This is a genomic window from Agrobacterium sp. 16-2014-1-2a (genome assembly GCF_053522705.1).
The window spans coordinates 1570009-1623276 of record NZ_JBNWBX010000001.1 but is presented as its reverse complement, the minus strand read 5'-3'; the positions used below and the strand labels follow the sequence as shown (position 1 = coordinate 1623276).

62 protein-coding genes and 1 tRNA gene (2 of these 63 cut by a window edge) are annotated in these 53268 nt (G+C 57.9%); 26 read left to right on the top strand and 37 right to left on the bottom strand.

Going from position 1 to position 53268, the window contains the following annotated elements:
* Window positions 1-27, top strand: the 3' end of a protein-coding gene (locus tag ACQZ45_RS08130; RefSeq protein ID WP_035251994.1) for a tetratricopeptide repeat protein. It extends 798 nt beyond the left edge of the window; only the last 27 of its 825 coding nucleotides appear in the window; the start codon falls outside the window, past its left edge; its stop codon occupies window positions 25-27.
* A gap of 99 nt (window positions 28-126) precedes the next feature.
* Here the strand turns inward: ACQZ45_RS08130 and ACQZ45_RS08125 are convergent, their stop codons facing one another.
* The 9 genes from ACQZ45_RS08125 to ACQZ45_RS08085 form a co-directional block, all read right to left on the bottom strand.
* Window positions 127-1113 carry a type II secretion system F family protein gene (locus ACQZ45_RS08125; RefSeq protein ID WP_003514557.1) on the bottom strand — a complete coding sequence of 329 codons (987 nt, stop codon included), beginning with the start codon at window positions 1111-1113 and terminating at the stop codon, window positions 127-129.
* 10 nt (window positions 1114-1123) lie between these two features.
* Window positions 1124-2128: a type II secretion system F family protein gene (locus tag ACQZ45_RS08120; protein ID WP_003514558.1), complete on the bottom strand. Its 1005-nt coding sequence runs from the start codon at window positions 2126-2128 to the stop codon at window positions 1124-1126.
* A 118-nt stretch (window positions 2129-2246) separates the two neighbouring features.
* Window positions 2247-3719 (bottom strand): CpaF family protein, encoded by a 1473-nt coding sequence (locus ACQZ45_RS08115; RefSeq protein WP_003514561.1) that lies wholly within the window; start codon window positions 3717-3719, stop codon window positions 2247-2249.
* A gap of 33 nt (window positions 3720-3752) precedes the next feature.
* On the bottom strand, window positions 3753-5039 hold the full coding sequence (locus tag ACQZ45_RS08110) for an AAA family ATPase (RefSeq protein WP_003514563.1): 1287 nt from the start codon (window positions 5037-5039) through the stop codon (window positions 3753-3755).
* A 34-nt stretch (window positions 5040-5073) separates the two neighbouring features.
* A complete protein-coding gene (locus tag ACQZ45_RS08105; protein ID WP_003514564.1) occupies window positions 5074-5766 on the bottom strand; it encodes a CpaD family pilus assembly protein in 693 nt (230 codons plus the stop codon).
* A gap of 56 nt (window positions 5767-5822) precedes the next feature.
* Window positions 5823-7406: a type II and III secretion system protein family protein gene (locus ACQZ45_RS08100; protein WP_025592137.1), complete on the bottom strand. Its 1584-nt coding sequence runs from the start codon at window positions 7404-7406 to the stop codon at window positions 5823-5825.
* A complete protein-coding gene (gene cpaB / locus ACQZ45_RS08095) occupies window positions 7403-8209 on the bottom strand; it encodes a Flp pilus assembly protein CpaB (protein ID WP_003514566.1) in 807 nt (268 codons plus the stop codon). Before cpaB ends, ACQZ45_RS08100 begins: the two co-directional genes overlap by 4 nt.
* A gap of 125 nt (window positions 8210-8334) precedes the next feature.
* Window positions 8335-8847, bottom strand: coding sequence for an A24 family peptidase (locus ACQZ45_RS08090; RefSeq protein ID WP_003514567.1), 513 nt, complete (start codon window positions 8845-8847; stop codon window positions 8335-8337).
* 82 nt (window positions 8848-8929) lie between these two features.
* The gene (locus ACQZ45_RS08085) at window positions 8930-9112 is read right to left on the bottom strand and encodes a Flp family type IVb pilin (protein WP_003514568.1); all 183 of its coding nucleotides are present in this window, start codon (window positions 9110-9112) and stop codon (window positions 8930-8932) included.
* Between the two features lie 445 nt (window positions 9113-9557).
* Here ACQZ45_RS08085 and ACQZ45_RS08080 point away from each other — a divergent pair, with 445 nt between their 5' ends.
* A complete protein-coding gene (locus ACQZ45_RS08080) occupies window positions 9558-9941 on the top strand; it encodes a pilus assembly protein N-terminal domain-containing protein (RefSeq protein WP_046205577.1) in 384 nt (127 codons plus the stop codon).
* 240 nt (window positions 9942-10181) lie between these two features.
* Here ACQZ45_RS08080 and ACQZ45_RS08075 read toward each other — a convergent pair.
* Both ACQZ45_RS08075 and ACQZ45_RS08070 read right to left on the bottom strand, forming a co-directional pair.
* Window positions 10182-10268 (bottom strand) — tRNA-Leu (locus tag ACQZ45_RS08075).
* A gap of 120 nt (window positions 10269-10388) precedes the next feature.
* A complete protein-coding gene (locus ACQZ45_RS08070; protein ID WP_003514570.1) occupies window positions 10389-10694 on the bottom strand; it encodes an Rdx family protein in 306 nt (101 codons plus the stop codon).
* Between the two features lie 145 nt (window positions 10695-10839).
* Between ACQZ45_RS08070 and ACQZ45_RS08065 the strand changes: the two genes are divergently transcribed.
* The 4 genes from ACQZ45_RS08065 to ACQZ45_RS08050 all read left to right on the top strand — a co-directional run bounded on the left by ACQZ45_RS08065 (window position 10840) and on the right by ACQZ45_RS08050 (window position 13664).
* Window positions 10840-11289: a DoxX family protein gene (locus ACQZ45_RS08065; protein ID WP_003514571.1), complete on the top strand. Its 450-nt coding sequence runs from the start codon at window positions 10840-10842 to the stop codon at window positions 11287-11289.
* Between the two features lie 138 nt (window positions 11290-11427).
* Complete coding sequence (locus ACQZ45_RS08060; RefSeq protein WP_003514574.1) at window positions 11428-12126, top strand: type 1 glutamine amidotransferase; 699 nt, start codon at window positions 11428-11430, stop codon at window positions 12124-12126.
* A gap of 86 nt (window positions 12127-12212) precedes the next feature.
* Window positions 12213-12401 carry a YegP family protein gene (locus ACQZ45_RS08055; RefSeq protein WP_003514584.1) on the top strand — a complete coding sequence of 63 codons (189 nt, stop codon included), beginning with the start codon at window positions 12213-12215 and terminating at the stop codon, window positions 12399-12401.
* A gap of 177 nt (window positions 12402-12578) precedes the next feature.
* On the top strand, window positions 12579-13664 hold the full coding sequence (locus ACQZ45_RS08050; protein WP_035251997.1) for a glycoside hydrolase family 25 protein: 1086 nt from the start codon (window positions 12579-12581) through the stop codon (window positions 13662-13664).
* An 11-nt stretch (window positions 13665-13675) separates the two neighbouring features.
* Here the strand turns inward: ACQZ45_RS08050 and ACQZ45_RS08045 are convergent, their stop codons facing one another.
* Complete coding sequence (locus ACQZ45_RS08045) at window positions 13676-14551, bottom strand: DMT family transporter (RefSeq protein WP_003514586.1); 876 nt, start codon at window positions 14549-14551, stop codon at window positions 13676-13678.
* Between the two features lie 116 nt (window positions 14552-14667).
* Here ACQZ45_RS08045 and ACQZ45_RS08040 point away from each other — a divergent pair, with 116 nt between their 5' ends.
* Window positions 14668-16065: an aminotransferase-like domain-containing protein gene (locus ACQZ45_RS08040; RefSeq protein WP_003514588.1), complete on the top strand. Its 1398-nt coding sequence runs from the start codon at window positions 14668-14670 to the stop codon at window positions 16063-16065.
* An 88-nt stretch (window positions 16066-16153) separates the two neighbouring features.
* On the top strand, window positions 16154-16471 hold the full coding sequence (locus ACQZ45_RS08035; protein WP_003514590.1) for a hypothetical protein: 318 nt from the start codon (window positions 16154-16156) through the stop codon (window positions 16469-16471).
* 70 nt (window positions 16472-16541) lie between these two features.
* On the opposite strand, the gene ACQZ45_RS08030 is transcribed toward ACQZ45_RS08035, so the two are convergent.
* Window positions 16542-17000, bottom strand: coding sequence for an Rrf2 family transcriptional regulator (locus ACQZ45_RS08030; RefSeq protein ID WP_003514591.1), 459 nt, complete (start codon window positions 16998-17000; stop codon window positions 16542-16544).
* A gap of 150 nt (window positions 17001-17150) precedes the next feature.
* Here ACQZ45_RS08030 and ACQZ45_RS08025 point away from each other — a divergent pair, with 150 nt between their 5' ends.
* Window positions 17151-18038, top strand: a complete 888-nt coding sequence (locus ACQZ45_RS08025) for an NAD(P)/FAD-dependent oxidoreductase (protein ID WP_003514592.1) — start codon at window positions 17151-17153, stop codon at window positions 18036-18038.
* On the opposite strand, the gene ACQZ45_RS08020 is transcribed toward ACQZ45_RS08025, so the two are convergent.
* Complete coding sequence (locus tag ACQZ45_RS08020) at window positions 18039-18821, bottom strand: AraC family transcriptional regulator (protein WP_003514593.1); 783 nt, start codon at window positions 18819-18821, stop codon at window positions 18039-18041. It abuts the gene before it with no gap.
* Window positions 18822-18915: 94 nt separating this feature from the next.
* On the opposite strand from ACQZ45_RS08020, the gene ACQZ45_RS08015 reads away from it, so the two are divergent.
* Window positions 18916-19323, top strand: a complete 408-nt coding sequence (locus tag ACQZ45_RS08015) for a DUF2000 family protein (protein WP_003514594.1) — start codon at window positions 18916-18918, stop codon at window positions 19321-19323.
* A 71-nt stretch (window positions 19324-19394) separates the two neighbouring features.
* Here ACQZ45_RS08015 and lepA read toward each other — a convergent pair whose 3' ends face one another.
* The 3 genes from lepA to ACQZ45_RS08000 all read right to left on the bottom strand — a co-directional run bounded on the left by lepA (window position 19395) and on the right by ACQZ45_RS08000 (window position 22769).
* On the bottom strand, window positions 19395-21233 hold the full coding sequence (gene lepA / locus ACQZ45_RS08010; protein WP_025592156.1) for a translation elongation factor 4: 1839 nt from the start codon (window positions 21231-21233) through the stop codon (window positions 19395-19397).
* Window positions 21234-21294: 61 nt separating this feature from the next.
* Entirely contained in the window at window positions 21295-22164 is an 870-nt protein-coding gene (locus ACQZ45_RS08005) for a carbon-nitrogen hydrolase family protein (RefSeq protein WP_003514598.1), read from the bottom strand.
* The gene (locus ACQZ45_RS08000) at window positions 22161-22769 is read right to left on the bottom strand and encodes a hypothetical protein (protein WP_003514600.1); all 609 of its coding nucleotides are present in this window, start codon (window positions 22767-22769) and stop codon (window positions 22161-22163) included. The genes ACQZ45_RS08005 and ACQZ45_RS08000 overlap by 4 nt, the downstream gene beginning before the upstream one ends.
* 73 nt (window positions 22770-22842) lie before the next feature.
* Here ACQZ45_RS08000 and ACQZ45_RS07995 point away from each other — a divergent pair, with 73 nt between their 5' ends.
* From ACQZ45_RS07995 to ACQZ45_RS07985, 3 genes are all read left to right on the top strand, one after another.
* Window positions 22843-23244 (top strand): ketosteroid isomerase-related protein, encoded by a 402-nt coding sequence (locus ACQZ45_RS07995; RefSeq protein ID WP_003514602.1) that lies wholly within the window; start codon window positions 22843-22845, stop codon window positions 23242-23244.
* Window positions 23245-23339: 95 nt separating this feature from the next.
* Window positions 23340-23921, top strand: coding sequence for a helix-turn-helix domain-containing protein (locus ACQZ45_RS07990; RefSeq protein WP_065659788.1), 582 nt, complete (start codon window positions 23340-23342; stop codon window positions 23919-23921).
* Window positions 23922-23943: 22 nt separating this feature from the next.
* On the top strand, window positions 23944-24462 hold the full coding sequence (locus ACQZ45_RS07985) for an N-acetyltransferase family protein (RefSeq protein WP_448742233.1): 519 nt from the start codon (window positions 23944-23946) through the stop codon (window positions 24460-24462).
* Window positions 24463-24472: 10 nt separating this feature from the next.
* Here ACQZ45_RS07985 and ACQZ45_RS07980 read toward each other — a convergent pair whose 3' ends face one another.
* Window positions 24473-25549, bottom strand: a complete 1077-nt coding sequence (locus tag ACQZ45_RS07980) for an alpha/beta hydrolase family protein (RefSeq protein WP_065688411.1) — start codon at window positions 25547-25549, stop codon at window positions 24473-24475.
* Window positions 25550-25692: 143 nt separating this feature from the next.
* On the opposite strand from ACQZ45_RS07980, the gene ACQZ45_RS07975 reads away from it, so the two are divergent.
* Entirely contained in the window at window positions 25693-26781 is a 1089-nt protein-coding gene (locus tag ACQZ45_RS07975) for a helix-turn-helix transcriptional regulator (RefSeq protein ID WP_065688410.1), read from the top strand.
* Window positions 26782-26784: 3 nt separating this feature from the next.
* Here the strand turns inward: ACQZ45_RS07975 and ACQZ45_RS07970 are convergent, their stop codons facing one another.
* Window positions 26785-27888 (bottom strand): TRAP transporter substrate-binding protein, encoded by a 1104-nt coding sequence (locus ACQZ45_RS07970; protein ID WP_013635316.1) that lies wholly within the window; start codon window positions 27886-27888, stop codon window positions 26785-26787.
* A gap of 138 nt (window positions 27889-28026) precedes the next feature.
* Entirely contained in the window at window positions 28027-28500 is a 474-nt protein-coding gene (locus ACQZ45_RS07965) for a group III truncated hemoglobin (RefSeq protein WP_013635317.1), read from the bottom strand.
* 140 nt (window positions 28501-28640) lie between these two features.
* On the opposite strand from ACQZ45_RS07965, the gene mbfA reads away from it, so the two are divergent.
* Window positions 28641-29624 carry an iron exporter MbfA gene (gene mbfA / locus ACQZ45_RS07960; protein WP_013635318.1) on the top strand — a complete coding sequence of 328 codons (984 nt, stop codon included), beginning with the start codon at window positions 28641-28643 and terminating at the stop codon, window positions 29622-29624.
* A 63-nt stretch (window positions 29625-29687) separates the two neighbouring features.
* On the opposite strand, the gene ACQZ45_RS07955 is transcribed toward mbfA, so the two are convergent.
* Both ACQZ45_RS07955 and ACQZ45_RS07950 read right to left on the bottom strand, forming a co-directional pair.
* A complete protein-coding gene (locus tag ACQZ45_RS07955; RefSeq protein ID WP_003514617.1) occupies window positions 29688-30302 on the bottom strand; it encodes a transglutaminase-like cysteine peptidase in 615 nt (204 codons plus the stop codon).
* Between the two features lie 118 nt (window positions 30303-30420).
* Complete coding sequence (locus ACQZ45_RS07950) at window positions 30421-31209, bottom strand: alpha/beta hydrolase (protein ID WP_025592170.1); 789 nt, start codon at window positions 31207-31209, stop codon at window positions 30421-30423.
* Window positions 31210-31396: 187 nt separating this feature from the next.
* Here ACQZ45_RS07950 and infC point away from each other — a divergent pair, with 187 nt between their 5' ends.
* The 6 genes from infC (at window position 31397) to pheT (ending at window position 37343) form a co-directional block, all read left to right on the top strand.
* Entirely contained in the window at window positions 31397-31933 is a 537-nt protein-coding gene (gene infC / locus ACQZ45_RS07945; protein WP_060641871.1) for a translation initiation factor IF-3, read from the top strand.
* Window positions 31934-32127: 194 nt separating this feature from the next.
* On the top strand, window positions 32128-32331 hold the full coding sequence (gene rpmI, locus ACQZ45_RS07940; RefSeq protein WP_003493355.1) for a 50S ribosomal protein L35: 204 nt from the start codon (window positions 32128-32130) through the stop codon (window positions 32329-32331).
* A gap of 40 nt (window positions 32332-32371) precedes the next feature.
* A complete protein-coding gene (gene rplT, locus ACQZ45_RS07935) occupies window positions 32372-32776 on the top strand; it encodes a 50S ribosomal protein L20 (RefSeq protein WP_003514622.1) in 405 nt (134 codons plus the stop codon).
* A gap of 165 nt (window positions 32777-32941) precedes the next feature.
* The gene (locus tag ACQZ45_RS07930) at window positions 32942-33820 is read left to right on the top strand and encodes a BUD32 family EKC/KEOPS complex subunit (RefSeq protein WP_025592178.1); all 879 of its coding nucleotides are present in this window, start codon (window positions 32942-32944) and stop codon (window positions 33818-33820) included.
* A complete protein-coding gene (gene pheS / locus ACQZ45_RS07925) occupies window positions 33813-34895 on the top strand; it encodes a phenylalanine--tRNA ligase subunit alpha (RefSeq protein WP_025592180.1) in 1083 nt (360 codons plus the stop codon). Before ACQZ45_RS07930 ends, pheS begins: the two co-directional genes overlap by 8 nt.
* A gap of 24 nt (window positions 34896-34919) precedes the next feature.
* Entirely contained in the window at window positions 34920-37343 is a 2424-nt protein-coding gene (gene pheT / locus ACQZ45_RS07920; protein WP_025592181.1) for a phenylalanine--tRNA ligase subunit beta, read from the top strand.
* 55 nt (window positions 37344-37398) lie between these two features.
* Here the strand turns inward: pheT and ACQZ45_RS07915 are convergent, their stop codons facing one another.
* Entirely contained in the window at window positions 37399-38400 is a 1002-nt protein-coding gene (locus tag ACQZ45_RS07915) for an aldo/keto reductase (RefSeq protein ID WP_448742227.1), read from the bottom strand.
* A 116-nt stretch (window positions 38401-38516) separates the two neighbouring features.
* Here ACQZ45_RS07915 and ACQZ45_RS07910 point away from each other — a divergent pair, with 116 nt between their 5' ends.
* On the top strand, window positions 38517-39407 hold the full coding sequence (locus ACQZ45_RS07910; RefSeq protein WP_113291267.1) for a LysR family transcriptional regulator: 891 nt from the start codon (window positions 38517-38519) through the stop codon (window positions 39405-39407).
* Here ACQZ45_RS07910 and ACQZ45_RS07905 read toward each other — a convergent pair whose 3' ends face one another.
* From ACQZ45_RS07905 to ACQZ45_RS07890, 4 genes are all read right to left on the bottom strand, one after another.
* On the bottom strand, window positions 39408-39851 hold the full coding sequence (locus tag ACQZ45_RS07905) for a GNAT family N-acetyltransferase (RefSeq protein ID WP_003514632.1): 444 nt from the start codon (window positions 39849-39851) through the stop codon (window positions 39408-39410). It lies immediately after the preceding gene.
* Window position 39852: 1 nt separating this feature from the next.
* Window positions 39853-40803, bottom strand: coding sequence for an aldo/keto reductase (locus tag ACQZ45_RS07900; RefSeq protein ID WP_113291266.1), 951 nt, complete (start codon window positions 40801-40803; stop codon window positions 39853-39855).
* A 111-nt stretch (window positions 40804-40914) separates the two neighbouring features.
* Window positions 40915-41898, bottom strand: coding sequence for a GlxA family transcriptional regulator (locus tag ACQZ45_RS07895; RefSeq protein WP_113291265.1), 984 nt, complete (start codon window positions 41896-41898; stop codon window positions 40915-40917).
* A complete protein-coding gene (locus ACQZ45_RS07890) occupies window positions 41898-42458 on the bottom strand; it encodes an isochorismatase family protein (RefSeq protein WP_065703693.1) in 561 nt (186 codons plus the stop codon). The genes ACQZ45_RS07895 and ACQZ45_RS07890 overlap by 1 nt, the downstream gene beginning before the upstream one ends.
* Window positions 42459-42638: 180 nt before the next feature.
* On the opposite strand from ACQZ45_RS07890, the gene ACQZ45_RS07885 reads away from it, so the two are divergent.
* Complete coding sequence (locus tag ACQZ45_RS07885; RefSeq protein ID WP_013635326.1) at window positions 42639-43622, top strand: Gfo/Idh/MocA family protein; 984 nt, start codon at window positions 42639-42641, stop codon at window positions 43620-43622.
* On the opposite strand, the gene ACQZ45_RS07880 is transcribed toward ACQZ45_RS07885, so the two are convergent.
* Complete coding sequence (locus ACQZ45_RS07880) at window positions 43619-43990, bottom strand: hypothetical protein (RefSeq protein WP_013635327.1); 372 nt, start codon at window positions 43988-43990, stop codon at window positions 43619-43621. The two genes, ACQZ45_RS07885 and ACQZ45_RS07880, sit on opposite strands and share 4 nt — an antisense overlap.
* Window positions 43991-44001: 11 nt before the next feature.
* Window positions 44002-44244, bottom strand: a complete 243-nt coding sequence (locus ACQZ45_RS07875) for a hypothetical protein (protein ID WP_003514644.1) — start codon at window positions 44242-44244, stop codon at window positions 44002-44004.
* A gap of 190 nt (window positions 44245-44434) precedes the next feature.
* Here ACQZ45_RS07875 and xseA point away from each other — a divergent pair, with 190 nt between their 5' ends.
* A complete protein-coding gene (gene xseA, locus ACQZ45_RS07870) occupies window positions 44435-46039 on the top strand; it encodes an exodeoxyribonuclease VII large subunit (RefSeq protein ID WP_013635328.1) in 1605 nt (534 codons plus the stop codon).
* Here the strand turns inward: xseA and ACQZ45_RS07865 are convergent, their stop codons facing one another.
* From ACQZ45_RS07865 to ACQZ45_RS07855, 3 genes are all read right to left on the bottom strand, one after another.
* The gene (locus ACQZ45_RS07865; protein ID WP_003514648.1) at window positions 46040-47242 is read right to left on the bottom strand and encodes a mandelate racemase/muconate lactonizing enzyme family protein; all 1203 of its coding nucleotides are present in this window, start codon (window positions 47240-47242) and stop codon (window positions 46040-46042) included.
* Window positions 47243-47296: 54 nt separating this feature from the next.
* On the bottom strand, window positions 47297-48004 hold the full coding sequence (locus ACQZ45_RS07860; protein WP_003514650.1) for a FadR/GntR family transcriptional regulator: 708 nt from the start codon (window positions 48002-48004) through the stop codon (window positions 47297-47299).
* A 113-nt stretch (window positions 48005-48117) separates the two neighbouring features.
* The gene (locus ACQZ45_RS07855; RefSeq protein ID WP_019564468.1) at window positions 48118-48618 is read right to left on the bottom strand and encodes a MarR family winged helix-turn-helix transcriptional regulator; all 501 of its coding nucleotides are present in this window, start codon (window positions 48616-48618) and stop codon (window positions 48118-48120) included.
* Between the two features lie 81 nt (window positions 48619-48699).
* Between ACQZ45_RS07855 and pecM the strand changes: the two genes are divergently transcribed.
* The gene (pecM, locus tag ACQZ45_RS07850; RefSeq protein ID WP_038489565.1) at window positions 48700-49566 is read left to right on the top strand and encodes a 4-hydroxybenzaldehyde efflux transporter PecM; all 867 of its coding nucleotides are present in this window, start codon (window positions 48700-48702) and stop codon (window positions 49564-49566) included.
* 1 nt (window position 49567) lies between these two features.
* Here pecM and ACQZ45_RS07845 read toward each other — a convergent pair whose 3' ends face one another.
* From ACQZ45_RS07845 to ACQZ45_RS07835, 3 genes are all read right to left on the bottom strand, one after another.
* The gene (locus tag ACQZ45_RS07845; RefSeq protein ID WP_003514657.1) at window positions 49568-50806 is read right to left on the bottom strand and encodes an aminopeptidase; all 1239 of its coding nucleotides are present in this window, start codon (window positions 50804-50806) and stop codon (window positions 49568-49570) included.
* A gap of 87 nt (window positions 50807-50893) precedes the next feature.
* Entirely contained in the window at window positions 50894-51370 is a 477-nt protein-coding gene (ybaK, locus tag ACQZ45_RS07840) for a Cys-tRNA(Pro) deacylase (protein ID WP_025592203.1), read from the bottom strand.
* A 12-nt stretch (window positions 51371-51382) separates the two neighbouring features.
* Window positions 51383-51730 carry an ArsC family reductase gene (locus tag ACQZ45_RS07835; protein WP_025592205.1) on the bottom strand — a complete coding sequence of 116 codons (348 nt, stop codon included), beginning with the start codon at window positions 51728-51730 and terminating at the stop codon, window positions 51383-51385.
* A 211-nt stretch (window positions 51731-51941) separates the two neighbouring features.
* Here ACQZ45_RS07835 and ACQZ45_RS07830 point away from each other — a divergent pair, with 211 nt between their 5' ends.
* Window positions 51942-52109, top strand: coding sequence for a hypothetical protein (locus tag ACQZ45_RS07830; RefSeq protein ID WP_003503889.1), 168 nt, complete (start codon window positions 51942-51944; stop codon window positions 52107-52109).
* 60 nt (window positions 52110-52169) lie between these two features.
* Here ACQZ45_RS07830 and ACQZ45_RS07825 read toward each other — a convergent pair whose 3' ends face one another.
* Together ACQZ45_RS07825 and guaA are read right to left on the bottom strand one after the other, a co-directional pair.
* Window positions 52170-52886 (bottom strand): 2'-5' RNA ligase family protein, encoded by a 717-nt coding sequence (locus tag ACQZ45_RS07825; RefSeq protein WP_035197711.1) that lies wholly within the window; start codon window positions 52884-52886, stop codon window positions 52170-52172.
* 104 nt (window positions 52887-52990) lie between these two features.
* Window positions 52991-53268, bottom strand: partial view of a glutamine-hydrolyzing GMP synthase gene (guaA, locus tag ACQZ45_RS07820; RefSeq protein WP_003514664.1) — the 3' portion only. Its footprint extends 1300 nt past the window's final position; only the last 278 of its 1578 coding nucleotides appear in the window; its start codon lies beyond the right edge, outside the window; it ends in the stop codon at window positions 52991-52993.

The following is a 53268-nucleotide window of genomic DNA, read 5'->3' as shown; positions in this document are numbered from 1 at the left end:
AAGAAGGACAACAAGCCAGCAGGCTGATGCGGGTTCAGGCGCGTCCATCAATGCCACATCGCAGATAATATTCACAGCTCCGCCTCATCACGCGCTACCGCCTATAGGGCGGGCGCGTTTAGCGTGTCAGAACGTATCGGCGACGCGAATGCCGGCTGGTCCGAGAACGACTGCGATGAGCACCGGCAGGAAAAATATGATCATCGGCACGGTCAGCTTTGGCGGCAGGGCGGCGGCCTTCTTTTCGGCTTCGTTCATCCGCTCGTCACGGCCTTCCTGGGCCAGAACGCGCAACGCCTGAGCCAATGGCGTGCCGTATCGTTCCGCCTGGATAAGCGCTTGCACCACGCTTTTTACGCCGTCCAGCTGCGTGCGCATGCCAAAATTCTCAAGTGCGATGCGCCGGTCCTGAAGGAAGGAAAGCTCCGCTGTCGTCAGCATCATTTCCTCCGCCAGTTCGGGCGACTGCTCACCCATTTCTTCCGCAACACGACGCATGGCGGCCTCCATGGACACACCGGATTCGATGCAGATCAGCATCAGATCAAGCGCATCCGGCCAAGCGCGCCTGATCGAGGCCTGCCGCTTGTTCATGGCGTTGGAAACATAGATATTGGGTGCGTAAAAACCCAGATAACCGAAAATGAGCACTGCCATCAGCCGGACGACGAAAGCCTTATCGGCGAGGTTTCCGAGAACGAAAACCCAGGTAAAGGCCAGGGCCAGAAAAACGAATGGCAGCACGAACCGGGCGGCAAGAAATGTGTTGAGCGCATTCTGTGAACGAAAACCCGCAGCGCGCAGCTTGTTCATCGTGTTCTTGTCGGCAAGCGCTTCCTGAAGGTTGAATTTTTCGACGATGCGGCGCGCCGATTTATTATTATTGCCACGCAGGGAGGCCTTGCCGTCCCTAGTGGCGGCGGCGAGGCGCTCACGCTCGCGGCTGCGAATGAGATCGCGCTCCGATGACACGGCTTTCATGCGCTTGGCGAAGTCTTTTCGCTCAAAGAGTGGCATGATGAGCGTATAGAGGGTTGCGAAAACCGCAAGGGTGACGAGAATGGCAATGATCGTTTGCGGGTCCGTCAGGCTGGAAAAGAGGCTTCCTGTCATGGTCGTGCCCTCATATGTCGAAATTGATCATTTGGCGCATGATGAAAATCCCGATCAGCATCCATAATGCCGACACCCCCAGAATGATGTGCCCACGCATGTCGGTGAAGAGCACCGACAGATAGTCGGGCGAGGTGAAATGCACCAGCAGCATGACGATGAAAGGCAGCGCGCCAATAATAACTGCCGAGGCCTTCGCCTCCATCGATAACGCGTTGACTTTGGCACGCATTTTCCTGCGTTCACGCAGAACTTTCGAAAGGTTGGAAAGAGCCTCCGAAAGATTGCCGCCCGCCTGCGCCTGAATGTTGATCACGGTGCTGAAGAAGCTCACTTCGAAAAGCGGCACGGTCAGCATCATGCGCTCGATCCCCTGCGGAATGCCGATGCCGACCTGTAGCGCGTCGATGACGCGCTGGAATTCCGTCTTGACTGGTTCTTGACCGTCTGAAGCAATCAGTCGCACGGCGTCGTTCAACGGTAATCCGGATTTGATCGACCGGCACATGACATCCAGCGCATTTGGAAATTCCTCGAGGAATTTTTTCTGCCGGCGCTTGAGTATAAATGCCAATACCCATCGCGGCAGTCCCAAGGCCACGACGGCTCCTATGAGCAGAGCGATAAGCATCGACAGGCCATAAAGAAGCGCAATGACGACGGAGAAAGCAGCCGCGCCTGCGCTCAGAAGGTGGAACTGCCGGACAGAAAGTTGCAGTCCCGCTTGAACCAGCTTTTCGCGCAGACCGACATTCTTTGCTTTCTTCGCCTTTTCGCTTTGTTTCTTTTCCATTTCCCGCAGGCTGTCCTGCATGGACTTGCGGCGTTTGCCAAGTTCCTGGACCCGGTCCCGCGCGGCCTTGATGTTTGCGTGATCCGTCTCGGCGGCCTTGACCCGCTTGACGCGACTAGTGGTCTTTTTCTCGACCTCGATCTGCTGGAAGAGGAAGGCATAAGCAAGCGCCCCTGCCGAAATAGCGACAAGTGCGGCCAGTAACAGGATTGTGGGGTCCATGGCAGTCGCCTTCCTTAGAGCATTTCCGGTAAAATTGCGTAGTGGTTTTCCGTCCGGAAAATACGTAGAAACAAAGAGTTAGAGCACGTCAGACGATTCCGTTTAAACAAGACTTGCTCTAGGATGTCTTTTCCATCTCGTCGAGCGCGGTGGCCAGGCGTTTTTCCTCGCCATAGTAGCGCGCGCGATCCCAGAAATGGGGTTTGCTGATGCCCGTGGATACGTGCTTGCCGATCAGCTTGCCATGCGCGTCTTCGCCGTCAATTTCGTATCGCATCAGATCCTGGGTCACGATGACGTCGCCTTCCATGCCGATCACTTCGGTGATCTGCGTTATCCGGCGTGAGCCGTCGCGAAGGCGCTGGGCCTGAATGACGATGTCGATAGAGCCCGAAATGATTTCACGTACCGTCTTTGCCGGCAGGGTAAACCCGCCCATGGCGATCATCGATTCGATACGGCTGAGGCATTCCCGCGGCGTATTGGCGTGGAGCGTTCCCATCGATCCGTCATGGCCGGTGTTCATCGCCTGAAGAAGGTCGAAAACCTCCGGTCCACGCACTTCGCCGACGATGATACGTTCAGGCCGCATACGAAGGCAGTTCTTGATCAGATCACGCATGGTGATCTCACCTTCACCTTCGATATTCGGCGGGCGCGTTTCCAGCCTCACCACATGCGGTTGCTGCAGTTGCAGTTCGGCGGTGTCCTCACAGGTAATGACGCGTTCATCCTTGTCGATGAAGCTCGTCAGGCAATTGAGAAGCGTGGTCTTGCCAGAGCCGGTACCACCAGAGATGACGACATTGCAGCGGACGCGGCCGATGATCTTGAGCAGGGTCGCGCCTTCAGGCGTGATCGCGCCGAAACGCACTAGCTGGTCTAGCGTGAGCTTGTCCTTCTTGAATTTTCGGATCGTAAGCGCCGGACCATCGATGGCGAGCGGTGGTGCGATGACGTTGACACGCGATCCATCGGGTAAGCGGGCGTCGCATATCGGGCTCGATTCGTCCACGCGTCGGCCGACCTGACTGACGATGCGCTGGCAGATGGAAAGCAATTGACCATTGTCACGGAACCGTATGTCGGATTCGATGGTCTTGCCGCCGACTTCGATGAAGGTCTGGCCGGAACCGTTGACCATGATATCGGCAATATCATCGCGTGCGAGAAGCGGCTCCAGCGGCCCATAACCAAGAACGTCGTTGCAAATGTCTTCGAGCAGCTCTTCCTGCTCGGCGATGGACATGGCGAAATTCTTGATCGTTATGATATCGTTGACGATATCACGGATTTCCTCGCGTGCGCTCTCCGCGTCGAGCTTGGCGAGCTGCGAAAGGTCGATCGTATCGATGAGCGCGGAAAAGACCTGGCCCTTGGTATTGTAATAATCTTCCGTGCGGGCACGCTTTTTCTGCGGCGATTGCATGGGAGATTGTGCCTGCCGCGTTGCAGGCGATTGGCCGGGCTCCAAAGTGTCGATCGCCAGAGATCGCGGCTCAGGCGTTGCCTTCACCTGCTGTATGGCAGGCGCGACAAAATCCGGCTTTATGGTTCTGGCTGGGCCTTCTGGCCCGCGTTTTCCGAACATCGGCGTTTCCGTCTAAAGGCCCAGAAAGGGAGCCTATTTGCGCTTGAGAATATTCTTGAGCTTGTCCAGACCGCCGCGCTTGTTTTTGCGCAGAATGGTACGGCCTGTAATGGTATGGGCAATTTGCGAGAACGTTTCCGCGATCTGGGATTTTTCGTCCATCTCGCTGATCATGCGACCGCTGTTGGCGGCATTTCCGAACAGCTGGGTGTCGAACGGAATGATGGCGACCGGCTCGATTTCCAGTGGGTCGAGAAAATCCGCAGGGGCGATCTCCGGGCGTTTCGGCATGCCGACCTGATTGAGAACGAGATGCGGTAACTTGTCGTTGGGTCTCAGTTTTATCAGCGCGTCGAACAGGTTCTTCGTATTGCGCAGGTTTGCGAGATCCGGAACCGCCGTAATGACCACCTCGTCGGCTTCCGCAAGCACCGCCCGCGTCCAGTCACACCATTGATGGGGAAGGTCGAGAACCGCGACGGGCGCACTGCGCTGCAGGACCTCAAGAATCGGCAGAAACGCCTGACGATCGAAATCATAGGTCCTGTCGAGAAGAGAGGGTGCGGCCAAAAGTGAGAGGTGGTCGGAACATTTCGTCAGCAGACGGTCGAGGAACACCTCGTCCAGCCGTTCCGGCGAAAACACCGCTTCCGCCATGCCCTGAGCGGGATCCTGATCGAAATCGATGTTGGCCGTGCCATAGGCAAGATCCATATCCGCCAGAATGGTTTCGGTGGAGAAGAGGGTAGAGATGCCGAAGGCGCAATTATGCGCGATCGTCGACGAGCCCACCCCGCCTTTGGCACCGATGAAGGCTATGTTGCGACCGAGCGGCTCCGCTTCCGGGTCAACGAAGATCGTCGCGATCGAGGCCAATAGATCGGCCATGTTGATCGGTGCGACGAGATATTCGGAAATGCCGTTGCGGATGAGATCGCGATAAAGCGTTATGTCGTTGTGCCGGCCAACGATGATGACACGGGTGGTGGGGTCGCAAACCTCTGCCAGAGGAGCGAGATCATCCAGCAGAGAAGACGGTGAGCTTGCTGTTTCGAGAACGATGAGGTTGGGCGTTGGTGAGGCGGAAAACATCGTCGCCGCCGCGTTGATGTCGCCCTTGGTTACCCGCAGGGTGACCTTGCTCATCCGCCTGTCACTGGATAAGGCATCCATCACGCGCTGCATGTTTTCGCTGACGCAGAAGGCATGGACGGATATGCGGGGCAAGGGCCGCAGGCGATCCATATCCGAGGCACGCGGCGCCGGCTGTTCGGCTTCCGCGTCGCCGCTTGACTTGATATCGTATTCTACAGCGCTCATCGTCTTTCCTGCCCTGACAATTGTTGGAACCGCGTCAATTTGGCGTCGCCGTGTTTTTGCCGCTGCGATAGGCGTCAATCACCACTGCTCGGCGCTCCGCGTCGATCGGACTCATGCCACGCGGGCCAACCAGATCCATGGGATTGGCAACCTGTGCCGCGAGATTGCTCTGGGAGGCACATCCGAAATTGTACCAGTTCTTGTTGGCAAAGGTATTGTCGGAAAGGTCTTCGGGCCATTGGCCGCATTGCCCGGTCATGGCGGTAACGGCCACATAACTCAGTCGAATGGGGGCGGCGTCGCCATTCGGGGATGCAGCGTAACGTGTTTCCATGATCTTGCCAGAGGGCACACCAGCGCCGGAAAGCGCGGAGCGGATTTGTCTCGCCATTTTTGAAGCCGCTGCCGAGTTGGCTGATCCCGATGGCATCTGGATATTGACGATTCCCGTCGACATCGAGGCGTAATTCTGGGCGAAACCACGGACATTATCCGCCATTGCCGTGGTCAGCCGGCTATCGCCTGCTGAAACCGGAATATCCAGCGAATGCTCGGCTTCCGAGAGGGTGATCGGATGGCGCGTGCGGTAGTCGTCAGGAATGGCGTTGGTCGTCATCGGGTCGCGTGCGCAACCCTGCAACAGGCCGGCGGCAAGCGCTACCATGGCGACGAGACCTGCCCGTCTGCCCGGCAGGCTTGAGGAAAAGGAAGAAGGGTTTTCCTGCATGACGTTTCCTGCCCGGACCGGGCTTGCTCTGAGGACGAGATTTCGTGCGTGTGTCGTCATTTGTAGATGAACCCCACTGATCCCTGATAGGGAGCCGCCTGGACCTGATCCTTCCGGCCATAGACCTTGTTGACACGGTTCATGAAATACATCGCGGCATCGTTTTCCGGGTTGAAGTTGTCATCCGGCCGGGCAATCTGATTGCGCGCAACAGGACGTACCAGATAGGGCGTTGCTATGATGACAAGCTCCGTCTCGTTGCGGATGAAATCCTTGCTGCGGAAAAGCGTGCCGAAGATCGGGACTTTGGAAATGCCGGGAAGTCCTGACATGGCCTGGCGAATATTGTCCTGGACCAGACCTGCGATCACAATCGAGCCGCCGGACGGAAGTTCGACTGTTGTCGATGTCTCGCGTTTGCGGATCGACATGTAGGTAGAACCTGGGATGGTGCGGCCCGCATTTCCGGTTACAACGTTGCCTTCATATGTCGGCTCGGAAACATTGGTCTCGATTTTAAGGCTGATCCGTCCCGGTGAAAGCACGACGGGCCTGAAGTTCAACGTGATGCCGTAGTCGACCGTGTTGGTGGTACGCGTTATGGTTGGCTGGCCCGTATCCTTGTCGATGGTAACTTCTTGCTCTGCAGGCAGACGGAAATCGCCCCCCACGTAGAACTTGGCCTGTTCGCCGGAGATGGCGGTAAGACTTGGTTCGGCCAGAGTGCGCACGACACCCGCCTGTTCCATGGCGTTGAGATAGGAAGCAAAGTTGAGCGAGCCGGAGCCAATCGCGCCACTGGCTATTCGCGACGCACCGCTAATTGCATTTCCGAGATTGGACGGATTTGAAAATTCGAAACCGTTATTGCTTGTCGAGCTGCTGATGGAACCATTGAAGCCAAGCTGTTTCAGCACCTGCCGGCTAACTTCAGCAACGGTGACTTTCAGCGTCACCTGATCTTCGCCCTCAATCGTCAGCATATTGACGATCTGCGATGTCTGGCGGTTTTCGGCAAATATCGCCGCGTCACCGCCATTGTTACCGCCCGTCAGCGATATGTTGCGGGTGGTGGCTTCGCCGCCTTTCAGAAATGCTTCGGCAAGCTGGACGGCGCGTGCAGAATCCTGCGGCGTGCGCACTGATCCAGTGAGAACGATGTTGTCCGAAACGATCTCTACCTTGATGTCCGATTCGGGAATGAAACGGCGGATATTGGCCTCAAGCCCAGAGATATCGCGCTCGACCTCAAGATCAAGACTGACGATTTCGCGCCCGCCGTCTCCGAAAATGAAGATATTGGTCTGGCCCACCGTTTTTCCGAACAGATAGATGCGCTTGGACGTACGGGTTACGGCATCGGCAAGGCTCGGATCGGCGACGAGAATATCATGGGCATCCTCCGGCAGATCGATGACCAGTGCCTTGTTGAGACCGAGCTTCAGGCGCTTGCGAATGCCACTACCGCTTTCGGTGATCCGCACGATGCTCGCGCTTTGAGCCTCGGCTTCGCTGATACGCAAAAACGCGGGAGAGTGCTGACCCGGAAAACCTGAAAAAGCCAAGCAAAATGCAAGGCTGCCCGCCATTGAGGAACGCAGGTGTTGTTTAATGCGCTTTGCCATGGAACTCCCGGTCATTGCGATGCTCCTTGTCCGGCTTTGACGATCGAACCGGATTTGATCACCTGAATCTCCGGCTGCCCGGAGCCGCCGTTGAGAAGGTAACCTGCTGAAAGCGTGTCGTTTTCCTGCGCATCGGCGACTGAGCGCAAAGCCAGCGTAAGGCGATCCGCCATCTGTTGCGCCACGGTGATGATTTTGGCCTGTTCGGGTGTGAGTTCGAGCGTTGCGGTTGCACCCACGACGGCTGAGGTGCCGTCCTCGCCTTCCTTGATCTGCTGGTCGATCGCCAGAACACGGACATTGTTCAAAACATTTTCAGTTAAAAAATGACCTGAATCGCCCTTGCGGACCATGATGACATCGACTCGGTCATTCGGCAGCACGAAACCGCCAGCACCTGTCGAGACGGAAATTTCCGTGGCGACGGCGCGTTTGCCGGCCGGCAAAAGCGAGGACATGATGCGGGTGCTGGAATCGACCACTTTTTCAGGCCGTACCGGCTCGCCCTGAAACAAAGGCAGCCGCACGACAGCGCCGGATAGTTCGGTTATGGCGTTCGGGTTTTTCGCTTCCGTTATGAAGCTGTCGATGACGTTACCAGTGGGCCAGGGCGTCCAGTGTACCGAACTATCGTTCAGGCGGCTGCCAACGGGTAGGTTGACCGAGGAAACGAGAACGTTAACCGTCGGTTCCTTCTCTATGATCGTTTCCGCTTTTTCGATGACCTGCTTCGCGCCGGAAATCTGCATGGCAACGATGCCGGCAAGACCGGCGGCGACTAGGGCAACGGACAGAATGACGATACGCGACGGTTTCATGCTCGATCCTTGAGGGAATCAGATTCTTCTCCCGTCAGGATGGCCGGTCATTGGTATAATTATGGTTAATATTATGCTTGGATTTCTGGTTAACAGGCCTTTAACCTGCAGTGAACGCAGATTTCTCAGGAAAGACTTGCGATGGCGGCTTTTACAAGCGGTGTTTCGCCATAGGTCAAAAGCCCGGCAATAGCGATGCCTATGCCATAGGGGATTTTCTTCGCAACCAGCAAGGAATCCGGAATGGGAATGCCGGCCGCCATGATTTCCCGCGAGCGCGATCGCAAAAGCAGGATTCCAAGCGTCAACACGCCGCCGATGAAGGTGACCGCAAGTAGAAACTCTATTAGGGAGGCATTGAAACCGTACCAGACAGCGGCAGCTGTGAGAAGTTTGGCATCCCCACCGCCCATGACATTGGCAGCGAAGAGCGCAAAACAGGCAAAAAAAACGGCTGCGGCGGCTGAAATGCTCATTGCGAAGGTTTGCCACTCCATACCCGTAAAGGGCGCAACCACAATGAAGGAAAGCAGCAATATAAGCGGTATTCTGTTGGGTATGGTCATGCTCGCTACGTCATTGATGGCAGCGAACACCAAGCAGAGAGGCAGTATAAGAAAAATTGCCGCAACTGCCATTTTTATCTCTTCGAAGTTGACGGAAGATTGTTATAAAAATGCCACCCCGTTTACGGGGTGGCATATGCTTTGGTGCGTATAATCACGATGTCTTCGCGGTCAAGTTGAGGTAAGTCGCGAGGTTCGTGAACTGGAGTCCGATTTTGGAGCCCAGCGACGATGCGCCGCCGATGATGGCAACAGAAATAAGCGCAGCAATCAGGCCGTATTCAATTGCAGTGGCGCCGGACTCATCCTTCAGGAAGCGAGCGAAAATCTTAGTCATGGGTCTCTCCTAACTCTTGTGTTGTGTTCAGCACGCCGACAACTGTTTTCCGTTGTTCGGTTGCGTTCAAATTACAGGTGAGCGATTTCCAAGCGCTTAAAGAAGAGGATTAATCCAAAGTAAACGACAGGATGAGTTTCTCTTGGTAAACAAAACAAAAAAGTATTGTCTCTATTTTTATAGTTCCTGATAAACAAATATATTCCAGAGACTGTCAGTTTCTTATTTCCGGCAAAGTGTCCTCCCGGTGAGACATAGATGTTCAGTTTTGGTGCGGGACAGCGAGAGCCTCGAAAATATTGCCATGTCAGGCATGGTTACCGTTCACATTAGGGGCCTCTATCATTTAACGCTTCATTCACTAAAAACCCGCATTCTGCTGCACAGTAAGTGCGGGTAGTGAGCAGGGGCGAAACGCGTGTCATCCGGAAAACTGGCGAAAATCGTGGTCGGCTTGTCCGTCATCCTATCGGGTTCGTTACAGCCTGTTTTTGCTCAGGAAGACATATTGCGCGTTTCGATGAACCACGCCCGTGTCCTTCGCCTCGACCGCCCCGTGAGCAAGGTTATTGTCGGCAACTCGAAAGTCGCCGATGCGACGGTGGCCGATGCCACCACGATCGTGCTGACCGGGCGCAGTTTCGGCACGACGAATCTTGTTCTTCTCGATGCCGAGGGCAATCCAATCGTCGATGAGCGCATTCTCGTCTCCATCGATGAGGGCAATACGGTTCGCGTTTTTCGACAGACGGAACGGACCGTGCTTTCCTGTACGCCGAATTGCGAACAGCATTCGCAAAACAGTGGCGACAAAGACGCCCAGCCTTAAGCGAACTGCAACCCAATACCAGGTCTGAATATATCGGAATTCCGCGCGCGGGAATGGCTGGCATTTTGTCAAAGTGACAAAGGCTTAGTGCTCGTCCTGGGCAGTATTTTTATGGGAAAAATCGGGGTTGATCGCCAGCAAAACGAAAAACCGCAACATGTTCCCCTGCCTTTTGCAGGAGGACTGAATGTTGCTGTTTTTTCGTCTAAGTGTTTGATCTGGCTAAGATCAAAAATGGAATGGTGCCCAGAAGAGGACTCGAACCTCCACACCCTTGCGAGTACCAGCACCTGAAGCTGGCGCGTCTACCAATTCCGCCATCTGGGCGACGGAGAGCGATGTACGAGGGCAGCCGCCCGGTGTCAACAGACTTTTTGAACTTTTATGACGATCATTGATTTTAAAGGGAAAAAACTTGGTTAGACGCTGTTGAAACATGTTGCCGCGTCAATTGTCGAGCCCTTCATGCTTCGTCCTGTCGACATGACCGAGGTCACGTTCCGGGTCGATGACATCGCGGATTCTCTGTTTGAGTTCTTTTGGACCGGGGAAACCGCCATCGCGCTTGCGCTCCCATATGGTTTCACCATCAACGGTGATCTCGAACAGGCCACCCGTTGAGGGAATGAGGCTGACTTCGCCGATATCAGAAGCGAAGGTTTGCAAAATCTCCTGCGCCATCCATCCCGCACGAAGCAGCCAGTTGCATTGTGTGCAGTAGCGGATGGTTATGCGGGGCTTGGTCTCGGCCATGATCACGTCTCCTTCAGCGCCCGGTGACAATAATGCTCACGATAATGTCAACTATAATACTCATGTTTTTACCTGCGGCATGCTTGTTCTTATCATGCTGCTTTGCGAACAGATAAGCCATCGAAGGCTAAAACGCGGAGATCCCATGGCCCAGTTCGACAATAATCGTCAGCGTCTTTTCGTTCCGGCGGTCGCACCTCTTTATAATTCGACACATGATCTGGTGGAGACCGTTCTGCGCGTCGTGGCCGGGCTTCTTCTTGTCACCCACGGCTTCGGCAAGATCGCCAATCCGTTCGGGGCTGTCGGCATGGTGGAGAGCCTCGGCTTTTATCCGGGTGTATTCTGGTCACCTCTCCTGGCCGCCACCGAATTTTTCGGTGGAATTCTCGTGGCCATTGGGCTGTTCACGCGGCCGGCATCCTTTGCCGCAATGATCGTGCTTTTAGTAACGGTCTATTTTCACGGTATCGTAAAAGCGGAAGGTCTGGGTGGCGCGGAAAAATCAGTTCTCTGGGCAGCCATTTTCCTGTTCTTCGCTGTCCGCGGCGGCAACCGGCATTCCGTCGACGCGAAGCTGTCGCGGGAATTTTAAGGTGCCACAGGCCGGCTTGTCCGCTTATTGCCTTGCTGACGATATTGCGCCTCTTGAAAATCCGTTTTTCTCGTGGTGAAGCTGAATTCGATCGGCGATACCGGCCGATCGTATTCCCCGTTGTCGGCAAGAGGCCCCATGCGCGTTGCAATTATCGAAAACATGGCGGGCACGCCGCATGGACAGATCGGCGTCGCTCTGCAAGAGGCAGGGGCTGACGTGCATGTCATCCGCGCCTATGCGGGTGAGCCTCTTCCTCTCGATGCAGCTGCACACGATGCGCTCGTCGTTTTGGGCGGGGAGCAGAACGCTCTTGACGACGTGCTTTATCCCTATCTTCCAGACCTCGCACTTTTGATGAAAGCGTTTGGCGATGCGGACAAGGCCGTGATGGGCGTCTGTCTCGGCAGCCAGTTGCTGGCGCGCGCCTATGGCGGAGAGAATATTCTGGCCGGCCCGCCCGAATTCGGCTGGGAAGACGTATCCCTCACGGAAGAGGGCGTGTCCGATCCGCTATTGGCGGGACTCGACAAGACATTTCCCATTTTTCAGTGGCATTGCGACACATTCACGCTTCCTCCCGCGGCGACGAGACTTGCGACCAATGGTGCAACGCGAAATCAGGCTTTTCGCGTTGGCCGGGCCGCCTATGGCACGCAATTTCATTTTGAGGCATCCACGGCCGTGGTAGACGGATGGTGTGAGGCATTCCCGGCTTCCGTCGAGAAAATGGCGCCCGGCTGGATGAACAATTACCACGATCACCGTGGCGGGCGTGCCGATGTGGCCGATGCGACCGGTCTGGAAATTGCCCGTGCCTGGGTACGGCTTGTGTGATCTGGCAATTATCGGTTGCGAATATGGCCAAGGCCGCTCAGAATTGAGTGTGTTTCACCGACGTTTGCCAAGGAGGCACCAAGATCATGTATAAATTCGAAATCTATCAGGACAGGGCCGGGGAATATCGCTTCCGCTTCAAAGCATCCAACGGGGAAACGATGTTTTCGTCCGAAGGATACAAGGCCAAGGCATCGGCCATCCACGCCATCGAATCGATCAAGAAAAATTCCCCCGGCGCCGATACGGTCGATCTGAGCACGATGACCGCCTGAAGCTCTCCGTTTCGCGAAACCTCGAGGCATTCTCCTGCCAGAAATGACGGGCGCGTTGGAAGGTGTCGGCGTAAAGATAAGATTCAGTCTTTTTTGATAATCTTCCGTTAGCAATTGTATTTCGAGGTTCCCGGGCGGCGTCAGAGTGCCCCTGGATTGTTTTGCGTACGGGTTCTCATGCGTTCATCGGCTGTGCCAGCACTTCTCTTCGGTTGCCTTCTGCTTGGTGGCTGTACGTCCAGTTCCGGGCCGGAAAGCCTGATGGCCGGCCTGCCGTCGAAGGAAACCACGAGTTCGGTTACGCCATCCGCGCCGGTGCCGCAGGCAAGCGTGGGCAGCCAACCCATCACGGCCCAGCCGCGACAGGAAGTTTTGGCATGGGGCGGGCCGGTGCCCGAAGAGCCAAAGGCCTTTTCAGCCGTTACCCCACGAGCGCCCGTGCCGCAGAACGCGCTTGAAACCCGTTTGCCGTCACCGTCACAGGCTGGAATGGTACGACCGGCAGAGCGTCCGGTACAATTGGCCATGGCTGCAGCCCCGGCGGCCAGTGCCGGTGCGCAGATCCGTTCGCGCATTTTCCGCTCCAGCTTCAGCGATGCCAAACCCATCAATTTCGGCAGGGTCCAGCCGCGCCATTTTCAGGTCCACGGGGTGGATGTCTCGCGCTGGCAGGCCAATATAGACTGGCCGCAGCTGCGCACACGCGGCGCCAACTTCGCCTTCATCAAGGCGACGGATGGCGGCGATCATCTTGACCCGATGTTCCGCACCAACTGGCAGCGTGCAAAGGAAGCGGGCATCCGTCGTGGCGCCTACCACTTCTTCTACTGGTGCCGGTCGGCCGGCGAGCAGGCGGATTGGTTCATTCGCAACGTACCGCGCGATCCGGATGCGCTGCCGCCGGTGATCGACGTGGAATATAACGGCGAATCGAGCTGCAAGATGCGCCATTCCCGTGAGCGTATTCTGGAAAAGATGCGCGTGTTCATGGACAAGCTGGAGCGCCATTACGGCCAGCGTCCGATTATCTATACGGCGCCCGATTTTTATAAGGACAATCTGACCGGCGAGTTCCAGGACTATCCCTTCTGGCTGCGCGCCGTTGCCCAGCATCCGTCCGTGGTCTATCCCGGCCGCAAGTGGTTGTTCTGGCAATATTCCGGCTCCGGCCTGTCGCATGGTGTCGATGGACGCATCGATCTCAATGTCTTCAACGGCAGCGAGGATGCCTGGCATCGCTGGGTAGACCGCCGCTCGAGTTGACGGGGCGGGCGTCAGCGCGAAAATTTTCGCGCGCCGGCAACGCAGAGCACCACCACGAGCGTGATGGCGATCATCGCAGGGCTGACCTCCTCGTGAAGCAGGGTTGCTGCAAGCACCAGCCCAAAGAACGGCTGCAGCAATTGCAGCTGGCCCACCGCGGCAATTCCGCCAAGCGCCAGCCCGCGATACCAGAAGATGAAGCCGATCAGCATGCTGAACAGCGAGACATAGGCAAGGCCGCCCCAGGCCTGCGGGTCGATGCCTGCGAGGGTTTGCGGCCCTGTGAAGAAGGCAAGCGGCAGCATCAGAGGCAGGGAGAGGACCAATGCCCATGAGATGACCTGCCAGCCCCCCAGTTTGCGGGAAAGGGCAGCACCCTCGGCATATCCCAGCCCACAGACGATAATCGCGCCCAGCATCAAGAGATCGCCGGCAAGTGATGCTCCGAGCCCGGAGGCCAGCGAATTCGACAATGAAAAGCCGGCAACGAGAACGCTGCCCAGGCAGGAAAAGAACCAGAAGGCGGGCCGCGGGCGTTCTCCCCCACGCAGCACGGCAAAAACCGCGGTAGCGAGCGGCAAAAGCCCGACAAAGACGATGGAGTGGGCCGAGGTAATGTGCCGCAAGGCGAGGGCAGTCAACAGCGGGAAGCCAACCACCACGCCGAAGGACACGATGAAAAGGGATGCCATATCATCGCGCGCCGGGCGTTTTTGCCGGAACACAAAAAGCAAAGCGAGCGCCAGAAGGCCGGCTATGCTGGCGCGGGCGAGGGTCAGGAACACTGGATCGAAACCCGTTACCGCAACCCGCGTGGCGGGCAGCGAGCCGCTGAATATCACCACGCCGATAAGGCCGCTTAGCCAACCGCTTGTCGTCTTGTCCATGACCGTCTCCTGCAATTTCCCTTACTTGATCCGGAACGGCTGGTGAAAACAGCGACAGTCATATACAATTTCAAGAAACTGTTATGGTTGTTTGGGTGGTACGGTTGGAGAGAAATGTGGACGGACACCTCGCGACGGGAACGCGCATAGAACAGGTGATGGCCAGCATGCGGCAACGCATCGCTTCGCGAAGCCTCGTTCCCGGCGCCAGGTTGCCATCCGTTCGAGCGCTTGCGAAGGCCATGCAGGTCTCCACTTCAACCGTCGTCGAGGCCTATGACCGGCTGGTTGCCGATGGCACTATAAGCTCACGACCGGGTTCGGGATTTTATGTGGCGGGTCCGCTCGCGCCCCTGTCTCTGGCCGATATCGAGCCTCGGCTGGACAGGGCGGTGGATCCGCTCTGGGTGTCGCGCCAGGCGCTGGACGAGGGGGCGGCGCTTGCCAAGCCCGGCTGCGGCTGGCTTCCAGCGTCATGGATGCCGGAGCAAGCGCTAAGGCGGGCGGTGAGGGCGCTTGCCCGTGCGGATGCTTCCTTGCTGACGGATTATGCGAGCCCAATGGGGCTGTTGCCGCTACGCCAGCTTTTGTCCCGCAGACTTGCCGAACATGGCGTACAGGCGGGCGCCAGCCAGATCATGCTCACCGATTCCGGCACGCAGGCGATCGATCTCCTGTGTCGTTTCCTACTGCAGCCAGGGGATACGGTGATTGTCGATGATCCCTGCTATTTTAACTTCCGCGCTCTCTTGCGGGCGCATCGGGTGAAAATCGTTGGTGTGCCCTATACGCCGGCTGGACCGGACCTGCCGCTTTTCGAGCAGGCACTGAAAGAGCATCAGCCGCGCCTTTATATCACTAATTCCGCGATCCATAATCCGACAGGCGCAAGGCTTTCCGCCGTTTCCGCCCATCGCCTGCTGATGCTGGCCGAACAGGCGGGCCTCACCATCATCGAGGATGATATTTTTGCCGATTTTGAAACGCAGGCGGCACCACGGCTGGCTGCTTTCGATGGTCTGAACCGGGTCGTCCAGATCGGCAGTTTTTCTAAAACCCTGTCTGCTTCCGTTCGGTGCGGTTTCATCGCAGCGCCTCCAGCATGGGTGGAAGCCCTGACCGATCTCAAGATTGCCACTGCTTTTGGTGGAGCCAATTTTTCGGCTGCATTGATCCTGTCGCTTTTGACTGACGGTAGTTATCGCAAGCATGTCGAGGCTCTTCGACAGCGTCTCGCGGCGGCGGTGCCTGAGGCGGCGGCGCGTTTGAAAGCGCTTGGATGTGTGCCGTGGATCGAACCGCAGGCGGGCATGTTCTTATGGTGCCGCCTGCCGGAGGGGGTCGACGCCGCCGATGTTGCACGCCGGGCACTGGTGCAACAGGTGGTGCTGGCACCCGGCAATGTTTTCAGCTCCGCGCAGAACGCATCCGCTTTCATGCGTTTCAATGTGTCGCAAATGGCCGCTCCTCAGGTCATGGCGGTGCTGGCAGATGCCCTCAGGCAGAGCGCGTAATTGTCGCCCATATTGTGCTGGCCGAGGAGAATCGGAACAAAATCCCGTGAACGCCGTTTTCTTCTCAGAATGAAGAGGAGGAAATACCATGACATTCGATCCAAACAATCCGCGCCCGGACCGTGATCTTCGTCCGGAACTGAATATCAGCAATGAACCGCTTGCCCGCAAGTCTCCGTCCTGGATGCCATGGCTGGCGATTCTCGTTGTCGCATTGGTGGGCGTTTTCGCCTGGTCGCAGATGAGCGGCCCGAACACCGATCCGGCCACGACATCCTCGACCATGCCGCCTGCGGCGACGCAACAGGCACCGGCGCCCGTGACTCCGACCGTCCCGGCAACACCGCCTGCCAACAATGCCGCACCGGCAAGCCCGAATACCGGCGGCACGCAGACGCAGCCGTAATGGGTTAGATAATCTGACAAAACCGCCTGCCTTACGGCAGGCGGTTTTTTATTGCGCCAACTCTGCGGCGTTAGAGCTGATCCATCGCGGAGGGGTGGTTGGACAATCTGGACCAGCGGCTCATCGATTCCTCCGCCAGCGCCGAAAGCGTAATGTTTCCGAAGCGGGACAGGAGAATGGTCTCCGCCTCGTTCATGGCGTCGAAAAGGGCAGCATTGACGGCCTGCTCTATGACGCAGTTAGGATTATCTCCTGCCAGCCCAATCGAGAACAATTCCGGCGCGCCAAGCGCCCGGTAAATATCAAGCAGCGTGATTTCGCTGAGCGGTCGCGCCAGAACCCAGCCACCGCCATGGCCTTTTTCCGACGACACGTAACCGTGCTCCCGCAAGCCCGCCATGGTTCTGCGCACCACCACCGGGTTCGTCTGCAACATCGCCGCGATGCTTTCCGAGGTCGCCGCACCCTCGTGTTTCTCCATATGGATCAGAATATGCAGCACCCGTGAAAGGCGCGTGTCGTGTCTCATCGGTGAAATCCGCCTGTTTTTCGCGACATTACCAGTTAGCATATGACGTAACAATATAAGTTGCGTGACTATTGACTCTAAAAATCATGTAACAATATAAGTATCGTGAAACGAACGGGCGCTTCCGGCTCGGTGAACGATAGGTGCATCATGAAATACGACGTCATCATCATCGGCGGCAGCTATGCGGGCCTGTCCGCCGCCCTGCAGCTCGGGCGCGCGAGAAAAAACATCCTGGTGGTGGACGCGGGTGAGCGGAGAAATCGCTTCGCCAGCCATTCCCACGGTTTTCTCGGACAGGACGGCAAGGCGCCGGGCGACATCATCGCCGAGGCACGCCGCCAGATCGAGCGCTACCCGACGATACACTGGGCAAAGGGCAGGGTAACGAATGCCGAAGGATCATTCGATGACTTCGTCATCGAGATCGATGGCAATCGCCGCGAAAGGGCGGCTAGACTAATCCTTGCCACAGGCGTTACGGATGAACTGCCTGATATAGCCGGGCTGAAGGAACGCTGGGGCAGCGCCGTCTTCCATTGCCCCTATTGCCACGGATACGAACTGGATCAGCGCAGGATCGGCGTCATCGCGGCCTCACCGCTGGCCATCCACCATGCACTGATGCTTCCGGACTGGGGTGAAACGACCTTTTTTACCAACGGTATATTCGTGCCGGATGCTGAACAGAATGCGCTTTTGTCAGCCCGGGGCGTTCGGGTGGAAAAAGAGCGTATCAGAGAGATCGCAGGGCATGCGGATGTCGTTCTTGCGGATGGGCGCAGCATTGCTTTGGCCGGTCTTTTCACGCAACCGAAATTGCTGATTGCCTCGGATTGGATCGAAAAGCTCGGTTGCATCGTGGAAGAAGGGCCGATGGGTTCAAGCATCGTGACGGATGCCATGAAACAGACGACAGTGCGCGGAATCTTCGCATGCGGTGATGTGGCAAGGCCCGCCGGCTCGGTCGCTCTTTCTGTGGGCGATGGCGCCATGGCAGGGACTGCGGCTCACAGGTCGATCATGTTTCCGGAATGATCAGTGCGAAACAAGGCTTAGCCAGCGCCCCGGAGGCATTCCGAAGGCATTCTTGAAGTGGCGGGTAAAATGCGCCTGATCCGCAAAGCCGCAGGCAAACGCCGTTTCCGCAAGACCCGCACCCGCCCGCATCATGTCCTTGCATTTTTGCAGACGCCGCATGATGAGATAACGGTGCGGGCTCGTGCCAAACAGGGAGCGGAAATGCCGAAAGAGCGTGAAGCGATCTAACCCGCTTATTTGCTCCAGCTTCTCTGAGCTGACGGCAAGCGCGCTGTTCTCCAGCAGGTAATCCCGGCAACGGAAAACGGCGATCCGGTCAAGCCGCCTGAGGGTTCTCTCGCTTCCGTTCGAATGCTTCCAGAGCAGATCCGACAGTCTCGATTGCCAGTCGGTCAGGAGCAGATTGTCCGGCTCGCCTTCGAGATTGCCGAGAGCCTCTATCAGGCATTGCCGGAACTCATCGTCTTCGATGACGGGATTTTTTGCAAATGGCAGCGCGTGAAATCCGGTCGCCACCTCCATGGTTTTTTCCGGCGGAAGGTAGAGCATACGGTAGCGCAGGCCTTCGTCGGTGCCGGCACCACCATCGTGAACTTCGTCCGGATGCAGCACGATAACCTTTCCGGGCGTGCTGAAATGCGATGTGCCACGATAGGAAAACGTCTGGACGCCGGAAAGCGTCACACCCAGAGCATAGGTGTCATGGCGATGGGGTGCATAGGCGTTGCCGTGAAAGCGCGCTTCGATGCGCTCGATCCCTTCGCTGGAAGGGGCCTGCACGATCCCCTCGAATTTGCACGAACGTTCAAGATCGCTCGTACCCTGAGGGACTAGGGTCGCTTCTCTTTCGTAACCACAGCCAGATTGAGTTCGCATGTTTGATACCAAGATCGCCGTCATCCTTCGTGATGACCTTGCCGTGTGGCAAAAACTGAATGTCACCGCATTTCTCATGTCCGGCATCGTCGCCCAGACCAGAGAGATCATCGGGGAACCATACCGCGACGGGGCGGGTAACGTCTACAATCCCCTGTCCGTCCAGCCGATAGTCGTCATGGCCACGGATCAGGAGGCACTGCGCAAAATCCATCAGCGATCCCTGGAACGCGAGGTCACGACATCGCTCTATATCGAGGAAATGTTCGCAACCGGTCATGATGTTGCCAACCGCCAGGTGTTTTCGGAATTTTCTCCCGACAATGCAAAGGTTGTCGGCATGGCGCTGAGGGCGGACAAGAAAATCGTCGACAAGATTACCAAGGGCGCGAAGCTGCATGCCTGAGCAGCTGGCGTGAATGTAAAAAGGGAGGCCGTGAGCCTCCCTTGTCAAATCAGCGACGATTTAGCGGCCGCTTATTCGTCGTTCATCTTCAGCGCAGCGATGAAAGCTTCCTGCGGAATCTCCACCTTGCCGAACTGGCGCATGCGCTTTTTGCCTTCCTTCTGCTTGTCCAGAAGTTTGCGTTTACGCGTCGCATCGCCACCGTAGCACTTCGCCGTCACGTCCTTGCGCAGCGCGCGCACGGTTTCGCGGGCGATGACCTTGCCGCCAATGGCCGCCTGGATCGGGATCTGGAACATGTGCGGCGGAATGAGTTCCTTCAGCTTTTCGCACATGCCGCGTCCGCGCCGGTCAGCCGCCGAGCGGTGGACCAGCATGGAGAGTGCGTCCACCGGGTCGCCGTTCACGAGGATCGACATCTTGACGAGATCGCCTTCGCGATAGTCGATGATGTTGTAGTCGAACGAGGCGTAACCCTTCGAGATGGATTTCAGCCGGTCGTAGAAATCGAACACCACTTCGTTGAGCGGCAATTCATAGGTGATCATCGCGCGGTTGCCGACATAGGTCAGCTCCGTCTGCAGGCCGCGCCGGTCCTGACAGAGTTTCAGAATACCACCGAGATATTCGTCGGGCGTCAGGATCGTCGCCTTGATCCACGGTTCGCGGATTTCCTTGATCTTCACGACATCAGGCATATCAGCCGGGTTGTGCAGCTCTTTCTCGGTGCCATCCGTCAGCGTCATTTCATAGACGACCGAAGGTGCTGTGGCGACCAGATCGAGATTGAACTCGCGCTCGAGACGTTCCTGAATGATTTCAAGATGCAGCAGACCGAGGAAGCCGCAACGGAAACCGAAGCCGAGAGCGGCAGACGATTCCATTTCGAAGGAGAAGGAGGCGTCGTTGAGGCGAAGCTTGCCCACTGCCGCGCGCAGATCTTCGAAGTCGGCTGCATCGACAGGGAAGAGGCCGCAGAAAACCACGGGCTGCGCTGGCTTGAAGCCGGGCAGGGCCTGCGCCGTCGGGCGCTTGTCGTCGGTAATGGTATCGCCAACACGCGTATCGGCGACTTCCTTGATCGAGGCGGTGATGAAACCGATCTCGCCGGGGCCGAGGCTGTCGACATTGACCATCTTCGGGGTAAGTACGCCAACGCGCTCGACGCCGTATTTTGCGCCGGAACCCATCATGCGGATCTGCTGGCCCTTGGTCAGCACGCCGTCGATGACGCGCACCAGAACCATGACGCCCAAATAGGTGTCGTACCAGCTGTCGACGAGCAGTGCCTTGAGCGGCCCGTTCTCGCCGACTTCGCTCTTCGGCGGTGGCAGGCGGTTGACGATGGCTTCGAGAACATCGGGGATGCCAAGCCCGGTCTTGGCCGAAATCAACACAGCTTCGGAAGCATCGATGCCGATTACTTCCTCAATCTGTTCCTTGATGCGGTCGGGCTCCGCGGCCGGCAGGTCGATCTTGTTCAAGACCGTCACCAGCTCGTGATTATTGTCGATCGCCTGATAAACGTTGGCCAGCGTCTGGGCTTCCACACCCTGAGATGCGTCCACCACCAGTAGCGAACCTTCGCAGGCCGAAAGCGAGCGGGACACTTCATAGGCAAAGTCGACGTGACCGGGCGTGTCGATGAGGTTCAGCACATAGGTTTCGCCGTTATTCGCCTTGTAGTGCAGGCGCACGGTCTGGGCCTTGATGGTGATGCCGCGCTCGCGTTCGATATCCATCGAATCGAGAACCTGTTCCGACATATCGCGCTCGGCAAGGCCGCCTGTCGACTGGATCAACCGGTCGGCCAGCGTCGATTTGCCGTGATCGATGTGGGCAACGATCGAGAAGTTGCGGATATGGTCCAGGGGCGTGCGGGTCGAATTTGTGCTCATGCCCCGCGCTATAGCAGGGGCTTCTCATGCCGCAAAGCGGGAATTTGGTTAAAAGCCCTTTAAAATGGGCTTTTCAGATCGCAAACTGCTCCGGCCAGTCGCGGCGGGTGGCCACTTGTCCTTCGGTTCTAAGCTTGGCCACGGCAGCAAGGTCGATATCGGCGATCAGCAACGTGCTGTGTGTCACCGCATCGCTTTCGCTTTCCGCGACGATACCCGATGCCGGCATGCCATAGTCGGATGGCACGTAAAGTGCTGCGCGGCCACGATTTTCATCGACGGCGGGAGACCATGGAGCCTCACCCGCCGTGGGGGAGGAGAGAACGGCATATTGGTTTTCCAACGCCCGCGCCTGCGCGCCGATGCGCACCCGGTAGGCGCCGGCCAGCGTATCGGTGCAGCTGGGAGCGAGAACCAGTTCGACGCCAAGCTCGGCCAGCTTCCGGCCAAGCATCGGGAACTCGTTGTCGTAACAGATGAGGATGCCGAGCCTGCCGATCGGCGTCTCGAAGGCTTTCAGGCCCTCGATGCCGGCATGGATGTTCCATTGCTCCCGCTCGAAGCGCGTCATGATCTGCTTGTCCTGATACCCGATCAGTCCGTTGGGGCCGAACAGCCATGCGCGGTTGCGGAACTTGCCGTCCTTGTCTTTCACTGGCGCGCTGCCCGGCTGAAACAGGATTTGATGTTGCCGCGCCAGCTCTTCGCAAAGCTCGACCCATGAGGGGATGAGCGGCTGTATCTCTTCGATGGAGCGGTGCAGGTCCGAGCGCGCATCCGGCGGCAACTGCCCGGTCAGCGTCATGGCCGAATATTCCGGCAACAGCAGCAGCTCGGCGCCTTTTTCTTTCGCCTCGCGCACGATCGCGGAAAGATGGGCGGCATAGCCTTCCCATGTCTCGATGAGTTCGATGGCATATTGGCTGGCGGCGAGTTTCGTCATCTGTTTTCCTCTCCGGCAGCAATGGTCTTCATCCAGAACGACAGGGGCTTTGGGCTTTCGGTGCTCTCGTCTAGATCCCGCCAGGTGAAGCTGGTGTGCAATTCCGGGTGATGGCGATAGCCGCGTTTTTCCCAGAAGGTATTCAGCGGCACGTAATCCAACGGCCGGCGCGGGTGGTCGGCGGGGCGCTCGACCGCGCAGAAGGTGCAGCAGTTGAAGCCGAGCTTGCTCGCATGCGCCTCCCGCTCCACAAAGAACCGCACCCCGATGCCATGCCCGCGATAGCTGGGCAGAAGCACGCTTTCGCCGAAGTAAAATATTCGGTCCGGATCGTAACCCGCCTTCAGGAAGGGCGCCTTCACCTCGTCGGTCTCGGCCGCCATCGGCATGCCGGTGGACATGCCCACCACGTGTGCGCCATCCAGCGCCAGCACGAAAACCGCGCCTTTCGTGTCGGCATAGGTGGCGAGATATTTGCGCTCGTAATCCAGCGATCCGTCATAGAGATAGGGAAAGGCGCGAAACACTTCGATCCGCAGGCGCGCAAGGTCATCGAAATAGGGCGCGGCCTCGATGCCGGAAAGAGACTTGATTTCGACGGTCATGGGCATTTTCACTTTCGGTTGCACTGGTTATACCGTCATGGAAAACCCGCGCAAGCATTGAACGGAGAAGACAATGACCGCCACTGAGACCATCCGCGCCTATTACGATGCCTTCAACCGTCAGGACATGGATGCCTTTCTGGCGCTTCTTCACGACGAGGTGGTACATGACATCAATCAGGGCGAGCGTCAGACCGGAAAGCCGGCTTTTGCGTCCTTCATGCAGCACATGAACCGCTGCTATAAGGAAAACCTCACCGACATGGTCATCATGGCGAGCGAGGACGGTAAGCGCGCCTCTGCGGAATTCATCGTGAACGGCGAATATCTCGCAACCGATGAAGGTCTGCCGGAAGCCGATGGCCAGACATACGTCCTGCCGGCTGGTGCATTCTTTGACCTGAAGGATGGAAAAGTTAGTCGAGTAACGAACTACTATAATCTGAACGATTGGATCGCCCAGGTCGGTGCCTGATGCATCTTTGCCGCGCGCAGAACCCGCGGTAAAAAAGCGATCGCAATTTCCATTATGGTAGATATTGACTCCATCATGTGAGAATGTATTCTCGCATGATGGAAAACGAAGATCATATTCTCGAACGCTCTATCGGCGACCGCATCAAGACGTTGCGCGCCGAAAATGGTTTGACCCTGGACCGGCTCGCCGCCGAATCCGGCGTCAGCCGCGCCATGATTTCCCGCATAGAACGTGGCGAGGCGAGCCCCACGGCCTCGCTTCTTGCCCGCATCTGCGCAGCGCTAGGCCTGTCGCTCTCCGGCTTTTTCGCCGAAGACGAAGAGGCTGTTTCACCGCTGGTGAAAAAGCGTGACCAGCAGCTCTGGAAAGACCCGGAGACCGGTTATGTGCGCCGTGCCATCTCTCCGCCACGCGTCGGTTCCGATGTCGATATTGTCGAGGTCGAGTTCCCGGCGGGCGCACTTGTCGGTTTCCCGCCGCATGCGGCAAGCCGCGGAATGACGCAATATGTCTGGCTTTTTGACGGTGTGCTGGAGATGACGAGTGGTGGAGACGTGCACCGGCTGGAACCCGGCGATTGCCTTTTCATGCCGGTGGGTGAGGGACATGTCTTCCACAATCCCTCAGAAAAACCTGCCCGTTATGCCGTCGTGCTGGATCAAAGACAGCGCTGATTTTCCCCGACAGGAGTTATTAATGGCCACCATCCGCGTATTGAACCGGGCAGAGACGATCAATGCCTTGCCCGAACTTTGTGACGTTATCGCCGACTGCGTTAATGGCGGCGCGTCTGTCGGTTTCATGCTGCCTTTCTCCCCAAAAGATGCCGAGCCGTTCTGGCGGGAGGTAGCCGATGCCGTGGAAGCAGGCGGCACCATTCATGTGGTGGCGGAAGTAAACGATAAAGTGGTGGGCACGGTGCAGGTCGGTCTGGCCTCCAAGCCCAACCAGCCACATCGCGGTGATCTGATGAAGCTTCTTGTGCATCGGTCGGCACGCGGGCTGGGACTTGCACGGAAGCTCATGGAAAAGGTGGAGCAGGAAGCGACAAAACGTGGCCGTACCCTTTTGGTGCTGGATACGGCCACGGGTAGCGATGCGGAGGCAATTTATCCCCGTCTTGGTTGGGAACGCGTCGGCGTCATCCCCGACTATGCGCTTTTTTCTGACGGGCGTTATTGCGGCACGACCCTGTTTTACAAAAGGATCGGCTAGGTTCTTCTGGTTATTGACCCGGCTTCAGCGTGCGGTTGAAGGCGTTGACGATCATCGTTTCCAGCTGTGCATGAATATCCTTACGGTCGCGGGGCCCGGCCGGTTCGCAGATCGGATCGCGCTCGCCAACGGATTTGAGAAACGCATCGGCATCCGGCTTGCAAAGGGGCAGGAAGCTAAAATGGTTGGCCTCGTCGACCTGTCGGTAAGTAGAGGCAGGCACTTGTGCTGCAAGCTCGTCGGCAAGGACAGCGGGCGGTATTTTACCTTCGCTGCCAAGATTGATGAAGGTCAGCGGAATATCGATTTGTCTCAGGCTGTCCGGCTGGAAAGCCAGTGCCAGACCCGGATCGACCAACACGGCGGAACGGATGCGTGGATCGCGGTTCTGCTGCTCGAAACGGGCCTTGTCGATGGTTCTGAGATCGAGCTTCGGTACGCTGACCGGCTCGTTATTGACATAGGCCCGGCCGCCGGCAAACCACTGGCAATCCATCATTGCTGCATTCTCTTCACAATAGCGCACATAGGCGTCAAGATCGGCGCGTGCACCTGCAATCTCCATCGCTGCGCTACCGCCCAGCGAAAAGCCGAGAACACCGATGCGTTGCGCATCGATTGCACCCGACCACGTGCCGTCCGTCGTCAAGGCCGTGACGATTGTGGATAGATCGTTCGTCCGTTCCCAGATTTTCGGCGTATCGGCAGGCGTCGAGTCACCACTGGTCGTGCCGGGATGATTGGTTCCGGCGACGATGAAACCTTCGCTGGCGAGTTTCGCGGCGATCCAGGCCATGCCTTCAGCGCGCGAGCCGGACCCGTGCGAAATCAACACGAGGGGGAAATGGCCGTCTTTGATGGTCGCGTCCTTCCGAACCGCTGATCCCTGAAAGATACGGTTCTCGGAGGAAAGCGCCGGTGTGCCGTCTCCGCCTTTGGCCGGATACCAGATCGTAACGTCAAGGTTTGTGTCGCGAGCCTTGGAAGAAACTGGGATGCTGGTAAGCCCGACATCCTCTGCGGCAAATGCCTGCGGGGAAAAAGCCGCGCACATCAGAAGTGCGACAAGGGTGTTTTTCAGTGTCATGAGAGCCTCTCCGTTTGACAAGGTGGATGCTCCCGTTTTTCTTCTAGGGTGAATAAATGCGTCCTTGATCGCGTTAAAGGTCGTGCCGAAACGCGATCTGGTCCATGAATGGGTGGTAATTCATCGCTTCGGGATCGTTATCCGTGCTTTTCATTCCATTGCCTTTTGTCGTCGCACTTCTGCTGGTCGTCATGTTCATCGTCTTCTTTCGAGGCGCAGAGGATATGCGAACCAACCGGGCGTTTCTGGCGCTCATCGCGCTTTGCGCCGTGCAGTCCGTTCTTGTCGGCTTGCGCTGGGGATATGGTGTGAGCGAAGCGCGTTATGTTTTGCCTGTTCTGGCTGCCTGCCTGCCGCCTCTCGTCTACATCGCCTTTCGCGGACTGATGGGCGTTGGAGTTGAAAGCAAGAGGGCGATGTTTGCCAGTCTTCTGCTCTCACCTTTCTTCGTCGTCTTTCTGGAGTTCGTCCTTCCCGTTGCGATCGATTTTGCGCTGATCGTGATTTTTGTCGGGCACGCCATTGCCTTGCTTCTCTTGGCAAGAAAAGGGCCGGATGGGCTGGACGAGGCACAATTTGCCAGCGTCGCATCTGCACACAAGGCGCTTATTGTCGCCGCGGTCGCTCTCTGCGTTTCCGCGTTCTTCGATCTTCTGGTGTTTTTCGATTTCGAGTGGGCGCATGGAGAAAATGTTGCCGCACTTGTCAGCAATGCCAATCTTCTCGGGCTTCTGCTGATCGGTCTCATGGCTGCACTTGCCGGCAAAAGCAAAGCGCCGCAAACGGCTGCCCAGCCTGCTGCGGAGTTGTCGTCACCGGCGCCTTCACAACAGGACAGGGATGTTGTCGAAAGGCTTGATCGCTTGATGGAGACCCACACGCTCTACCGCGATGAGAACCTAAACCTGTCACGGCTCGCAAAACGTCTCGGTCTGCCGAGCCGGCAAATCTCGGGCGCGATCAATCGCTCGCTCGGCGTTAACGTCTCGCAATATGTCAACCAGCTGCGCATCCGCGAAGCCTGCCGGCTGCTGGAGGAGACGGATCAGTCGGTCACTGCGATCATGCTGTCTTCCGGCTTTCAGACCAAATCCAACTTCAACCGGGAATTTCGCCGCGTCACCGGCATGAGCCCGGTGGACTGGCGTGAACGCGAGGTGTGGAAGCTGGTATCGAATACAAAAACGGCCACCCGGCAGATGCCGGATGGCCGTTTGAAGATACTGAAATGAGGATCAGAGCGTGCCGTTGCGCTGCTGGATCATCATATAGGTGTCATAGGTATATTCGGCGATCTGTGCCCAGAGATAGGCGTCCTTCTTGAACGCCTGCTGGCTATCGTAGATCTTCTTGAAGCTTTCGTTCTTGGCCGAAATCTCCGCATAGGTGTCCTGAGCCGCCTTGTGGCAGACGTCGAGGATTTCCTGGCTGAACGGCCGCAAGATGGCGCCCTGCGCCACGAGTTCCTTCAGAGCCTTCGGATTGCGCGCGTCATAACGCTCCAGCATGCTGGCGCTGCCGGCGGCGCAGGCGTCTTTCAGAATACGCTTGTAGTTCTCCGGCAACTCGTTGAACTTCTGCAGGTTCACGAAAGCATGAACGGCTGGGCCACCTTCCCACCATGCGGGGTAGTAGTAATATTTCGCAACCTTGTAGAAGCCGAGCTTCTGGTCGTCATAGGGACCGACAAATTCGGTTGCATCGATGGTGCCCTTTTCGAGAGCGGCGTAAACATCGCCGCCGGCGATCTGCTGCGGTGTCACGCCAACCTTCTGCATCACCTGGCCGGTCAGGCCGGCAATGCGCATTTTCAAGCCCTTCAGGTCATCGATGGTGTTGATTTCCTTGCGGAACCAGCCGCCCATCTGGGCGCCGGTATTGCCGAGCAGGATCGAGTAGATATTGTGCTGGGCAAGAAACTCATTGAGCAACTCGTTGCCGCCCGCCTGATTGAACCATGCATTCGTCTGGCGTGCATTGAGACCGAAGGGAACCGAGGTCCCGAGCGCGAAGGTCGGGTCCTTGCCGACATAGTAGTATGAGCAGGTATGCGCCATTTCGACGGTTCCGGCCGTCACCGCATCCGCTGCCTGCAGCGCCGGCACGATTTCGCCACCGGCGAAATGCTGGATGACGAAGTTGCCGCCGGATGCTTCCTTGACATGATCGGCGACGATCTGCCCGGCACCGAATAGAATGTCGAGGCCCTTGGTGAATGACGACGTCATGCGCCAGGTGATTTTGGGGTTTTCCTGCGCAATGGCCGGAGCGGCCAGCACGGTTGCGGTAACACCGGCACCAACAGCGCCCGCCTTGCGAATAAATGATCTGCGATCCATGTCGATAAGCCCTGATATGTCTGCATATTACAGGCGAACCGTACGGTACGCCTCCCACCGGCTACTAAACATTTATCCTTGCGGCCATCAAGGGGAATATTTGAACTTGCCGGGCCTGCTATCATCGCCCGGATGGGGCTAAGGATGCATGCGTCTTAACGCCGGATCATCCATTGCAGGATTATAAAACAGCGAAAGCGTCAGGCTTTTTGCGATGCGTTCCGCAGTTTCCATGAACCAGCTATGGGCTTGTGGGCTCGGCGCGATATCGTCAAGGGTGGCCGAAAAAAGCGCCAGCCATTGCGGGAACAGTTCCGCCGACATGCCTTTTACGCCAAGATGCGCCTGCACCGGCTTGCCGCCGTAACCGCCATTCTTGAAGGCTACGGCGGCCCAGAACTGTTTCATCCTGGCCATATGCTCCGGCCAGCGCCCGGAAAGCCGCGCATCGAAGACAGGGCCCAGCGTGGGATGTTCCAAAACGCGGCCGTAAAATGTCTCGACCAGCAGGTCGACGAAACCGGCGTCGATGCCGATAGCCGCCATGGCCTTTTCCGCCCTGTTCTGAATTTCCGCGTTGTGGGCGGCCTTTGCCGCGATCTGGTCCTGCATTGTGCTTCCTTTTGCGGCAGAACCTACGTGGCTCTTCGACACTCCGCAATGCGACCCTTTGGCATATTAGAATAATTCTAAAAGGCTTGATTGTGGCGTGATCAGGATGTATTTAGAATTATTCTAAAGAGGTTCCAGCCATGTTCCGCAGTCTTTTTTCCCTGTCCAAACGCCCGTTCTCCTCGCTTGGCGAACAGGAAATCCTCGCACTTGCCATCTCGTCCGAAGAAGACGATTCCCGCATCTACCGCTCCTATGCCGATCATCTGCGCGCGCAATATCCGCAATCCGCAAAAATCTTCGATGATATGGCCGAGGTGGAACAGCAGCATCGAAACGTGCTGATCGACATGCACCGCAGGCGATTTGGGGAAACAATCCCCCTGATCCGCCGTGAGCATGTGCGTGGCTTTTACGAGCGCACGCCGGACTGGCTGGTGAAGAACCTGTCGCTCGACAAAATTCGTGCGCAGGCGGAATTGATGGAGGCCCAGGCGATCCGTTTTTACGACGAGGCTGTCAAGCGAACCAGCGATGCCTCGACCCGCAAGCTGCTCGGCGATCTGGCCGAGGCGGAGCGTGGTCACGAAGACATCGCGCAGATGCTGGAAGAGAAACATCTCGACGAAAACGGCAAGACAGAAGAGGAGGAAACCGCAAAGCGGCAATTTCTTCTGACCTTTGTGCAGCCGGGTCTTGCGGGACTGATGGATGGTTCCGTATCGACGCTGGCGCCGATCTTCGCAGCCGCCTTCGCCACGCAGGATACGTGGCAAACCTTCCTGATCGGCCTTTCGGCCTCCGTTGGCGCGGGTATTTCCATGGGCTTCACCGAGGCGGCCCATGATGATGGCAAGCTTTCCGGTCGTGGCTCTCCGGTAAAGCGCGGTCTCGCCTCAGGCATAATGACGGCCGTTGGTGGCCTTGGCCATGCGCTGCCCTATCTCATTCCGCATTTCTGGACAGCAACGGCCATCGCCGCAGTCGTCGTCTTCGTGGAACTCTGGGCCATCGCCTTTATTCAGAACCGTTTCATGGAAACGCCGTTCCTGCGGGCAGTGTTTCAGGTAGTGCTCGGCGGTTCGCTGGTGTTGGCCGCCGGTATCATCATCGGCAACGCCTAGTGAATAATAAAGCCCGCAGCGTTTGCTGCGGGCTTTCTGCATTGAGCCTATAATATCTGTCGATCAGCGCAATGCGCCGACCAGAACGTCGCGGCCATCCTCGATGGAAACCCAGCGGCCCGAATTGAAGGACGCCTGCCGCTTCAGATAAGTGTAGTTGGTGTCGGTCCAGAGCTTCACGTCGTCGGTGAGATTGTCGAGAATATAATCGCCATCGGTGGTGCGGAGCGTCAGCACGGCATGGCCCTCGCCATCAGGCTTGCGCACGACAGTGATCAGCAGGTCAGCAACGGAAAACCCACGCTCGATCAGCTTCTTGCGCTTCAGCAGCACGAAGTCCTCACAATCGCCAGCGGTCGTGGGATATTCCCAGACTTCTTCCTTGCCGTAGATTTCCATGTCGGTCATGGCGACGATCGAGGTGTTGACGGATGTGTTGATCTCGCGAACCACACCCCAGCCATACTCGGTGACGCGTGGTGGCGGCGTCAGCTTGCTTCGAATGTTGCACTCGCTCGCGTATTTCTGACAGAACTCATAATGGCCGATCGGCTGGGATGTGATCCCGCCCGTCACCATGGAAGGGCTTCCCTTGGTTTCCGCCACGGCGGAGGCAGCAGTCAATAGCCCGGCGGCAACTGCAAACAGCAGCGCACGCGCCAGCGGTGCGTTCATCATGAAACCCGTCCCTTAATTCTTAATGAAAAGTTAAGAGGGTTGGGGGTCAGGAGTCAATCACTAGCCATCGGCGGCGCGCAAGACTCGTTAAATATGGTTAAGATCGTTGCGCAAATGCCTATGTTGCAAGGGCTTTGACGGCAGCCAGCATCCTGTCGATATCCTGCGGCCGGGACAACCGGTGGTCGCCATCGCGGATCAGCGTCAAGACGACGTCGTCAGCAGGAAGATGTTCGAGGAGCTTCAGCGCATGCTGATAGGGAACATCGGGATCGCGCATTCCCTGCAGGATGTGAACCGGGCAGCCCGTGGTGATGATGCCGGTGAGGACGCGGTTCTGCTGCCCGTCTTCCATCAGCGCGCGCGTAAAGATGTTCGGCTCGGGGCTGTATTCCGAATGTTCCTCGAAATAACCCTTGTCTTCAAGCGACCGTTTTTCCGCATCCGTGAGGCTCGGCTCTATCAGGTCCGCCGTGAAATCGGGGGCTGGCGCAATGAGGACCAGACCAGCGACGGACGGCGTGCCGCCAGCCTTGCGCAGTTCCTCGACCATGCGCAGCGCGATCCATCCACCCATCGACGAACCGATAAGGACGACGCGCGATGGCGCCTTTTCGCGCACGACGGCAAGTGCCTCTTCCAGCCATCTTGAAATCGTGCCCTTTTTGAAGTCACCGCCGGAAGCGCCGTGCCCGGAATAATCGAGCCGCAGGCACGCAATGCCGTTTTCCGCCGCAAAGCGGTCGAGTTCCACCGCCTTGGTTCCCGTCATGTCGGAACGGTAACCGCCGAGCCAGACGAGCGTGGATGCATCTTCTCGTGAAGTTGCCGGGCGATGAAGGACGGCGATGTCGCGGGCGTCGTCGCCCATGCCTACACGCAGGAATTCAGCGGCTTGTTCTGTCATGTATATGCAATTCTCCTGAATTTCGCGCAACAAAGGCGGCGTATTTGCAAAAACCGTGACAACAGGTGATCTTTTCGGGCAGATATGCTATTGACTTCGCCACGGCAATAACGACATTTCCGCCGCTTGTACCAAACAAGCTGTTTTTTGCCGATGTGATCCAGAAACAGATCAGGAGAATACGACCATTCGCAGACCTTTCAAAGCCGATGCCCCCGTCAAGGAGGGCCCGCGCTCCAACCGGGAAATCCGGGTTCCCAGAGTTCAGCTTATTGATGAAGAGGGCCAGAACCTCGGTAGCATGCCGACGGACCAGGCTTTGAAAATGGCGGAGGATGCCGGTCTCGATCTCGTTGAGATTTCGCCGAACGCTGAACCGCCGGTATGCAAGATCCTCGATCTCGGCAAGCTTAAATACTCGACCCAGAAAAAAGCCGCTGAAGCGCGCAAGAAACAGAAGATCGTCGAGGTCAAGGAAATCAAGATGCGCCCCAACATCGACACGCATGACTATGACGTGAAGATGAAGGCGATGAACCGTTTCTTTGACGAAGGTGACAAGGTGAAGGTGACGCTGAAGTTCCGCGGCCGCGAAATGGCCCACCAGGAACTCGGCATGAAGCTTCTCCTCCAGGTGAAGGAAGATACCCAGGCGATTGCCAAGGTTGAAGCCGAGCCGAAGCTGGAAGGCCGTCAGATGATGATGGTTCTCGCGCCGAAATAACTCTTTCGCGCACGCCGCCCGGGCGGCATGAAGCACCACCGCAAGGGGAAGTTTGTATTCCCCGTTGCGCTTTTAACCGACTGCGGTTATAAGCGCGCGTCCGAACGGTCCGGCAGGGCATGCCGAGGCCGTTCCTGAATAGCTTGAAATAGGCCTCGTCTGCCTGTTTCGATACAAAAACACGGAGTAGCAAAATGCCCAAGATGAAGACGAAGTCCGCTGCAAAAAAGCGGTTCAAGATCACCGCCACCGGCAAGGTTGTTGCAGCCGCCGCCGGTAAGCGCCACGGCATGATCAAGCGTACCAACAAGTTCATTCGCGACGCGCGTGGAACCATGGTTCTCGCCGAAGCTGACGGCAAAAAAGTCGTCAAGAACTACCTGCCGAACGGTCTCTGAGACTTTTCCGCACTTTTGGACACTTTAAGGAGATCATGACATGGCACGCGTAAAACGTGGCGTAACTTCCCGCGCCAAGCACACCAAGACACTCAAGGCAGCCAAGGGCTTCTACGGCCGCCGCAAGAACACCATCCGCGCAGCAAAGGCTGCTGTGGATCGTTCCAAGCAGTACGCTTACCGCGACCGCAAGGTCAACAAGCGCAACTTCCGCGCTCTGTGGATCCAGCGTATCAACGCTGCTGTTCGCGAATTCGGCCTGACCTACGGCCGCTTCATCGACGGCCTGAACAAGGCTGGCATCGAAGTTGACCGCAAGGTTCTGTCCGACATGGCTATCCATGAGCCGGCAGCATTCGGCGTGCTCGTCGAGACCGCGAAGAAGGCTCTTGAGTACCTCAAGGAAGCTGGTACGACCAACGAGTTTGAAACCGCTGTAAAGTAATTACGGCGCGGACAATCTGTTGTTCATTTGAAACCCGCGCCGGTCCTCCGGCGCGGGTTTTGCGTTTTCAGTTTCTGATACAGCTCTATCGGCGTTTTTTAATTTAGAAATTTAGAAGAGTTGGAGTATTCACGCCGTTTGAAGCGAAATCCTTGGTGGACGGAAATGCTGGTCAATAAAATTGAGGTTGTGGAAGCAGAAGGCTTTCGCGTTCATCTCGACGATGACGACATCGCAACCCTGATGCGCGTCCTCCTGAAAAGTGACCGGCGCATTCAAAAGGTCGAGCTCTCGCAATTGACGGTGTGGATCAAACGGCAGGGCACGGAACGTGTGACCTGGTGGATGAAAATGCAGAAGCTGCTGTCAAAACTTCTGCCTTATGCTTTTCTTCGCCCTTCTGAACCGCTGGACGGCGCCGGCCTCATGCAGCGAGAGCTGGAAACGTTGCAGCAGTTCCAGCAAGGCGGTTTCCCGGTTCCGCCGCTGATCTACTCGTCGCGCACAGCAATGGTGTTGGGAGATGTCGGTCCGACGCTCATGGAGCGGATGGATGCGTTAAAGGCGTCCGATCCGGTGCAACATGACGCCTTGCTTGTGAAATCCGCAGAAGCGCTTGGCGAGCTGCATGCGGCGAGCCTCTGCCACGGCCGCCCGCATGTGCGTGACTTCTTTTTAAAAGACGACCGTATCGGTTTCATGGATTTCGAGGAGCGCCCGCAGGAGGTCATGCCGCTGGAGACGGCGCAGGCGCGCGATATCTGGCTGCTGTTTTTGCAGGTCGCGACCCGCGCCTGCGATGCGCCGAAAACCTGCGACGCCGCCTTTGCCCGCTGGCGTGAAAACGCCCCGCCGCGGGCGCTTGAAGAATTGTGCCGTCTGATCGGCATTCTGGGGCGATTTTTACCGCTTGCCCGGTTGATCGGGCGCGTGCGGATGGGTAGTGATCTGCGACGCTTTATCATGGCGACCGACTATCTGATGAATGCTGTGAACCCCGAAGCCGCTGTTAAAAATACCGGCAAGGCAGGAAAAGATGACTGAACTTGATACCTTGAAATCGCAACTGATGTCGGAGATCGCCGCCGCCGCCGATGAGCCGGCCATCGAAGCCGTGCGCGTCTCCGCGCTTGGCAAGAAGGGCTCGGTTTCGGAGCTTCTGAAGACGCTGGGGTCGATGACGCCGGAAGAGCGCCAGACCCGGGGCGCTGCCATCAACCAGCTCAAGACTGAAATCACCGACCTGATTGGTGAACGCAAGAGTGGCCTGAAAGATGCCGCGATTGCCGCCCGCCTGAAGGCGGAAACACTTGATGTCAGCCTGCCGGTCCGCCAGTCTCCGACCGAGCGCGGCCGCATTCATCCGATCAGCCAGATCGTCGATGAAATCACCGCGATCTTTGCGGATATGGGCTTCTCGATCGCCGAAGGTCCGGATATCGAAACGGACTATTACAACTTCACGGCGCTGAATTTCCCCGAAGGCCATCCGGCCCGCGAAATGCATGACACCTTCTTCTTCCAGCCGGATGAAAACGGCGAGCGCAAGGTGCTGCGCACGCACACCTCGCCGGTGCAGATCCGCACCATGGAAAGCCAGAAGCCGCCGATCCGCATCGTCATTCCGGGCAAGACCTATCGTCAGGATTCCGATGCCACCCATTCGCCGATGTTCCATCAGGTCGAAGGTCTGGTGATCGACAAGAAGGCCCATGTTGGCAATCTGCGCTGGGTACTTGAAGAGTTCTGCAAGACCTTCTTTGAGGTGGATAGCGTTGTCATGCGCTTCCGCCCGTCGTTCTTCCCCTTCACGGAGCCGAGCTTCGAGGTGGATATTCAGTGCGACCGCTCCGGCCCGATCGTCAAGTTCGGCGAAGGCAACGACTGGATGGAAATCCTTGGCTGCGGCATGGTGCACCCGAATGTGCTGCGCGCCGGCGGTCTGGACCCGGATGAATATCAGGGCTTTGCCTGGGGCATGGGCCTCGACCGCATCGCCATGCTGAAATACGGCATGCCGGACCTGCGTGATTTCTTCAACGCCGATGTCCGCTGGATGAACCACTACGGCTTCCGCCCGCTCGACATACCGACGCTGTTCGGCGGTTTGAGCGTTTAATCCGGTTAGCCAAGGAGCAAAGACATGAAATTCACTCTTTCCTGGCTGAAAGAGCATCTCGAAACGGATGCGACGCTGGACGAGATTTGCGAACGGTTGACGGCAATCGGGCTTGAGGTCGAGGACGTCGACGACAAGGCGGCCTATAAGCCTTTCGTCATTGCCAAGGTCGTCTCCGCCGAAAAACATCCCGAGGCCGACCGCCTCAAGGTGTTGATGGTGGATGCCGGTGACGGCAAGCCGGTGCAGATCGTCTGCGGCGCACCGAATGCGCGCGCCGGCCTCGTCGGTGCGCTGGCGCGTCCTGGCGTTTACGTTCCGGGCATCGATGTCACGCTTGCCGTCGGCAAGATACGCGGTGTCGAAAGCCACGGCATGATGTGCTCCGAAAAAGAGCTGAACATTTCCGACGATCACGACGGCATCATCGATCTGCCGGAAGACGCGCCGGTCGGCACTTCTTTCGCGACCTATGCCGGACTTGACGATCCGGTCATCGAGATCAATCTGACGCCAAACCGCCCGGATTGCACCTCGATCTATGGCATCGCCCGCGATCTCGCCGCTTCCGGTCTCGGCAAGCTCAAGACCAAGCCAGCGCCGTCCTTCAAGGTCGAAGGCTCAACCCCGCTCGACGTGAAGCTGGAGCTGGATGACGCGGCGCTCTGCCCCGGCTTTTCGCTGCGCATCGTGCGCGGTGTTAAGAACGGCCCGAGCCCGAAGTGGATGCAGCAGCGTCTGATGGCGATCGGCCTGCGTCCCATCAATGCGCTCGTGGACATCACCAACTACATGACCTTCGATCAGGGCCGGCCGATGCACGTCTTCGATGCCGCCAAGGTCAAAGGCGATCTGACGGTCCGCCGTGCGAAGGAGGGTGAGACGATCCTCGCGCTTGATCAGCGCGAATACAAGCTCGGCCCGAACAATGTCGTCATCGCCGACGAAAAGGGCCTCGAGTCCATCGGCGGCGTCATGGGCGGTGAACACTCCGGCTGTGATGAAAACACCGTTGACGTGTTGATCGAGTCCGCTCTCTGGGATCCGATCAACATCGCCAAGACCGGCCGTTCGCTCGGCATCATCACCGATGCCCGTTATCGCTTCGAGCGCGGCGTCGATCCGGAATATATGGTTCCGGGTCTGGAACGCACCACCGAACTGGTTCTGGAACTCTGCGGCGGCGTTGCCGGCGAAGCCAAGGTCGTCGGTTACAAGGGGCATCAGCCCAAGGTCGTTGATTTTCCGCTCTCGGAAGTGAAGCGTCTGACCGGCCTAGAAGTTTCGGCGGAAGAAAGCCTGGCCATTCTAAAGGGTCTCGGTTTCGGCATCGAGGGAACGGGCGAGAGTGTTTCCGTCACCGTGCCGTCCTGGCGCCCGGATGTCGACGGCAAGGCCGATCTGGTGGAAGAGGTCATGCGCATTCATGGCGTCGACAACATCAAGCCGGAACCGCTGGAGAGCTTCGGTGCCGTCAACGGCCGCATCTTGACGACGCTGCAGGTGCGCACCCGCACCGCGCGCCGTGCGCTTGCCAGCCGTGGCATGCTGGAGGCCGTCACGTGGTCCTTCATCCCGGAAGCTCACGCGAAGCTTTTCGGTGGCGGTTCGCCCGCTCTGAAACTGGCCAACCCCATCGCGGCCGATATGTCGGATATGCGTCCTTCGCTTCTGCCGGGCCTTCTGACCGCAGCACAGCGAAATGCCGACAAGGGCCATGGCGATGTGGCAATCTTCGAGGTCTCCGGCACCTATGAGGGTGACACGCCAGACACCCAGCGCCGTGTTGCCGGCGGTGTACGCCGTGGCACGGCCTCGCTCGCAGGCAGCGGCCGCATGTGGTCCAATGCCACAAAGGGCGGCGGCAAGCCGGTGGATGTCTATGACGCCAAGGCCGATGCGCTTTCGGTGCTCGAAGCCTGTGGCCTGCCGATGGCCAATGTGCAGATCGAGGCCGGCGCTCCCGGCTGGTATCACCCTGGCCGCTCCGGCACCATCAAGATGGGTCCGAAGGTCGTGCTCGGCTATTTCGGTGAATTCCACCCGAAGACTCTGTCAGAGCTGGATGTTTCTGGTGTCTATAGCGGTTTCGAGATCTATCTCGACGCCATGCCGGAGCCGAAGAAGAAGGCGACCCGCACAAAGCCGGCCCTTGAGCTTTCGCCCTTCCAGGCGGTCAAGCGCGACTTCGCCTTCGTGGTCGACAAGTCGGTCGAGGCAGGTGCCATCATCAAGGCTGCAACAAGCGCTGATCGCAAGCTGATCACCGGCGTCAATGTCTTTGACGTCTTCGAAGGTGCATCGCTTGGCGAAAGCCGAAAGTCCATCGCCATTGAAGTTCAGATCCAGCCGGTCGACAAGACGCTGACGGACGAGGATTTCGAGGCGCTCACCGCAAAGATCGTCGGTAACGTCGAGAAATCGACGGGCGGCGTGCTGAGAGCGTAAAGCTCTGTTTCCATGAATTGAAAAAGCCGAGGCAGTCGCCTCGGCTTTTTTGTTTTTAGCGGTTCGCCATCTGGGACATACGCTCGGGATATCGTTGGCCGGCAACCTTTGCTGGAGAAAGCAACGCGCCAAGGCTGGCGACTTCTTCTGCCGTCAGCGATACATCCGCTGCCGCCACGTTTTTCTCAAGATTGGCGATTTTTGTCGTACCGGGGATCGGAACGATAAAGTCACCCTGCGCCAGAACCCAGGCCAGCGCCAGTTGCCCGGCGGTAAGACCCTTTTCGGCAGCCATATCTTCCAGAAGCTTGATGAGCGCCAGATTGGCATCGAAGTTTTCACTTTGGAAGCGCGGCAGGCCGCGGCGGAAATCGTCGGATGCAAGTCCGTCGAGCGACTTCAGCGCGCCCGTCAGGGCACCACGCCCGAGCGGGCTGAAGGGGACGAAACCGATGCCAAGTTCGCGGCAGGTTTCCAGCACGCCGTTTTCCTCCACATCGCGGGTCCATAACGAATATTCGCTCTGTATGGCAGCGATCGGGTGAGTGGAATGCGCCTTGCGAAGTGTTTCGGCACTCGCTTCTGAAAGGCCTAGATGTTTCACCTTGCCTTGCCGGACCAGTTCCGCCATGGCGCCGACCGTATCTTCGATTGGGACATCCGGATCGACGCGATGCTGATAGAACAAGTCGATGGTGTCGACGCCTAGGCGTTTGAGAGAGGCTTCGGCGACGGCGCGCACATTTTCCGGGCGGCTGTCGGTGCCCACCATCATCTGGCCTGCGGGTTTGCTGGCGTCGATTTTGAAACCGAACTTGGTAGCTATGACCACCTTGTCGCGATAGGGCTTCAAACCCTTGCCGACGAGGATTTCGTTGTTGTAGGGCCCATAGACCTCTGCCGTGTCAAAAAAAGTGACACCGACTTCGACGGCGCGGTGCAGCGTCGCTATTGCACTATTTTCGTCGCCGGTCGGGCTATAGGCATGGGTCATGCCCATGCAGCCGAGGCCAAGCGCCGAAACGGAAAGGTTGTTTCCGAGAGTTCTTTTTTTCATCTGTTCGTCCTTCCATGAGGAACCGCCCGTTGTCAGGGCGTGGTGAGAAGATAGCGCCCTAAGACGGCAAAAATAATCGCTGCAAATCGTTGCGGGTTGTTCTATTATTTAGAACAATGAACCGTGTGCAACTCTCTCAACTCGCTGTCCTCGCTGCCGTTGCCGAAGGCCGCAGCTTTCGTAAAGCTGCCGCCGAACTTGCCATTGCGCCTTCCGCCGTCAGCCATGCAGTATCGTCGCTCGAAGCGAGCCTTGGCCTGCGCCTGCTGCATCGTACCACCCGCAGCGTTTCGCCGACAGAGGAGGGCAGGCGGCTTCTCGAGACGCTTGGGCCGGCCCTTGCTGAAATCGATGCCGTCATCGATACGCTTGCCGAGCATGGCGGAAGGCCGGCCGGACCGTTGCGGATAACCCTGCCGAGACTTGCGGCGGAGGACCTGATCATGCCCCGGCTTGGCGAGTTCCTGCGGCTATATCCAGATATCTCGCTGGAGATTTCGACCGATGACCGCTTCGAGGATATTGTCGCAAAAGGTTTCGATGCCGGCCTGCGGCTCGGCGAAAATCTTGAAGCGGATATGATTGCCGTGAAGGCGAGCGGCCCATGGCGTGGCGCGATCGTCGGCGCCCCCACCTATTTCGAAGAAAATCCCCCGCCCCGTGAGCCGAGGGATTTGATGGGGCATCGCTGTATTCTCCGTCGCTTCTCCAGTGGTCTGCTCTACCGCTGGGAGCTGGAAAAGGACGGCAGACCTTTGGTGGTCGATGTGCAGGGGCCGCTCGTCCTGTCGGACCAGAGCCTTATTCGCCGGGCGGCGATTGATGGTGCGGGTCTGGCTTTCGTTTTCGAACAGCGCGTAGAAGACGACATCAAGGAAGGCAGGCTGGTCCGGGTGCTGGAGGACTGGTGCGCGCCCTTTGATGGTTTTTATATCTATTACCCCTCGCGCCAGCAGATGCGCCCGGCGCTAAGGGCTTTCGTGGATTTCTTCCGCTTCAGAGGGTGATCAGAACTTGATGCGATAGCGGATATGGCCGTCGCTTTTGACGTAGCTGTCGTAAAGCTTCTGGGCACGGTGATTGTGCTCGTCCGTGTTCCAGTAAAGCCGGGACCAGCCCTTTTCCTTGCATATGGCAATGAGGTCATCCATCAGCGCCCGGCCTGTTCCCTTGCCACGGATCGCGCCGTCAACGAACAGGTCTTCCAGATAGCAGTCGGGCGTTTTCACCCAGGTGGAATCATGGAAGTGATGGATGGCGAAACCGGCCATCCTGTCGCCCAGAAGAGCCACGCGCATGGAAACGCGTGACGCCGGATCGAGGATACGCGCCCATGTATGGTCCGTAACTTCCTCGGCAAGGTGTACGTTATAGAAGGCGAGATAGTCGTTCCACAGGCGCAGCCATTCTGCCCGGTCTTCCGGCTCCGCGTCGCGAATTACAAGATCCATGTCACGCGCCCGACTTGTCGAGCAGCGTCATCATCTCATCCGTCAGCTTGAGATTGACGGCGCGTTTGAAGCTTTCGAGTTGCGACAGGCTGGTGGCGCTGGCAATCGGTGCCGTCACGGCCTTCTTCCGCAATAGCCACGCCAGCGCGATATCGGCAAGCTTGGCTCCGGTTTCCACGGCAACCGCATCCATGGCGCCCAGAACGGCAAGGCCGCGGGCGTTGACATATTCACCCACCCGGTAGCTGCGGGCGACGCCCTCGGTATCCGCCTTGGCGCGATATTTCCCGGTGAGGAACCCTGCCGCGAGGCTATAATAATTGATGACGCCAATTTCCTGGGCGACGCAAAGATCGGCAAGCGGGCCTTCGAAATCCGCACGGTTGTAGAGATTATATTCCGGCTGTAGCACATCGTAACGGGGCAGATCGTTCTTCGCGGCCGTGTCCAGCGCCTCCTGAAGCTGGCTCACCGAATAGTTGGAGCAGCCGATGGCGCGTATCTTTCCCTGTTCCTTCAGCTTTGCAAAGGCTGCAAGCGTTTCCTCCAGCGGCACATCCGCGTCCGGCTTATGGGCGAGGTAGAGATCGATATAGTCGGTTTGCAGCCGCTTCAGCGAGGCGTCGACAGCCTCTGCGATCCATTTGGCGCTGAGGCCTGTCTTCTGACCGCGATTGTCGAAACCGACCTTGGTAACGATCACCGCGTCCTCACGCTTGACGCTCGACTGTTTCAGCCATTTTCCGATGATGGCTTCCGACTCGCCGCCCTCATGCCCGTCCACCCAGGCGGAATAGACGTCTGCCGTGTCGATGGCGTTGAACCCGGCGTCGAAAAATGCATCGAGCAGGGCAAAGGAAGTCTTCTCGTCCGCTGTCCAGCCGAACACGTTGCCGCCGAAGACGATCGGGGCGATGGAGAGGCCGGTGCGGCCAAGGCTTCGTTTTTCCACGGGGAATGCTCCTGTTGCTGTCTTTGGCGGCAAGGTTATCAACTGCTTGCCGGCATAACCATTCAATTCCTTTGATGGCATTCATCAGGCAACGGGCAAAAGCGGGTGAGATCAGGCCTGAAAGCCGCGATAGTGGCTGGGCGGGAGGTGATTGTGCTGTTGCCACACGCGCCGCAAATGCCGGGCGGAGGCAAAGCCCGCCCGCTCCGCAATTGTCTCCATATCCAGACGGCTGTTTGCAAGGATGTCGCGGGCGAGATTGACCCGCATCAGGTTGACGTAGTCGATGACGCTGATGCCGGTATGCTCGCGAAACAGGCGGGACAGGTGCCTCTCGCTGAGTGCGGCAATATCGGCCAGCCGTTCCAAAGACCAGTCCTGAGCCGGCTCAGTCATCACCCGGTCCTGCACCCGGTGAATGGCGGGGTGAATGTGGTTGCGGCCGGTAAGCCAGGGGGAGATTTGCGGATCATTGCCGCTGCGCCTGAGATAAACGACCATGTTTTTAGCAACGCGCGCCGCGACCGCTGGCGATGTCAGTCGGGAAACGACATGCAGCATGAGGTCGGTGCCGGTGGAAATACCGGCGCTGGAGAAGCGGTTGCCATCCTCCACGAAAAGACGGTTTTCGGCCACCTGCGACAGCGGTGCGGTGCGGCGCAGCGCTTCGATGCAATCCGCATGTGTCGTACAGCTCCGCCCGTCGAAAAGTCCTGCTTCGCCCGCCAGCAGTGCGCCGGAGCAAATGGAAATGACTGTGGTGTCCGAGCGCACTGCGCGGCGCAACCATGCCACCAGCGCCTGCCGCTCCCGTCGCATCTCGGGCGCGTTGTCGAATCGGGAGATGCTGCCGGAAATCAGCAGGAAAGCATTGTCCGGCAGGCTCTCGGGCAAGGCCTCCAGCCCGCAAAGCCCAAGGCCGATGGAGGATTGCTGCTGGTCATGTTCCGCGATGTAACGGCAGTCGAAATGGATGTCCCGCTGTTCCGCGTTGGCATAACGGATCACCTCCAGCGGGCCGGCAATATCGAGCAACAGCGCGTGTGGCGGCACAAGCGTATAAAAGGGAATGGTCCGCGTGCCGCCATTGTCCATCAGGCGGCCTTTCGTACCGTTTCGAGAACGTCGCCGACGGTTGCGATGCGCGCAAAGCGACCGGCCAGCACCAGCTCGGTTCGGGTGCGAATATCATCAGGGCTGAACACGGTGCCCGAGGCGTGCGTCATTGGAAAGGTAAGCGTCGCCTCGGTGACGTAATCGACGGTGTAACCGAGGTCCGATGCATGCCGTGTGGTCGTTTCGCAGCACTGTTCGGTGCGGATGCCGGATACGATCAGCCGGCTGATACCCTTTTGCGTCAGCCAGATATCGAGGCCGGTGCCGGCGAAAGCAGAGTGGCGGTTCTTGCGAAAGGTGACGTCAGGGGTAATGCGCACACCTTCCAGCGCGCGAATATAGCCGCTCTCCTCTGCAAAGGCCCGGTCGCCATCGACATGAAAGATTTGCACGACGGGAATGCCCGATGCCTTGGCGCCGTCGATCAGTGCCTGCTGTTTTTCCAGATAGGCGGGAAGTTCGCTTTCCTCGAAATAGGGGGTATGCCGGAAGGATTCCTGAACGTCGATGACAAGGAGTGCTGTGTGAGAAGAGGACATTTCATGATTCTCCATTGGGTTCATGTATAGCATAATTCACCTTTGAAAGGCTGGATAAAAGCATGGAAACCGACAAAGGAAGGACGAATCCGGCCATAGCGTTTGCAGTTACGTTTCGTGCGACTTGCCAGGCGTCGCGACAATGGTAAGTTTCCCGGAATTACAGAGTGGGAGAATGAGATGCTGCGCTTCGGAATAATTTCAACGGCGAAAATCGCTCAGGATCACGTCATTCCGGCGATTCAGGATGCGCGGAACTGTGTGGTGAGCGCCATCGCCAGCCGCGATCATGCCAAGGCGCGTGCGGTTGCAGATCGTTTTTCCGTCCCGCATGCCTTCGGCTCCTATGAGGAAATGCTTGCATCCGATGTGATCGATGCCGTCTATATTCCGCTTCCCACCTCGCAACATGTGGAATGGACCATAAAAGCTGCCAATGCCGGCAAACACGTGCTGTGTGAAAAGCCGATCGCACTCAAGGCTGAAGAGATCGACGCCATCATCGCGGCGCGGGATGACAATGGCGTCGTCGTGTCGGAGGCTTTCATGGTCACCTATTCTCCTGTTTGGGCCAAGGTGAAGGAATTGCTGGCATCAGGTGCAATCGGAACGCTGAAGCATGTGCAGGGCGCTTTCAGCTACTTCAACCGCGATCCCGGCAATATGCGCAATATTCCCGAACTGGGCGGCGGGGCCTTGCCGGATATCGGCGTCTACCCGACCATCGTCACCCGTTTTGCCACGGGTGCCGAGCCGAAGCGCGTACAGGCGAGCGTCGAGCGTGATAAAGAATTCGGTACCGATATCTATTCCAGCGTCAGGGCCGATTTCGGCGGCTTCGAACTGAGCTTTTATCTGGCAACCCAGCTTGCCGCCCGCCAGCTGATGGTTTTCCATGGCACTTACGGGTACATCGAGATCAAATCTCCCTTCAATGCAAATCGCTGGGGTGCGGAGGAAATCGAGTTGACCAACCAGGGCCATAACCAGTCGCAAGTCTTCCGGTTTCAGGATAGTCGCCAGTACAAGCTGGAGGCGGAGGCCTTTGCCCGCGCGGTGAAAGGTGAGGGCGAGGTCGTCACCCTGGAAAGCTCGAGGAAGAACCAGCTTTTCATCGATGCCATCTACCGTGCGGCGGAAAAGGACGGTTGGGAGACGGTTTAATCCTGATCCGCACGCTGCTTTTGAAGCCGCCTATAGCCGTAAAGCGCCAGCACCAATGCCGCGAGTGCCGAAAAAGCAAGCGGGACCAGCGGCTGCACGAGTGGATTGCGCCATTGCAGCAGGGCGAACAGCCCGACGCCAACCATGCGGGAGATAAGCGTGACGGCGTTCAACAGAAAGCCGTTCAGCTCATTGCGGCCATCGCCATTCGAATGGTTTAGCCTCCAACTCGTCGCAAGCCCTGCCAAAGCGCCCGGAAGACGGGCGGCAAGCGGGTCGATGCCGATATAAAAAATCAGCAGAAAAGAGATGGAAAGGTCTACAGCCAGTCCGTAAACCTCGGTCAGGGCGAAGTGGCGAAGCCGCAAGGCCGTGTGCTTTAAAGCGTCGGCTGGGTGGAACGCGGACGTTGCAGCACGAGAAGGCCGATGACCACACTCACAACGCCGAAATTATAACCCGCAAGCGCCAGGAGCAGCGACATCAGCGGCACGGCGGTTGCAGAAATCGCCATTGCGACACCATAGGCGCCGATAACCATCAGGCAGATGAAAATGATGCTGAATACCGAACGCAACGCAACTGCGGTTACGCCGAGCAATGTGGCGGTAAGAAAAATCATGAATGCCGCCTCCTCTTTGGTTGCCGGGTCTGGGATAAGACGTAGCGTCCTCTTCCCTAACGAACCCTTGTTTTCTCCTCCCTCACCCATTTTCCTAACTCGTTAGTTGAGGATATGGTTTCACCGCCGTTAAAATAGACCCGGCCAGTACCGGCATTTCCGAATCGACGGGTTTTGGTTACAAACGGGCATGAGCGATATTTTCTCCAATGCCGCATTGAGCAATCTTGCCGAGTTCTCGGTTTCCGAACTGTCGGGTTCCATCAAGCGAACGGTGGAGACGGCTTTCGATCAGGTGAGGGTGCGCGGCGAGATTTCCGGCTACCGGGGTCCGCATTCTTCGGGTCACGCCTATTTCTCCCTGAAGGACGATCGCGCCCGCATCGATGCGGTTATCTGGAAGGGTACTTTCTCGCGGCTGAAGTTCCGCCCGGAAGAGGGCATGGAGGTCATCGCCACCGGCAAGGTCACCACCTTTCCCGGCTCCTCGAAATATCAGATCGTCATAGAAAGCCTGGAGCCGGCCGGCGCGGGCGCGCTGATGGCTTTGCTGGAGGACCGCCGCCGGCGTCTGGCGGCGGAGGGGCTGTTCGATGCGGAACGCAAACGCCGCCTGCCGTTCATGCCGCGTGTCATCGGTGTTGTCACATCGCCCACGGGCGCAGTCATTCGCGATATTCTCCACCGGATTTCGGATCGCTTTCCGGTCCATGTCGTCGTCTGGCCGGTCAAGGTGCAGGGGGAAGGCTCGGGTGAGGAAGTGGCGAACGCCATTCGCGGTTTCAATGCGCTTCAGCCCGGCGGTGAGATTGCACGCCCCGACGTGCTGATCGTCGCCCGTGGAGGCGGCAGTCTGGAAGATCTCTGGAGCTTCAACGACGAAATCGTCGTGCGCGCCGCTGCCGAGAGCGAAATCCCGCTGATTTCCGCTGTGGGGCATGAGACGGATACGACCCTGATCGACTACGCCGCCGACGTGCGCGCACCGACACCGACGGGTGCCGCCGAAATGGCCGTGCCGGTGCGTGCGGAACTGGAGGCGCAGCTCTCCGGCCTTGCGGCGCGCCTTTCCGGCTCGGTATCACGCCAAATGGACAATCGCCGACAGGGCGTGCGTGCTCTGGTGCGTGCGCTGCCATCGCTTGACCAGCTTCTGGCTCTGCCGCGCCGTCGTTTCGACGAGGCCGCAAGCGGTTTGGGTCGCGGGCTTGAAATGACGACGCTGAACAAGCGCCGCGCGTTCGAACGCTCTGCTTCGGGTCTGAGGCCGGAAATCCTGCTGAATGGTCTGCGGCAGCATCGCCAGCGTGTTACGGAACGCATGCAGAGGGCCGAGGCGCTTGTGGAGCGCCGCCTGTTGCAGGCACAGTCGAGAATTTCCTCGACCGATTCCGCGCTGCGTTCGCTGCCAGCCCGCTTGCTCGGCCAGTTGGAGAGGCAGAAGGAACGGGTCGTCACCGCAACGCGACGTGCCGATACCGCCGTGCTTCACCGCATGGCGCAGAACCGCTCGGGCCTTGCTGCCCATGACCGCATCCTGCAGTCGCTGTCCTACAAGAATGTGTTGAACCGCGGTTATGCTGTCATCCGCGACGAGGAGAACCGGCCCCTGACCCGGGCTGCTGCCATCGCGTCCGGCGCTGTGGTGTCGATGGAGTTTGCCGACGGTCGCGTGGCCGCCCTGACGACAGGCGAGGCTACTCCATCATCTGACGTTCAGACGCCTGCCGCTCCCAAAAAGAAGCCGGTGAAACCGGCCTCTTCCGACCCGGGAAATCAGGGCAGTCTGTTCTGATTAGATAGACGCCGCATCTGAAAAACGACGGCTGACGGTGAAGGTCTTTTCAATATCGGGATGCAGCTCCATGCCAAGGCCGGCACCCGGCGGCACGGTGATCATGCCGTTTTTGACTTCTGGCAATGCGGTAACGAGATCGCGGTACCACGTCTTGTAGAAGGCGCGCACGCTTTCCTGCACCAGCGCATTCGGTGCGTTGAGCGACAGATGCGTGGAGGCGCAGAGTACCACCGGGCCGGTGCAATCATGCGGCGCAACGGGCAGATGCCAGGCTTCGGCCATGGAAGCGATCTTGCGCGCTTCGGAAAGTCCACCACACCAGCTGATGTCAAGCATCACCACACCGGCGGCGCCAGTTTCCAGGAGATCTCGGAAAGCCCATCGTGAGCCGAGCGTCTCCGATGCGGAAATCGGCGCGGGTGAAACGGCAGCATAACGCGTCAGGCTGGAAAGGCTGTCCATCTTGATCGGATCTTCGTGCCAGAAGGTCTGGTAAGGGGTGAGCGCCTTGGCGATCTGCATGGCGGGCAGAAGCTGCCACATGGAGTGAAACTCCACCATGATATCCATCTTGTCGCCGACTGCCTTACGAATTTTCTCGAACGGCTCGAGCGCGCTTTTCAGGTCAGGCATCGAGATATACTGGCCGCGCGTCTTTTCCGCCGCCGCATCGAAAGGCCAGATCTTCATGGCCGTGATGCCGTCTTCCAGCAGCGAATGGGCAAGCTCGTCGGCCCGGTGCAGGAAGCCGTTCAGATCGTCATAATCCTTGCCGCCGGACAGGCCGTAATTGGCCGTCTGCTGGCCGGTCGCCTTCTTGATATATTCCGTGCCCGCGCAGGTATTGTAGGTGCGGATTTCCCTGCGGCTGAAGCCGCCAAGCAATTGCGCAATGGGCTGGTTGGTAGCCTTGCCAAAAATATCCCAAAGCGCGATATCGAAGGCCGAATTGCCGCGTACTTCCGCACCCGATGAACGGAAGCCGAGATAACCGACGAGATCCTGTGCCAGAAGGTCGATCTGCAGCGGATCGCGGCCGATCACGCGGGGTGCGATATATTCGTGCACATAGGTTTCAACCGTCTCGGCGCCGTAGAAGGTTTCACCAAGTCCGGTAATGCCCTCATCCGTGTGGACCAGAACCCAGAGCAGGTTTGCCCGTTCCGCCACGCGGACGGTTTCGAGTTTCGTAATTTTCATGAAGTGTCTCCTCCAGAGGCAGGCAGTTTTCGGTCTGGAACTGCGTTTGAAAAATCAGGCGATGCCGGCGGCCAGAAGCGCATGCACGCTTTCATCGAAATGCCGCGCCATAAGTGTTGAGGCCGTTTGCGGGTCGCCCGCGGCAATGGCCTGTCCGATGGCGATATGAAGTTCAGTCGCGGCATGACGCTGCGCGTCGGATTTGCGGCTCTTCCAGCCGATCGGCCATGTCTGGCGCGTCACATTCTGAAAGGCGCCGAGAATGAGTTCGAAAACCGGGTTCTTGGAGGCTCTGGCAACGGCAAGGTGAAAGGCAAGGTCGTGTTCCATGACCCTGTCACTATTACCGAAGTCCCGCTCCATATTGTTGGCGTGGTCGAGAATGGTGAGCGCCTCCGCATCCGTTCGCCGCAACGCCGCCAACGTCACGGTTCTGACTTCGATGGTGCGGCGCACGTCGTAAATCTGCTGGATGTTGATCTGCTCGGTGTGAATGCCATGTTCGAACATCAGCGACATCGCGCCATGATCCAGCGTCGCCACCGTGGCGCGCTTGCCGACGCTGACATCGATCAGCCGCATGGCCGACAAGGACCTGAAAGCCTCGCGAACCACGGTGCGCGAGACACCGAGCTGCTGCGAGAGCGAAAGCTCGCTGGGCAGCTTCGCTCCGGGGGCAAGTTCGTTTTCGCGAATGTGGCGCGTGATTGCGCCAATAGCGCTGCTGACGAGATCGGTTTCCTGCAAAATGGGCTTATACAATCGCTCCTCCAACCTGTAGGACAGGTTAACGGAAAATTGCTTATAGGATTTTTATCGCCGAAACAAGCGCCATAACCTCCGCGATTGCTGGTTCCTGTCCGCTTTTTAGGGAACTAAGCTTCAAACCCCTGTAGAAATCGCTTCACAAGCTTGTTCAGCGCCGTGCGCTCTTCTTCGCTGAGCTGTGCGACCAGCCGTTGCTGGTTCTCGACATGGGCGCTGACCGCGTCCTCGACAATGGCAAATCCCCGCTCCGTCAATGATATCAATACGCTGCGACGATCCTGCGGGTTGTGGATGCGCTCCACCAGACCCGCTTTTTCCAGCTGGTCGATCCGGTTGGTCATCGTGCCGGAGCTTACCATTGTCATGGCCAGCAGATCACCGGGCGAAAGCCGGTAGGGCGCGCCCGCGCGCCGTAATGTCGCCAGCACATCAAAAGCGGAAGAGGAGAGGCCGTGTTTCAGCAGCACCGCCTCCACCTCGCGACCGAGATGCGTGGTTAGCCGTTTCAAGCGCCCAAGCAGCCCCATTGGCTCGACATCGAGATCGGGCCTCTCCTTGCGCCATTGCGCCAGAATGTGATCGACGTGATCATTCGGTTCTTTGTTCATCACCAAGGCATAACAACTGATATCTTGACGTCAAGATAAAATTGGTTAAGTTGTATTTATCTTGATATAGAGATTCTTGAAATGAAGAAAAATACGACCTATGCCGCCGATGTGCTGGTGACTGCACTTGCCCCCGCCATCTGGGGAACGACCTACTTCGTCACCACCGAATTCCTGCCGCATGGATATCCATTCCATGTTGCGATGCTGCGCGCCTTGCCGGCCGGTATATTGCTGTTGCTTCTCGTCAGAAAACTACCGGAGGGCATCTGGTGGCCACGCAGCCTCATTCTAGGTGCGCTGAATTTCTCGTTTTTCTGGGCGATGCTTTTCGTTTCGGCTTACCGGCTGCCGGGTGGAGTGGCTGCGACTGTGGGTGCGATCCAACCCCTGATCGTCATCGGCCTTTCGCGGCTGTTTCTCGCCGCGCCGGTCCGGCCGCTGGCCATTGTCGCTGGTCTTCTGGGTATTTTAGGCGTCGCACTTCTGGTTTTGGCGCCGGGTGCTGCCGCGCTGGATGCCGTCGGCGTGGCTGCGGGTCTTGCAGGCGCCGTATCCATGGCCTTTGGAACCGTGCTAACCCGCAAATGGCGACCGCCGGTGTCGAACCTCACCTTTACGGCCTGGCAATTGACGGCTGGAGGCATTCTGCTTCTGCCGGTCGCATATTTCCTGGAACCGGCCCTGCCTGCACCTACCGCGGCCAATATTCTCGGCATGGCCTATCTCGGCATTATTGGTGCCGCCTTGACCTATTTTCTGTGGTTCCGGGGTCTCGCCCGCATCGAACCCTCGGCTGCAGCCTCGCTCGGTTTCCTAAGCCCCGTCGTTGCGACCCTGCTCGGCTGGCTGGCGCTCGGCCAAAGCCTCACGCCAGCGCAAATCGTCGGCTTCGTTGCAGTGCTTTTCAGCATCTGGCTCAGTCAGCGGAGCCAGCTGCCGAAATAGCTCAGGCCCATTCGCCCTTGCGCATCACCGGAACTGTGGAGCCATCCGGCTTCACGCCATCGATATCCACCTTGTCGGAACCGATCATCCAGTCGATGTGGATCAGGCTGGAATTGCCGCCTTGCGCCTTGATCTGATCCTGCGACAACGAAGCACCATCAACGAAGCATTTCGAATAGCATTGGCCGAGCGCAATGTGGCAGGAGGCGTTTTCGTCGAACAGCGTGTTGTAGAACAGGATGCCACTTGCCGAAATCGGCGAGGAATGCGGCACCAGTGCCACTTCACCCAGACGCCGCGCACCCTCGTCGGTATCGAGCACCTTGTTCAGCACGGCTTCGCCCTTCGAAGCCTTGGCTTCCACGATGCGGCCGCCTTCGAACTTCACCTGGATATCGTCGATCAGCGTTCCCTGATGTGAAAGCGGCTTGGTGCTGGACACGTAACCATCCACCCGCAGCGCATGCGGTGTGGTGAACACTTCTTCCGTCGGAATGTTCGGGTTGCAGGTGACACCGTTCTTGGCGGTTGAGGCCCCCCCATGCCATTCGTGGCCGTCCGCCAGGCCGATTTTCACGTCCGTGCCGGGACCGGTGAAATGCAGCGACGAGAAACGTTCACCGTTCAGCCATGCCGAACGCTTGGCGAGATTGGCGTTATGCTCCGCCCATGCCGCGACCGGATCGGCGAGATCTACCCGCGAAGCGGCGAAGATGGCGTCCGCGAGCTTGCGAACCGCTTCGTCTTCCGTCACACCGGGAAAGACCTGTTTTGCCCAGGACGGGTTTGGATAGGAGATGATGTTCCAGTTGATATCGAAGTTGGAAATCTTCTCAAGCGCCGGCTTATAGGCCGTGGAATTGGCCTTGTTGGCGCGCGCCACCTTGGCGGGATCCTGTTCGGCCAGCAGCATGGGGTTGTCGCCGGCAATCGCAAGCCGCGCCGCGCCATTGGCATAGGCCTTGGCCATGCCGTCATAGAGCCAGCCGGAAGCCCGGTCGAAATTGGCGTCGCTGGCGTGGCGGTAGCGGGAAAGCGTGGTTTCCTCGTCGGAGTAGAAGGTGGTGACCAGCCCGCCGCCGGCAAGATAGGCGTGTTTGGTCAAAAACCGCACCAGCGGCAACGCGGCCAGCGGAGCGGTGATCACCAGATCCTGATCCTTCTGCAATTGCAGGCCGACCTTGACGGCGACTTCAGCCAGTTTCTCGAGTTTGACGGGATCGATGGGGGAAACAGTCATGATCTGCCTTCGTATATTTCAATCGGAGGCGCCGACCATAGCCCATTCGCTTCGAAAGCCAAATGCTTTCAAAGCTGTGTCGAGACGTCAATCGGCCACCAAAGGTGCGACAACGGCTTTCAGCGCCGCCTGCGCGTCGCCGGGGGAAAGCCTTACCTGCAAACCGCGCTGGCCACCATTCATGTAGACATAGGAATGGGTCATGGCCCCAGTCTCTATGGCGGTCGGAACCTGTTTTTTCTGTCCAAAAGGGCTGATGCCGCCCACATGATAACCGGTTGCCCGCTCCGCATCGGCGGGCTTCATCATGCTGGCAGATTTCCCCCCGAAGGCGGCGGCGAGCTTCTTCATGCTCACTTCCCGGTCGGACGGGACGACGACGCAGACCGGCTTGCCATCCAGCTCGGCCATCAGTGTTTTCAGAACCAGATGTGGCGGTTCGCCGATAGCTTCGGCCGCCTGCAGGCCGATCCGGTCGGCATTCGGGTCGTAGTCATAGGTAACTGTGGTGAAGTTCACATCGGCCTTGGTCAGCATCTGGGTAGCGCGGGTTGTCTTGGACATGGTGGCCTGCGCTCACGCAAAGAGGGACTGATAGGTTTCCGGCTTGAAGCCGACGGTTATCGTCTCCTTTGCCTCCAGCACCGGTCGCTTGATCATGGAGGGCTGCTCCAGCATCAGGCCAATGGCCTTTTCGCGGGTAAGATCGGCTTTCTGGCTATCGTCCAGTTTTTTGAAGGTAGTGCCGGCCCGGTTCAGAACCGTTTCCCAGCCCGCGGCATCGCACCATGTTTCGAGATGGGCCTGGTCGATGCCAGCCGTCTTGTAGTCATGGAAAGAATAGTCGACACCGTTGGCCTCCAGCCAGCTTCTGGCCTTTTTCATCGTGTCGCAGTTCTTGATGCCGTAAATGGTGACCGTCATGTTGCCTGCCTCTTTGTCTTGAACTTCCGGCATAACAAATAATGCGCCGTATTCAACCCGCAGCCTGAAGCACGGAATTCTAGCCATGCAAAAATGCAGTGTCTGACATCCAAACGAGCGCGAGCAAAGCTGCATGGCTTCCCTGCTACATCATGAGTTGTAGCAGAGGCCAAAAATGCCCATTATCTGGGCATCAAAGATGGAGAGAAAAATGCGTCAGGTTGCAAAGACATCGCGTAACTTCTTTGGCGAAACTTTCGCCGTTCTCGGTGCCGCACTTTCGGTTTCGGCCGCTGTTCGCGCGCATCGCAAGCCGGCCCGCGCCGACCTCGAAGCGCTTGGCATCGACGGCAAGGCTTTCGACAAGGTTCAGCTCTAAGCTGATTATCGTTTGCAGCGAGGCGACATCGCCTCGCTCGTGCGTATATGTTGGCGGGCCTTAGCGTTCCGCCTGCTTTCGGTTCGGCCGTTTTCTCGGACCGATCAGTTTATCCGGTAAATGCAGCTGGCTTTCGAGCGGCTCATAACGATCTGCTTTTGCGGAAAGTGCGAAGCGTCCAAGGGACTCATGTCGCGTTTCGCCATTATGGCTGAAAACAAGCTCGAAATTACCCGCAAGCCAGCTATAGGGTTTTCCGGCCGGCATCGGCTCTATCTTCCCGCAGCCATAAATCATCGTGATATGCGGCGTGTAAGATGGTGCCGCGATATAGGGAAGGTTTGCCTGTCGAAGCGCGCGTTGCAGCAGCTTCACCAGAGCGTTGATCTCCGGCAGATCACCACCGTTTCGCAGCACCAGACTATTGCGATTGCCGAAAAGCGCGCTTGCGTCCAGGGTGACCGGAACAGGCCGCGCGTTTACCGCACCCATTGCCGCCTTCAGCCTGCTTGTCAGTCCGTGAGGGATTGTCTCGAAACATCCCAAACACAGCAGGGTTATGTGCAGAAGCTCGGCGGGATATGCCTCGCGGGTTGTCCGACCCTTGGCATGATGCGATGCATCGATAAAAATTCTTTCCGCCAATTGCCGTGGTGGCTTCAGCAGTAGCAGGAGCTTGTTTCGAAAGCGCGGATTGATGCGCCGTATTTTCTGCGGCTCCAGCCCATCAAAACAAAGCTGCCTTAAGGCTCTTTCGTCCGCCAACTCGCACTCCATGACGATGCTCCACAGCCTTATACCAAGGCCGGAAACCTATCATTGCGCGGTGATAAAATAAAGAACAAAAGAGGAACAAAAGGCGGAATTGCTCCGCCTTCGTTTTATTCCCACTCGATCGTGCCGGGCGGCTTGCTCGTCACGTCATAGACGACACGGTTGATGCCCCGGACTTCGTTGATGATGCGGGTCGCGGCGCGGCCGAGGAAATTCATGTCGTAGGGGTAGAAATCCGCCGTCATGCCATCCACGGAGGTCACAGCGCGGAGGGCACAGACGAAGTCATAGGTGCGGTAGTCACCCATGACGCCCACGGTCTGCACCGGCAGGAGCACTGCGAAGGCCTGCCAGATGGTGTCGTAAAGACCCGCCTTGCGGATTT

Excerpts from the sequence above, each read along its gene's own strand:
- ACQZ45_RS08125 (WP_003514557.1), bottom strand. The coding sequence starts at position 1,113 with ATGACAGGAAGCCTCTTTTCCAGCCTGACGGACCCGCAAACGATCATT.
- ACQZ45_RS08120 (WP_003514558.1), bottom strand. The coding sequence starts at position 2,128 with ATGGACCCCACAATCCTGTTACTGGCCGCACTTGTCGCTATTTCGGCA.
- ACQZ45_RS08115 (WP_003514561.1), bottom strand. The coding sequence starts at position 3,719 with ATGTTCGGAAAACGCGGGCCAGAAGGCCCAGCCAGAACCATAAAGCCG.
- ACQZ45_RS08110 (WP_003514563.1), bottom strand. The coding sequence starts at position 5,039 with ATGAGCGCTGTAGAATACGATATCAAGTCAAGCGGCGACGCGGAAGCC.
- ACQZ45_RS08105 (WP_003514564.1), bottom strand. The coding sequence starts at position 5,766 with ATGCAGGAAAACCCTTCTTCCTTTTCCTCAAGCCTGCCGGGCAGACGG.
- ACQZ45_RS08100 (WP_025592137.1), bottom strand. The coding sequence starts at position 7,406 with ATGACCGGGAGTTCCATGGCAAAGCGCATTAAACAACACCTGCGTTCC.
- cpaB (WP_003514566.1), bottom strand. The coding sequence starts at position 8,209 with ATGAAACCGTCGCGTATCGTCATTCTGTCCGTTGCCCTAGTCGCCGCC.
- ACQZ45_RS08090 (WP_003514567.1), bottom strand. The coding sequence starts at position 8,847 with ATGGCAGTTGCGGCAATTTTTCTTATACTGCCTCTCTGCTTGGTGTTC.
- ACQZ45_RS08085 (WP_003514568.1), bottom strand. The coding sequence starts at position 9,112 with ATGACTAAGATTTTCGCTCGCTTCCTGAAGGATGAGTCCGGCGCCACT.
- ACQZ45_RS08070 (WP_003514570.1), bottom strand. The coding sequence starts at position 10,694 with ATGGCCGAGACCAAGCCCCGCATAACCATCCGCTACTGCACACAATGC.
- ACQZ45_RS08065 (WP_003514571.1), top strand. The coding sequence starts at position 10,840 with ATGGCCCAGTTCGACAATAATCGTCAGCGTCTTTTCGTTCCGGCGGTC.
- ACQZ45_RS08060 (WP_003514574.1), top strand. The coding sequence starts at position 11,428 with ATGCGCGTTGCAATTATCGAAAACATGGCGGGCACGCCGCATGGACAG.
- ACQZ45_RS08055 (WP_003514584.1), top strand. The coding sequence starts at position 12,213 with ATGTATAAATTCGAAATCTATCAGGACAGGGCCGGGGAATATCGCTTC.
- ACQZ45_RS08050 (WP_035251997.1), top strand. The coding sequence starts at position 12,579 with ATGCGTTCATCGGCTGTGCCAGCACTTCTCTTCGGTTGCCTTCTGCTT.
- ACQZ45_RS08045 (WP_003514586.1), bottom strand. The coding sequence starts at position 14,551 with ATGGACAAGACGACAAGCGGTTGGCTAAGCGGCCTTATCGGCGTGGTG.
- ACQZ45_RS08035 (WP_003514590.1), top strand. The coding sequence starts at position 16,154 with ATGACATTCGATCCAAACAATCCGCGCCCGGACCGTGATCTTCGTCCG.
- ACQZ45_RS08030 (WP_003514591.1), bottom strand. The coding sequence starts at position 17,000 with ATGAGACACGACACGCGCCTTTCACGGGTGCTGCATATTCTGATCCAT.
- ACQZ45_RS08025 (WP_003514592.1), top strand. The coding sequence starts at position 17,151 with ATGAAATACGACGTCATCATCATCGGCGGCAGCTATGCGGGCCTGTCC.
- ACQZ45_RS08015 (WP_003514594.1), top strand. The coding sequence starts at position 18,916 with ATGTTTGATACCAAGATCGCCGTCATCCTTCGTGATGACCTTGCCGTG.
- ACQZ45_RS08005 (WP_003514598.1), bottom strand. The coding sequence starts at position 22,164 with ATGACGAAACTCGCCGCCAGCCAATATGCCATCGAACTCATCGAGACA.
- ACQZ45_RS08000 (WP_003514600.1), bottom strand. The coding sequence starts at position 22,769 with ATGACCGTCGAAATCAAGTCTCTTTCCGGCATCGAGGCCGCGCCCTAT.
- ACQZ45_RS07995 (WP_003514602.1), top strand. The coding sequence starts at position 22,843 with ATGACCGCCACTGAGACCATCCGCGCCTATTACGATGCCTTCAACCGT.
- ACQZ45_RS07990 (WP_065659788.1), top strand. The coding sequence starts at position 23,340 with ATGATGGAAAACGAAGATCATATTCTCGAACGCTCTATCGGCGACCGC.
- ACQZ45_RS07985 (WP_448742233.1), top strand. The coding sequence starts at position 23,944 with ATGGCCACCATCCGCGTATTGAACCGGGCAGAGACGATCAATGCCTTG.
- ACQZ45_RS07980 (WP_065688411.1), bottom strand. The coding sequence starts at position 25,549 with ATGACACTGAAAAACACCCTTGTCGCACTTCTGATGTGCGCGGCTTTT.
- ACQZ45_RS07970 (WP_013635316.1), bottom strand. The coding sequence starts at position 27,888 with ATGGATCGCAGATCATTTATTCGCAAGGCGGGCGCTGTTGGTGCCGGT.
- ACQZ45_RS07965 (WP_013635317.1), bottom strand. The coding sequence starts at position 28,500 with ATGCAGGACCAGATCGCGGCAAAGGCCGCCCACAACGCGGAAATTCAG.
- mbfA (WP_013635318.1), top strand. The coding sequence starts at position 28,641 with ATGTTCCGCAGTCTTTTTTCCCTGTCCAAACGCCCGTTCTCCTCGCTT.
- ACQZ45_RS07955 (WP_003514617.1), bottom strand. The coding sequence starts at position 30,302 with ATGATGAACGCACCGCTGGCGCGTGCGCTGCTGTTTGCAGTTGCCGCC.
- ACQZ45_RS07950 (WP_025592170.1), bottom strand. The coding sequence starts at position 31,209 with ATGACAGAACAAGCCGCTGAATTCCTGCGTGTAGGCATGGGCGACGAC.
- rpmI (WP_003493355.1), top strand. The coding sequence starts at position 32,128 with ATGCCCAAGATGAAGACGAAGTCCGCTGCAAAAAAGCGGTTCAAGATC.
- rplT (WP_003514622.1), top strand. The coding sequence starts at position 32,372 with ATGGCACGCGTAAAACGTGGCGTAACTTCCCGCGCCAAGCACACCAAG.
- ACQZ45_RS07930 (WP_025592178.1), top strand. The coding sequence starts at position 32,942 with ATGCTGGTCAATAAAATTGAGGTTGTGGAAGCAGAAGGCTTTCGCGTT.
- pheS (WP_025592180.1), top strand. The coding sequence starts at position 33,813 with ATGACTGAACTTGATACCTTGAAATCGCAACTGATGTCGGAGATCGCC.
- pheT (WP_025592181.1), top strand. The coding sequence starts at position 34,920 with ATGAAATTCACTCTTTCCTGGCTGAAAGAGCATCTCGAAACGGATGCG.
- ACQZ45_RS07915 (WP_448742227.1), bottom strand. The coding sequence starts at position 38,400 with ATGAAAAAAAGAACTCTCGGAAACAACCTTTCCGTTTCGGCGCTTGGC.
- ACQZ45_RS07910 (WP_113291267.1), top strand. The coding sequence starts at position 38,517 with ATGAACCGTGTGCAACTCTCTCAACTCGCTGTCCTCGCTGCCGTTGCC.
- ACQZ45_RS07905 (WP_003514632.1), bottom strand. The coding sequence starts at position 39,851 with ATGGATCTTGTAATTCGCGACGCGGAGCCGGAAGACCGGGCAGAATGG.
- ACQZ45_RS07895 (WP_113291265.1), bottom strand. The coding sequence starts at position 41,898 with ATGGACAATGGCGGCACGCGGACCATTCCCTTTTATACGCTTGTGCCG.
- ACQZ45_RS07890 (WP_065703693.1), bottom strand. The coding sequence starts at position 42,458 with ATGTCCTCTTCTCACACAGCACTCCTTGTCATCGACGTTCAGGAATCC.
- ACQZ45_RS07885 (WP_013635326.1), top strand. The coding sequence starts at position 42,639 with ATGCTGCGCTTCGGAATAATTTCAACGGCGAAAATCGCTCAGGATCAC.
- ACQZ45_RS07875 (WP_003514644.1), bottom strand. The coding sequence starts at position 44,244 with ATGATTTTTCTTACCGCCACATTGCTCGGCGTAACCGCAGTTGCGTTG.
- xseA (WP_013635328.1), top strand. The coding sequence starts at position 44,435 with ATGAGCGATATTTTCTCCAATGCCGCATTGAGCAATCTTGCCGAGTTC.
- ACQZ45_RS07865 (WP_003514648.1), bottom strand. The coding sequence starts at position 47,242 with ATGAAAATTACGAAACTCGAAACCGTCCGCGTGGCGGAACGGGCAAAC.
- ACQZ45_RS07855 (WP_019564468.1), bottom strand. The coding sequence starts at position 48,618 with ATGAACAAAGAACCGAATGATCACGTCGATCACATTCTGGCGCAATGG.
- pecM (WP_038489565.1), top strand. The coding sequence starts at position 48,700 with ATGAAGAAAAATACGACCTATGCCGCCGATGTGCTGGTGACTGCACTT.
- ACQZ45_RS07845 (WP_003514657.1), bottom strand. The coding sequence starts at position 50,806 with ATGACTGTTTCCCCCATCGATCCCGTCAAACTCGAGAAACTGGCTGAA.
- ybaK (WP_025592203.1), bottom strand. The coding sequence starts at position 51,370 with ATGTCCAAGACAACCCGCGCTACCCAGATGCTGACCAAGGCCGATGTG.
- ACQZ45_RS07835 (WP_025592205.1), bottom strand. The coding sequence starts at position 51,730 with ATGACGGTCACCATTTACGGCATCAAGAACTGCGACACGATGAAAAAG.
- ACQZ45_RS07830 (WP_003503889.1), top strand. The coding sequence starts at position 51,942 with ATGCGTCAGGTTGCAAAGACATCGCGTAACTTCTTTGGCGAAACTTTC.
- ACQZ45_RS07825 (WP_035197711.1), bottom strand. The coding sequence starts at position 52,886 with ATGGAGTGCGAGTTGGCGGACGAAAGAGCCTTAAGGCAGCTTTGTTTT.